Genomic DNA, 55,414 nt, shown 5'->3' with positions numbered 1-55,414 from the left:
CTGTCCATGGCAGCTCACAATCTGATTGATTTCCGGTTTTATCGGATATCGGTGCACTCTGAAGGATGTTTTCATGAGCATGACTGATCCCATCGCCGATCTGTTCACGCGCGTCCGCAATGCCCAGGCCATGGGCAAGCCGACCGTGCGTATGCCGTCGTCGAAACTGAAGTTGGCGATCGCCAACCTTCTCAAGAACGAGGGCTACATCCTCGACGCCAAGACTTCCGCCGAGGAAGGCAAGCCGGTGCTCGAGATCAAGCTCAAGTATTTCGAGGGCCAGCCGGCCATCGAGCGCATTTCCCGTGTCAGCCGCTCCGGCCTGCGCGTCTATCGCGGCAAGGACGAGCTGCCGAAGATCCTGGGTGGCCTGGGTATCTCGATCATTTCGACTTCCGCCGGTCTGCTGACCGACGCGCAGGCCCGCGCCAAGGGTCTGGGCGGCGAAGTCATCGGCCAAGTGGCATAAGGAGTCTGTCGATGTCACGTGTTGCCAAACAACCCATTTCCCTGCCCAAGGGTGTCGAGCTGACGGTCGGTAACGACGGTATCTCCGTGAAGGGCCCGAAGGGTACGCTGTCCGTGCATCACCTGCCGGGTGTCAGCATCGCCGTGGACAATGGCGTGGCGAACGTCAGTCTCGTCGACGGCGCCGACGACAAGTTCGGCGGTACCGCCCGCGCGCTGCTGTCCAACATGGTCACCGGTGTATTCGGCGGTTACGAGCGCAAGCTCGAGCTGGTCGGCGTCGGTTACCGCGCCTCGATGCAGGGCAAGTCGCTGAACTTGAGCCTGGGTTTCTCCCACCCGGTGGTGTTCGATGCGCCGGAAGGCATCAGCATCGAAACCCCGTCGCAGACCGAGATCCTGATCAAGGGCGCGGACAAGCAGGCGGTGGGCCAGGTTGCAGCCAAGATTCGCGGCTTCCGTCCGCCGGAGCCCTACAAGGGCAAGGGCGTGCGTTATGCCGGCGAGAAGATCACCTTGAAGGAAGCCAAGAAGGCTTGATGCGGGTCCCTCCGCGAAGACCGGCCATCCATGGCCGGACTCTTCAAAAGAGCCGCTCATACCAGCCAATCCGCTTTCTGGAGACATCATGATGAACAAGAACGAAAATCGCCTGCGCCGCGCCAAGTCCACCCGCAGCCACATCCGCAAGCTGGCCGTGGCGCGTCTGTCGGTGCATCGCACCGGTCAGCACATCTACGCGCAGGTGTTCGATGCCTCCGGCCTAAATGTGGTGGCAGCTGCCTCCACCGTGCAGAAGTCGGTCGCCGAGGGCCTCAAGGGCACCAAGAACCTGACCGCTGCGGCGGCTGTGGGCAAGGCAGTCGCCGAGCGCGCGATGGCGGCGGGTATCGAAGCCGTTGCATTCGATCGTTCCGGCTTCCGCTATCACGGTCGCATCAAGGCGCTGGCCGATGCTGCACGCGAAGCGGGCCTGAAATTCTAAGTAACACCGGGTCGGGACATCGTCCTGATTTCCGTCGCGTCACCTACAACTCCAAGCGGCTCAGCCGCAAGTAAAAGTCCCGGTCTTGCCGGGCACATGGAAAAGAACATGTCTTCTAACGATCGCGAAAATTCGGACGGCTTGCTCGAGAAGCTGATCGCCGTCAACCGCGTGGCCAAGACCGTCAAGGGTGGCCGCCAGATGAGCTTCACCGCGCTGACCGTGGTCGGTGACGGCGAGGGCAAGGTCGGCTTCGGCTATGGCAAGGCGCGTGAAGTGCCGGTGGCCATCTCCAAGGCCATGGAGCGTGCCCGCCGCCAGATGGTGAACATCGAGCTGAACAACGGCACCCTGTGGTACGCCATTAAGGCCAACCACGGTGCGGCGCGCGTCTACATGCAGCCGGCTTCCGAGGGTACCGGCGTGATTGCCGGCGGCGCCATGCGTGCCGTGCTGGAAGTGGTTGGCGTGAAGAACGTGCTGGCCAAGGCGGTCGGCTCGCGCAACCCGATCAACCTGGTGCGCGCGACCATCAAGGGCCTGCAGGCAGTTGCCTCGCCCAAGAAGATCGCCGCCAAGCGTGGCAAGACCCTGGATGAGGTGCTCGGCAATGGCTAAGTCTCAGCAATCCGCCGACAAGACCGTGCGCGTGCGCCTGGTCAAAGGCCTGCGTGGCGTGCAGGCGCGTCACCGTCTCAGTGTCAAGGCGCTGGGTCTGGGCAAGATCAACGACGTCCGTGAACTGAAGGACAGCCCGCAGGTGCGTGGCCTGATCAACACGGTCTATTACCTGGTCCGGGTCGAGGAGTAAGCATCATGCGTCTGAATGACATCAAGCCGGCCGCCGGTTCGCACAAGACGCGTCTACGCGTCGGTCGCGGTATCGGTTCGGGCATGGGCAAGACTGCCGGTCGCGGCCACAAAGGTCAGCATGCCCGCGCGGGTGGTACCCACAAGTACGGCTTCGAGGGCGGCCAGATGCCGCTGAATCGCCGGATGCCGAAGATCGGTTTCCGCTCGAAGAAGCAGGCCGAGAGCCAGGAAGTGTTCCTGTATCAGCTGGCCCAGCTCAAGGGTGACGTGATCGACGTCGTGGCGCTGCATCAGGCTGGCCTGATCAACAGCCGCGCGAAGAAGGTCAAGGTTGTCCTCAAGGGTGAAATCGGTCGCGCGGTGAAGTTGTCCGGTCTGCTGGCTACCGCCGGCGCCAAGGCAGCCATCGAGGCTGCCGGCGGCAGCGTGGAGTAATCAGGTGGCAGCAGCCAAGGGCAATGCACTCGGCAAGCTCGGCAAGCTGACGGAGCTTCGCCAACGCATCTTCTTCGTGATCGGTGCGCTGGTGGTGTTCCGGCTCGGTTCGTTCATTCCGGTTCCGGGCGTCAATCCGGAGGCGATGACCAACCTGGTCAACGGCAACGGCCTGATGGACATGTTCAACATGTTCTCGGGTGGTGCGCTGGCGCGCTTCTCGGTATTCGCGCTGGGCGTGATCCCGTACATCTCGGCATCGATCGTGTTCCAGATGATGGGCGCGGTGGTGCCGAGTCTGCAGAGCCTGCGCAAGGAAGGCGAGGCCGGCAAGCGCAAGATGACGATGTATACGCGCTATGCCACGGTGGCTTTGGCGGCGTTCCAGTCGTTCGGCATTGCGGTGGCGTTGCAGGGGCAGGTGGCTGCCGGTGGTGCACCGGTGGTCTATACGCCGGGCTTCGGCTTCGTCTTCTCCTCCGTGGTCGGGCTTACCGCCGGCACCATGTTCCTGATGTGGCTGGGCGAGCAGATGACCGAGCGCGGCATCGGCAACGGCATCTCGCTGCTGATCTTCGCCGGTATCGTCGCCGGTCTGCCGGGGGCGGTGGTGCACACTCTGGGCATGGCCAGCAACGGTGAATTGTCGCTGATCAAGTTGCTGATGGTGTTTGGCCTGGCGCTGCTGGTGACTGCCTTCGTGGTGTTCATGGAGCGCGCCCAGCGGCGCATCACGGTGAACTACGCGCGGCGTTCTGGTGGGCAGAAGGCCTACATGAACCAGAGTTCCAACCTGCCGCTGAAGATCAACATGTCGGGCGTGATTCCGCCGATCTTCGCTTCCAGTCTGCTGATGTTCCCGGCGACCGCGGTGAGCTGGTTCAGCACTGGCCAGCAGTCGCGCTGGCTGCAGGATCTGACCCAGGCGCTGAGCCCGGGCAATCCGTTGTATGAAACCGTGTTTTCGGTATTGGTGATCGGTTTCGCGTTCTTCTACACGGCGATCGTGTTCAACGCCGACGAGACCGCGGACAACCTCAAGCGGTCGGGTGCGCTGATTCCAGGCATTCGCCCGGGCAAGGCCACGGCCAGCTACATCGATGCGGTAATGACGCGTCTGACCGGTGTCGGTGCGCTGTACCTGGTGCTGGTCTGTCTGGTGCCGTCGTTCATGCAGAGCGCCTGGCACGTACCGTTCTATTTCGGTGGCACGTCGCTGCTGATCGTGGTGGTGGTGGTGATGGACTTCACGGCGCAGGTACAGGCGCACCTGGTCAGTCACCAGTACGAAAGTCTGCTCAAGAAGGCCAATCTCCGTCGCAACTAGTGGCTGCTGGGGCGAGAGTAGTTGGTCGAAGTCGGAAGCTGGCGACACCTTGGTGTCGCAGGGCTTTCCAGTCAGGGTAATTCAGGTTAGAATTGCGCGTTTACCGCGCAAGAAACGCATCGGAGAAAGTACATCATGGCGCGCATCGCGGGTGTCAATTTGCCGGTCCAGAAGCATGTCTGGGTCGGTCTGCAGAGCATTTACGGTATCGGCCGCAGCCGGGCCAGGAAGGTCTGCGTGGATGCTGGCGTGGTTCCCACCACCCAGATCAAGTCCCTCAGTGAAGGCGAGGTGGAGAAGATCCGCCACGAAATCGCCAAGTATACCGTCGAAGGCGATCTTCGCCGCGAGGTGGGCATGGCCATCAAGCGCCTGATGGATCTGGGTTGCTACCGTGGCCTGCGCCATCGTCGTGGCCTGCCGGTGCGCGGTCAGCGCACGCGCACCAACGCACGTACCCGCAAGGGTCCCCGTCGCGCGATCAAGAAGTAATTGAACCAGTGCGATCATCCCTGATCGCGAAGATCAAAAAGCGACCATCCATGGTTGCACTGATTACCAAGAGCCTCAAAAATTATGGCTAAGCCGGTTAAAACCAAGAAGAAGATCAAGCGCGTTGTCACGGATGCCGTGGCCCACGTGCAGGCCTCCTTCAACAACACCATCGTCACCATCACCGATCGCCAGGGCAATGCCCTGTCGTGGGCGACCGCCGGCGGCGCGGGTTTCCGCGGTTCGCGCAAGTCGACCCCGTTCGCTGCCCAGGTAGCCGCCGAGAAAGCCGGCCGCGCTGCAGGTGACTACGGCGTAAAGACGGTCGAAGTGCGCATCAAGGGCCCGGGCCCGGGTCGCGAGTCGGCCGTGCGTTCACTGAACGCGTTGGGCTACAAGGTGCTCAACATCATCGATGTCACGCCGATTCCGCACAACGGCTGCCGTCCCCCCAAGAAGCGTCGAGTCTAAGGAGCATACCCATGGCCCGTTATCGTGGAGCTACCTGCAAGCTCGCCCGTCGTGAGGGTGCAGATCTCAGCCTGAAGAGCCCGGCGCGTGCGCTGGATTCCAAGTGCAAGCTGGAAAACAAGCCCGGCCAGCATGGCGCGAACAAGCGCATGCGCATGTCCGACTACGCCGTGCAGCTGCGTGAGAAGCAGAAGGTCAAGCGTATCTATGGTGTGCTCGAGCGCCAGTTCAGCAACTACTACGCCAAGGCGTCGACCCTCAAGGGCAACACCGGCGAGAACCTGCTGCGCCTGCTTGAAAGCCGCCTGGACAACGTCGTCTATCGCATGGGCTTTGCGGTCACCCGCGCCCAGGCCCGCCAGCTGGTCGCCCACAAGGCGATCCTGGTGAACGGCAAGAAGGTGAACATTCCTTCGTACCAGGTTCGCCCGGGCGACGCTATCGCGCTGACCGAGCGCGCACGCACCCAGTTGCGCGTGCAGGAAGCGGCGACCGTGTTCGACACCATGGATCTGCGCCCGATCTGGGTCGAAGTCGACGCCAAGAAGTTTGAAGGCACGTTCAAGTCGGTGCCGGATCGCGGTGATCTGCCGTCCGACATCAATGAAGCCCTGATCGTCGAGCTTTACTCGAAGTAATTTTACCGGAGCTCTGCATGGCAGTTTCGTCAACTAGTGTGCTGCGGCCGCGTGGCCTCAGCGTCGAACAGCTCGGGGCCAACCGCGCCAAGGTGGTGGTCGAGCCGCTCGAGCGTGGCTTTGGCCACACCCTGGGCAACGCGCTGCGTCGCGTGCTGCTCTCCTCGATCCCCGGTAGCGCCATCGTCGAGGTCGAAATCGATGGCGTGCTGCACGAGTACACCACCCTGGAAGGCCTGCAGGAGGACGTGATCGAAGTCCTGCTGAACCTCAAGGACGTGGCGATCCGTCAGCACAGTGGCGATGAGGTCACCCTGACCCTGTCCAAGAAGGGCAAGGGCGTGGTCACGGCCGGCGACATCGTCGTCGACCACTCGGTGGAGATCATCAACCCCGAGCACGTGATCTGCCACCTGACCAAGGACATCGCGCTCAACATGCGCCTGAAGGTGCGTCGCGGCGTCGGCTACCAGCCGGCCAGCGCGCGCCAGCATCCGGACGACGAAGCGCGTCCGATCGGTCGCCTGCAGCTGGACGCGTCGTTCGCGCCGGTGCTGCGCGTGGCCTACGAAGTGGACGCCGCTCGCGTCGAGCAGCGCACCAACCTCGACAAGCTGGTGCTGGACATCGAGACCAACGGCACCATCGGCGCCGAGGACGCTGTGCGCAAGGCCGCCGAGATCATCAACGACCAGCTGTCCGTGTTCGGTGACTTCTCGCGTCGCGAGAGCGCCACCGACAAGGCGGAGAAGAGCGGTTTCGATCCGCTGCTGCTGCGCCCGATCGACGATCTGGAGCTCACCGTGCGTTCGGCGAACTGCCTGAAGGCCGAGAGCATCTACTACATCGGCGACCTGGTGCAGAAGACCGAGGTCGAGCTGCTGAAGACGCCGAATCTTGGCAAGAAGTCGCTGACCGAAATCAAGGACGTGCTGGGCGGGCGTGGTCTCGCACTCGGCATGAAACTTGAGAACTGGCCGCCGCCGGGCCTGTCGCACGGCATGCAGCTGGGTTGATGTTGTTGCGGCGGCGATCTTCCGATCGCCGCCGCAGTCACGAACCGGCGGACGCCATCTGGCCGTTCCGCCGGGCTCGCCGCCCCCGGGCTGCGAATTTGGAGCAGTCGCCTTGACTGCCCGATGGAAGGCCGGTTTGGCCTTCCAAGCGACCTCTGGTCGCCAAAGCATCAGACGGCCATTCATGGCCGCACGTCTCACCAGAGCCCGTTTTGAGAGGGCCTGGAACAGCGGGCAACCGCGGGAAGCCGGACACAGGTGCCGGTTTTTCATAACAACAGACCAGAGAGAGTTTCGTCATGCGCCACATGAAATCCGGACGCAAGTTCAACCGGACCAGCAGCCACCGCGAGGCGATGTTCAAGAACATGGCTTCGTCGCTGTTCAAGCACGAGCTGATCCGCACCACCCTGCCGAAGGCGAAGGAACTTCGCCGCGTGGCCGAGCCGCTGATCACCCTGGCCAAGACCGATGGCGTGGCCAATCGCCGCCTCGCCTTCTCGCGCCTGCGCGACAAGGAAGCGGTGGGCAAGCTGTTCGTCGAGCTGGGCCCGCGCTACAAGGAACGCCCCGGCGGCTACCTGCGCATCCTGAAGTGCGGCTTCCGCGACGGCGACAACGCGCCGATGGCGTACGTCGAGCTGGTCGGTCGCCCGCAGGTCGAGGCCGTCGACGCCGAATAAGGCGGGAGCCGCGACCGGTCCGCCCGGATGTGCAGACGTCCAGACACGAAAACCCGGCCGGGTAACCTGCCGGGTTTTCGCGTCTGTGGGCCTTGTCGCCCCGCACCTTGCGGCCTGATGGCCTGTGCCTGCTGACAGCGTCCCGGCGAAGCGGTAATGTCACGGGTTCCGCAACGCAACAATCCATCATGAATCCATTCCACTGGTCGTACCGTGTCAGTTACCTCGTCGGCTTTCTGCTCTGCGCAGGCCTGCTCGGCTTTGCCTTGTACGCCGAATACGGGCTGGGCATGACACCGTGCCCGCTGTGCGTCTTCCAGCGCATCGCGTTCCTGTTCATGGCGCTGTTCTTCCTGCTGGGTGGCCTGCACGCGCCGCGCGGCAACGTTCGCTGGGCCTATGCGGGGCTGGTGCTGGTCGGCGCGGTGGGTGGCATCGTCACCGCCGGTCGCCACCTCTGGCTGCAGACCCTGCCGGCCGACCAGGTGCCTTCCTGCGGTCCCGGCCTCGGTTACATGCTGGACGCGTTCCCGTTCTCCAGGATGCTGAAGCTGGTCTTCACCGGTTCGGGCGAATGCGCCAAGGTCGAGCCGATCCTCGGCCTGCCGATGCCGGCCTGGACCCTGCTGTGGTACGTCGCGCTGGCCGTGCTGGCGATCGCGGCGGCACGGCGCCGGTCTCCGGCAAAGTGAAGCCCCGGGTTGCCATCCAGGACCGCGCGATGAATCCCGCCATGTCGAACTTCCGTGCCCCCGCCGACTGGGCCCCCGATTCGTGGCAGCGGCGCGTGGCGCTGCAGCAGCCGCATTACGATGATGCGGTCGAACTGGCCGCCGCCGGCGCCCAGCTTGCGCAGTTGCCGCCGCTGGTGACCTCGTGGGAAGTGCTGGCGCTGAAGCAGGCACTGGCCGAGGCGCAGGAGGGCAGCCGTTTCCTGCTGCAGGGCGGCGACTGCGCGGAGAGCTTCGCCGACTGCACCAGCCCGGTGATCTCGAACCGGCTGAAGGTGCTGCTGCAGATGAGCCTGGTGCTGGTGCATGGACTGAAGAAGCCGGTGCTGCGGGTGGGTCGTTTCGCCGGGCAGTACGCCAAGCCGCGTTCGGCCGACACCGAGACGCATGATGGCGTGACGCTGCCGAGCTTTCGCGGCGACGTGGTCAACAGCCCGGCATTCACCGCCGAGGCGCGTCGTCCGGATCCGCAACGGCTGATCCAGGCGCATGCGCATTCCGCGCTGACCATGAACTTCGTGCGCGCGCTGATCGACGGCGGCTTCGCCGACCTGCACCATCCGGAATACTGGGACCTGGCCTGGGTCGAGCATTCACCACTCGCTGCCGAGTACCGCCAGATGGTCGCCGCCATCGGTGACTCGCTGCGTTTCATGGAAACCCTGGCCGGCCCGATCGCCGGTTTCTCCAAGGTGGATTTCTTCACCTCGCACGAGGCACTGCTGCTGCACTACGAGCAGGCGCTGACCCGCCAGGTGCCGCGCCATCCCGGCTGGTTCAACCTGTCCACCCACTTCCCGTGGATCGGCATGCGCACGGCGGCGCTGGACGGCGCGCACGTGGAGTATTTCCGCGGCATCCGCAATCCGGTGGCGGTGAAGGTCGGCCCCTCGGTGACGCCCGGGCAGTTGCTGCCGCTGATCGATGCGCTGAATCCGGACGACGAGCCGGGCCGGCTGACCCTGATCCACCGTATGGGCAATGCGAAGGTCGCGGCCGCGTTGCCGCCGCTGCTGGACGCGGTGAAGCGTGAGGGCCGGCGCGTGCTGTGGGTGGCCGATCCGATGCATGGCAACACCGAGAGCACCTCGAACGGCCACAAGACCCGCCGCTTCGACAACATCCGCGGCGAGCTGGAGCAGGCGTTCGACATCCACGCGGCGGCCGGCACCCGGCTCGGCGGCGTGCATCTGGAACTGACCGGCGAGGACGTCACCGAATGCATGGGCGGCGCCCGCGACCTGTCCGAAAGCGACCTCGATCGTGCCTACAAGTCGATGGTCGATCCGCGCCTGAACTACGAGCAGTCGCTGGAGCTGGCGATGCTGATCGTGCGCAAGTCGGCCAGCGGCCGGGCTTGATCACGCCGGATCCGGCAGCCGCGTAACGAAAAGGCGGCCGATGGCCGCCTTTTCGTTGCGGTCTCAGCGTGTGGCCGCCACGGGTTTGCCGCCGACCGTGTCGAGAAACTGCGGCGGCTGCCATGCCTTTGCGTGTTGTTCGAAGCCATAGGCGATCGAGATCAGCGTCGGTTCGCTCCACTTCGCGCCGAACAACACGATGCCGACCGGCAGGCCGTGGGCGAAGCCGGCCGGCACGGTGATCGAGGGATAGCCGGCCACCGCTGCCGGCTGCGAGGCGCCGCCCACGGTGGGGTCGCCGCTGACGATGTGGTCGCCGAGCACCGGATCGGTCATGAAGGCCGGCCCCCACGATGGTGCCAGCAGGGCGTCCAGGTGCTGCGACTTCAGCGCCGCGTCGATGCCCTGCGGCCCTGACAGGCGCTTCGCCAGCGCCAGCGCTTCCGTATACGCCTTGTCGCTGAGCGGCCCCTTCGTCTCGGCCTGCTCGAACAGCTCCTGGCCGAACCAGTCCATCTCCCTGCCGGCATGCGCCTGGTTGAACGCGATCAGGTCGGCCAGCGTCTTCACCTTGAGGCCGCGGCGGCCGGCCAGGTAGGCGTTGATGTCGTGCTTGAAGTCGTACAGCAGCACGGTGATCTCCGGCTTGCCCAGTTCGGCCAGGTGCGGCAGCGTGACCGGGTCGACGATAATCGCGCCCTGTGCCTTCATCAGCGCGATGGATTCGTCGAGCACGCGGTCGGCGTTCGGCTCGGCGCCGGCGAGCTGGCGCACCACGCCGATGCGCTTGCCTTTCAGTCCGTTTGGATCGAGGAAGCGGGTGTAGTCGGTGGCGTGCTTGTCCGCCTCGGCGGTGGCCGGGTCGCGCGGGTCGCTGCCGGCGATCACGCTGAGCAGGGCGGCGGCGTCGGCCACGCTGCGCGCCATCGGGCCGGCGGTGTCCTGGCTGTGGCTGATCGGCACGATGCCGCTGCGGCTGACCAGGCCCAGGGTGGGCTTGATGCCGACGATGCCGTTCATCGCGGCGGGGCAGATGATCGAGCCGTCGGTCTCGCTGCCGATCGCCACGGTGACCAGTCCGGCTGCCACGGCGGCGGCCGAGCCGGCGCTGGAGCCGCAGGGGTTGCGGTCGAGCACGTAGGGGTTCTTGGTCTGCCCGCCGCGTCCGCTCCAGCCGCTGCTGGCGTGGTTGGAGCGGAAGTTGGCCCATTCGCTCAGGTTGGTCTTGCCCAGTACCAGCACGCCGCCCTTGCGCAGCCGCTCGACCAGGCCGGCGTCGCGCGGCGCCGGCGCGTCGGCCAGCGCCAGCGAGCCGGCGGTAGTGAGCATGCGGTCGCCGGTATCGATGTTGTCCTTCAGCAGCACCGGGATGCTGTACAGCGGGCCGTGGCTCTTTGTGCGTTTCGCGTCGAGCGCGCCAGCCAGTTGGAGCGCATCGGGGTTGGTCTCGATCACCGCGCGCAGGGTCGGGCCGGACTGGTCGATCCGCCGAATGCGATCGAGCAACTGCCCGGCCAATCGGTGGCTGTCCAGCGTGCCGGCATCCATGCGCTGCTGCAGCTGCGTGATCGAGGCGTAGGCGACATCCGGCGCGGTGGCCTGGGCGGCCCATGCCGGGCTGGCAAGCAAGGTGGCGATGAAGGCGGCGAGCTGGACGGCTGATTGATTCACGATGATCCCCCGGTATGGCGAGCGCGGCACGCGGTCGTGCCGGCCAAGCTTAGCGCCAGCGTGGCCGGCGTGCGGTGGTTGCCAGAGTACAATCCCCGGATGATGACGAACGCCCGCTCCTGTCCCGTCCGCTCCTTCGGTGTCGCGATCCTGCTGGTGACCACGCTGTTGTTCGGCACTCCCACCCGTGCCGCCGATACGGCCGACACGCCGCCGATTCCCGATACCCTGCAGCAACGCATCGCCGCCTGTACCACCTGCCACGGTGTGCATGGCGAAGGCACCCCCGGCAGCGGTTATTTCCCGCGCCTGGCCGGCAAGCCGGCAGCCTACCTCGCGCGCCAGCTGCAGGATTTCCAGAACGGCCTGCGCAAGTACGCACCGATGGAATACACCGTGCGCCAGCTGCCGCCTGCGTACATGCGCGAGATTGCCGACTACTTCGCGGCGCAGCAGGTGCCGTACGCCCGCTCGCCGCTGCCGCCGGTGTCCGCCGCCACGCTTGCGCGCGGCGAGGAGCTGATCGGCAAGGGCGATCCGGCACGCAAGATTCCCGCCTGCAGCAGCTGCCACGGCAGCCAGCTCACCGGGGTGGAGCCGTCCACGCCGGGGCTGGTCGGCCTGCCGTACGACTACATCAGCGCGCAGCTGGGCTCGTGGCGCACGCATACCCGCGCCACGGTAGCGCCGGACTGCATGGCCGAGGTGGCGAGCCGGCTGGCCGAGTCGGACATCACCGCGGTGGCCGCTGCGCTGGCCAGTCGCCAGTTGCCGGCCGACACGCACGCGCAGTCGGCCGGTTCGGTGAAACCGCCGCTGGCCTGCGGCGTGCTGGGTGCGACGGGAGACCCGTCATGAAATGGTTGCGCTGGCTGCTGCCGTCGGTGGCACTGCTGGTGGTGCTGGCGCTGGGCTGGTTGCTGTTCGGCGGCCGCAGCCAGCCGACGCCGCCGGCCGCGAGCAAGGTCGCGGCGGCCAGCCTGCGCGATCCGGCGCTGATCGCGAAGGGCGAGTACCTGGCCACGGTCGGCGACTGCGCCGGCTGCCATACCGCCCAGGGCGGCGCGCGCTACGCCGGCGGGAGGGCGCTCGCCACGCCGTTCGGCAACATCCCGGTGCCGAACATCACGCCCGATCGCGCGACCGGCCTGGGCGACTGGAGCTTCGAGGATTTCTGGCAGGCGCTGCACAGCGGCAAGGGCCGTCATGGCGAACTGCTGTATCCGGCGTTCTCGTACACCTCGTATACCAAGGTGAGCCACGACGATGCGCTGGCGATCTTCGCCTGGCTGCAGTCGCTGGCGCCGGTGCACCAGCCGGCGGTGGCGCCCGCGCTGGCGTTCCCGTACAGCGTGCGCAACAGCCTGAAGGCCTGGCGCGCGCTGTACTTCCGCGAAGGCGAGTTCAAGCCCGACCCGGCGCAGTCGGCCGAGTGGAACCGCGGCGCCTACCTGGTGCAGGGACTGGGCCATTGCAACGAATGCCACGCCGCGCGCGACACGCTCGGCGGCACGCCGCAGGACGTGCATCTCAGCGGCGGCCAGATCCCGATGCAGAACTGGTACGCGCCCGACCTCAGCACCGGCAGGAACGGCGGCCTGGAAGGCTGGAGCACGCAGGACATCGTCGACCTGCTGAAGACCGGCCAGTCGGCGAAGGGCGCCGCGTTCGGCCCGATGGCGGCGGTGGTGTCCGGCAGCACCCAGCACATGACCGACGCCGACCTGCACGCGGTCGCCAGCTACCTGCAGTCGCTGCCGCCGCGGGCGCCCGTGGCGGAGCCATCCTCACCGTTCGACACCAGGGCACTGACCACACAGGGCGAGAAGGTTTACGCGAAGCATTGCGCCGCATGCCATGGCAAGCGTGGCGAGGGCGTCGCCGGGATCTATCCGCCGCTGGACGGCAACTCCTCGGTGACCGAGCCGACCGGCATCAACGCAACCCGCATGGTGTTGCTTGGCGGCTTCACGCCGGTCACCGCGGCCAACCAGCGACCGTACTCGATGCCGCCGTTCGCGCAGCAGCTGAGCGATGGCGAGGTGGCGGCGGTGGTCACCTACATCCGTCGCGCGTGGTCGAACAAGGCCTCGATCGTGCGCGCAGAAGCGGTCAGCACGTACCGGCATACGCCGATCGACTGACTCTGGCTTCGCGTGTGGAGCGCACGCTGTGCGCGATGCTTTTGCTTTGTTTGGGGCGAGCGTTTTCGGAGCCAAGAGCTTTCGTCTGCCTTTGGCAGCCGAGTTACTTTCTCTTTGCTTGCTCAAAGAGAAAGTAACCAAAGAGAAAGAGCACCCCGCTTGGCGCTTGCCGGGCTCCTGCCCGGCAAGTCCGTGAGTCGGGGCCGGGCTTTTCGAGCGGGCATCGTGCCCGCGCGAAAAGGCGTTGCCATCCCTGGCAACGCCCGCTGCGCGGCCTGTCGGCCCCGACTCACCGCCGCACAAGGGACCCCGGGTAGAGCAGCGGGCCATCCTGGCCCGCACTCGGTGATGAAGCTGAAGAGCGAAGCCACAACAAAGCGGCGCTTTGCTGTGGCTTCGCTCTTGCTCTTGCTCTTCTGAAGAGTGCGCGCTGGGAGCGCGCTGCTCTACCCGGGGCCCCTATGGCGCGGCGGGTGGGCGAAGGAAAGGCCCCGCAGGGGTGGCTCGCAGGGATGCGAGCCAGTTCGACGTCAGGGCAGGAGCCCTGTCGGCGAACCCCCGTAGCCTACCCGCGCACCCGGAGGGCAGGATGCCCGCAGGGCGCGCCATCGGGGTGGCCTCTCTTTTGGTTACTTTTCTCTGGCCACCCAGAGAAAAGTGACTCGCTCTCCGAAGGAGGGTGAAAGCTCTTCGCTTTGAAGGCGGCAAGAGCATTGCGCACGACCGAGGAAAGTCCCTTGCGGACAAGGTGCGACTCCTACACGCTCGCTCGGGCGGTGTGGTACAGCTCGCCCAGTGCCTGCCATGGCGCCAGGTCCCAATGCCCGCGCGCTTGCCCGGAGGGCGAGGGCAGCACGAACAGCCGCGTGCTGCCGAGGGTTTCTTCTTGCAGGCCATAGCCGACCGCATGGCCGAGTGCGCTGCGTGCCGCGTTCTTGCTGGTGAAGGCGAGCAGGCGTGGAGCGTGGCGTTCGATCCGGGCGAACAGGGCGGGCGCATCGAACGCCTCGGGCGGCAGCTCGTTGTCGTTGCCGCTGTGGCGCTTGGCCAGGTCGGTGAGGCCGATGCCGAACTGCGGCAACAGCGGAAACTCCGCCGGTGCGAGCAGGCGCGGCGTAAGGCCGGACGCATGCAGCGCGCGCCAGAACAGGTTGCCGGGGTGGGCGTAGTAGGCGCGCTCGGCGGCCGAGCGCCTGCCTGCGGCGGTGCCGCAGAACACCACGGCCAGCCCGGGCTGCAGCAGGTCGGGCAGGATCGGGCGATCAGCTCGCCGCGGCATGTGCGTCCAGCAGGAAATCGGTGAACTGGAAGCGACCGTCGCGCAGCACCGATTCGCCGCGGCGCAGTTTCAGCGGCTGGCGGAACAGCGGCCCGGCGTAGCTCAGCGTGTGGAATTCGCCGCGTTCGCCGCAGGGGTCGACGCCGGCCGGCAGCGTGTCGAGCAGGGCGGCATCGTAGTCGCGGCCGCAAAAGTCCGCGTCGAGCTGCTGGGTATCCACGCAGCACAGCACTGCACGGTGACCTTCGCCGACAAAGCGGCGCGACAGCGCGGCGGTGTCCTCGCCCCACAGCGGGAACACCGCGCGCCAGTTCTCGCGGCCGAGCTGACGCACCCGGTAGTCGCGCACGTCCTCCAGAAACAGGTCGCCGAACGCACAGTGGCGGATGCCCGGCCAGCGCATGCGCGCCTCGACCAGGGCCTGCGCGTGGGCCGCCTCGTAGGCTTCGTTGCTGCCGGGCCAGTCCAGCATCACCTCCAGCAGCGGCAGGCCCAGCGCAGCGGCCTGTGCCTGCAGCACCTCGCGTGGGGTGCCATGCATGGCCACGCGCTGGTAGTTGCGGTTGACCGTGGTGAGCAGGCCGGCCACCTGCCACTGCGGGTCGGCCTGCAGCCGCTGCAGGGCCAGCAGGCAGTCCTTGCCGCCGCTCCAGGCCAGCAGGGTGGGCGTCGTCATGCGTTCGGCTCCAGGGTGGTTCGTCGGGCGGCGACCCGTGTCGCGCCCCGGTGCCCATTTTGCGTCATCCGGCGCCGGAGTGAGGATTCCATGCCATGGTTCATCGACAGTCCGTGGCCGCACCGCTATAAAGATCATCTGTCCGGGGGAGTATGCGGTGAGCGAAGAGATCCTGATCAACGTGACCCCGCGCGAGACGCGGGTCGGGGTGGTCGAGAACGGCATGTTGCAGGAGGTGCACGTCGAGCGGGCGTCCCGGCGTGGCTATGTCGGCAATATCTACAAGGGCCGCGTGCAACGGGTGATGCCGGGCATGCAGGCGGTGTTCGTGGAGATCGGGCTGGAGCGTGCGGCGTTCCTGCATGCTTCGGACATCGTGCGACCGCTGCCGCCCGAAGGCGCCGAATCGAACGGCAACGGCAATGGCCACATCCCTTCGATCAGCGAGCTGGTGCACGAAGGCCAGGAGATCGTGGTGCAGGTGGTGAAGGACCCGATCAGCACCAAGGGCGCGCGGCTGTCGGCGCACCTGTCGATTCCCTCGCGCTACCTGGTGCTGCTGCCGTATGCGCGCACGCTGGGCATCTCCGCGCGCATCGAGGACGAGGCCGAACGCCAGCGCTTGCGCGACGTGCTGACCCCGCTGGTCGGCGACACTTCGCTGGGCTACATCGTGCGCACCAATGCCGAGGGCCAGAGCGCCGAGTCGCTGGCGTTCGACGTGACCTACCTGGGCAAGGTGTGGCGGGTGGTGCAGGAGAACATCGCCAGGGCGAAAATTGGCGAGCGCGTGTACGAGGAATTGTCGCTGCCGCTGCGCAGCCTGCGCGACATGCTCAACGAGGACATCGAGAAGGTGCGGGTGGATTCGCGCGACACCTTCGAGAAGGTGGTCAAGTTCGTGCACAAGTTCATGCCGAACCTGGACGACCGCATCGAGCACTACGACGGCGAGCGGCCGATCTTCGACCTGTACGGCGTCGAGGACGAGATGCAGCGCGCGCTGAAGAAGGAGGTGCCGCTGAAGTCGGGTGGTTACCTGATCGTCGACCAGACCGAGGCGATGACCACCATCGACGTCAACACCGGCGCCTACCTCGGCACGCGCAACCTGGAGGAAACCGTCTACCGCACCAACCTGGAGGCGGCGCAGGCGGCGGCGCGCCAGCTGCGCCTGCGCAACCTGGGCGGCATCATCATCATCGACTTCATCGACATGAGCGACGAGGAGCACAAGCGGCAGGTGTTGCGCATGCTCGGCAAGGGGCTGGCGCGCGACCACGCCAAGACCACGGTGTACCCGATGTCGGCGCTCGGCCTGGTCGAGATGACCCGCAAGCGCACCACCGAAAGCCTGGCCCGACAGTTGTGCGAGCCGTGCGCCACCTGCAATGGCCGCGGCGTGCTGAAGACCGCCGAGACGGTGACCTACGAGATCTTCCGCGAGATCACCCGCGCGGTGCGCCAGTTCAACGCGCAGAAGCTGCTGGTGATGGCCAGCCCGGCGGTGGTCAACCGGATCCTGGAGGAGGAATCCAGCGCGGTCGCGGAACTGGAAGAGTTCATCTCCAAGAGCATACGCTTCCAGGCCGAAGAGCATTATTCGCAGGAACAGTTTGATGTCGTCTTGCTGTAAATCCGGCGGCCGCAGATCCGAGTGGGGGCGTCGCGCGTGAACGCGTCGTGGCAGCGACGGCTGCATCGTTGCGCCCGCGCATCGGGCTGGGTTGCCGGGGTCGCGCTGATCCTGCTTGCCGTCGTCGCGGCGCTGGCCCAGCTGCTGCTGCCACTGCTGGCGCGGCATCCGGACTGGGTGGCCGCGCAGCTCAGCACGCGGCTGCAGCGGCCGGTCAGCTTCGCCTCGATGGAGGGGCACTGGACCGGCTCCGGTCCGGTGTTCGTGATGCACGGGGTGACCATCGGCGCAGCGGCTGGCGAGAGTGGCGCCGTACTGCAGCTGCCCGAGTCGGAACTGAAACTCGACTTCGGCGGCTGGCTGCTGCCGTCGCGGCACCTGCTCAACCTGCACGTGCGCGGCCTGCAACTGGACCTGCTGCGCGACGCCGCCGGCTGGCACGTCAATGGCATCGGCGTGGCCGGCGGCAGCGCTCGCCAGCCGCTGTCGCCGGGCCGGCTGTCGGCCGACCTGTGGCTGGAGGACCTGCGCGTGGTGGTCACCGACGCCACCCTGGGCAAGCGCTACACGCTGCTGTCGAAACAGCTGCGGCTGAGCCACCAGGGCAGCCAGATCCGCTTCGGCGGCGTGCTGCGGCGCGACGGGGTGAGCGCCGCGGTGCGCACCGCCGGCCGTTTCCGCGATGACGGCAGCGCGGGCCAGGTGTGGGTCAGCGTGGGTGGCGCCGAGCTGAAGCCGCTGCTGGATGGCGTCGACATGGGCGGCTATACGGTCGACCATGGCAGCGGCCAGCTGAGCGCGTGGCTCGACTGGCGCAAGGGCCAGCTGAGTCGCAGCCTGATCCGTTTCGACCTGGACACGCTGACGGTGACCGCGCCTGCCGGCGGCAAGGCCAGCGTGGCGTCGCTGCATGGGCTGGCCGGCGTGCGCCATGTCGATGACGGTTACGACCTGCGCTGGGCCGGCGACGACGGCAGCGCGCTGGCGCTGAACCTGCATCAGCCGGGCACGGACAACGTCAGCGCGGACGTGGCCGCGAGCAAGCTGCAACTGGCGCCGCTGCTGCCGTGGCTGGCGCTGAAGCCGTCACTGGCGCCGACCCTGGCGCAGTGGCTGGGCAGTGGCCATCCACGCGGTGAGCTGGACCGGCTCGCACTGCACTGGAATCGTGCCGAGGGCCTGCACTCGGTCGAGCTGGCGTTCAGCGGCCTGGGCATCGACCCGGTCGGCAAGCTGCCAGGCGTAAGCAGCCTGCACGGCGAGTTGCGTGGCGACGCCGAGGCGCTGTCGCTGGAACTGCCCGCCCAGGCCACCACGCTGGCCTTCCCGCACACCTTCCGCCAGCCGTTCGTGATGTCGTCGCTGGCCGGCACGCTGGCGTTCTGGCCGCAGGACGGCGACTGGCACATCGGCGTCGACGCGCTGGATTTCGCCGGCGCCGGCTATGCCGGCCAGGCCCGCGGCGAACTGGTGCTGCCGTCGCAGGGCGGCGCCCCGTTCATGGACATATACGCCAGGCTGGAACATGCCGACGTGGCTGCCGCCAAGCTGTTCTGGCCGGTGGATGCGATGTCGCCCGGCACCATCGCCTGGCTCGACCGCGCCCTGGTGGCCGGCCGTCTCGACCAGGCTGACGTGCTGCTGCGCGGCGACCTGCGCGACTGGCCGTTCCGGCACAACGAAGGGCGCTTCGAGGCGCGCGCGGTGATCAGCGATCTCACCCTCGACTACGGCACGGATTGGCCGCGCGCCGAAGGCGTCAGCGCGGTGGCCAGCTTCGTCGGCAACGGCATGCTGGTCGAGGCCAGCGGCGGGCACTCGCTCGGGGTGGCGGCGGACAAGGCGGTCGCCCTGATCCCGGATTTCCACGATGCGCTGCTCGACCTCAACGTGCAGGGCAACGGCAGCGGCGCCAGCCTGATGGAATTTGCGCGCAAGAGCCCGATCGCCAGCCACCAGGCCGACACTCTGGCCAAGCTGAAGCTGGGCGGCAGCGGCAGCTTCGGCTTCCATCTGACGCTGCCCTTGAGGGAGGGTGCCGGCGCGCCGCGGCTGGATGGCGTGGCCCGGCTGAAGGACGCCGACCTCAGCGCGCCGGCGTGGAAACTCCAGCTGGACAAGCTCAACGGCCCGCTGACGTTCGACCTGCACGGCATGCAGGCCGGCCCGCTGGACGCCGGTTTCCGCGGCCAGCCGTCGACCCTGCGACTGGCGATCGCCGGGGCCAACAGCGACCCGGCCACCGTGCTGTCGGCGCAGTTGCACGGCAACTACCGCCTGGCCGAGCTGGTGCAGGATTACCCGACGCTGGACTGGGTCGGCAAGCTGGGCGACGGGCGCAGCGCGTTCGACATCGGCTTCACCATCGCGCACGTACCGGGCCGCGACGCGCTGGCGCAGACCCTCAGCGTCGACTCGCCACTGAACGGCATCACGCTGGAGCTGCCCGAGCCACTGCACAAGCCGGCCGCCGCCAGCCTGCCGCTGCACCTGACCATGAGCCTGCCGATCGAAGGCAGCGAGCTGCGGCTCGGCCTGGGCGACGCGATGCGCGGCTACCTGCGCCTGGCCAATGGCGAACAGCAGCCGCTGGCCGGCACCCTCGCCTTCGGCAACCAGATGCCCGAGGAGTTGCCGGCGCGCAACCTGCGTATCCGCGGCCATGCCAGCCGGCTCGACGTCACCGGCTGGGTGCAGCACGTGGCGGCCGGCAGCGGCAGCGGCGGGCCAGGGCTGGAAAGCCTCGACGTCAGCACCGACCAGGCCGAATGGTTCGGCCGCGAGCTGGGCGCGCTGAAGCTGCACGCCATGCCGCAGCCGGGCCTGCTGAGCGTGGACGTGGACGGCCCGGCGATGCTCGGCAACTACGGCATCCCGACGCAGGAGCTGGACAAGCGCGGCATCACCGCACGGCTGCAGCGGCTGTACTGGCCGAAGGATCCTGCCGCCGATGCCGCCAGCCATCCGAAAAAGGCCGCCGGTGCCGCGGTGCCGGCGGTCGCGACGCCGGCCCTGCCGGCGCCCGACCCGGCCAACACCGGGATCAACCCGGCGGCGCTGCCGCCGTTCCACGTGTGGGTGGGCGACCTGCGCATGGGCGACGCCAAGCTTGGCGAAGCGCGCCTGGAAACCTGGCCGACCGCGGAAGGTCTGCACATCGAACAACTGCGCGCGCTGTCCAGCCGCGTACAGATCACCGGCAGCGGCGACTGGAACGGCAACGCCAGCAACAGCCGCACGCACATGAAGATCAGCTTCGCCGCCGAGGATCTCGGCGCGATGCTGGGCGCACTCGGTTTCGACGGGCTGGTCAACGGCGGCAAGACGCGCGACCAGCTCGACGCCAGCTGGCCCGGCGCACCCAGCGGGCTGGCGCTGGCCACCATGGACGGCACCCTCAGCATCCAGGTCAACGACGGCCGCATCCCCGAGGCGACCTCGCCCGGCGTGGGGCGGCTGCTCGGTCTGGTCTCGCTGGCCGAACTGCCGCGCCGGCTCACCCTGGACTTCGGCGACGTGTTCGGCAAGGGGCTGGCGTTCGACTCGATCAGCGGCGACTTCACGCTGGCCAACGGCAACGCCATCACCGACAACCTGTCGATCATCGGCCCGGCTGCCAACATCCGCGTCAACGGTCGCACCGGCCTGCGCGCGCGTGACTACGACCAGCAGATGGTGGTGGTGCCGCACGTCGGCAACAGCCTGCCGCTGGTCGGTGCGGTGGTCGGCGGCCCGGTCGGTGCGGCGGCCGGCTTCGCCGTGCAGGGCATCCTCGGCCGCGGCCTCAACCAGGCCGCCAGCGCGCGCTACCGCATCACCGGCAGCTGGGACGACCCGGTGATCACCCTGGTCGAGAAGCGCGGCAGCACGCCCGCGCCGGCAGCACCCTTGCTCAACCCCGCCGGCAGCCGGCCCGCCGCCACTGGTAGCGCGACGCCTGCGCCGGTGCTCGGCCTGCCGGCAGCCGCCGGCAGCGCCGCGTTGCCGGCCGCGTCAAGCTCGGTTCCGCCGCCTGCCGCCAAGCTTTAAAGCCGCCGGTGCCAGCCCCATGTGGGATAGTCCCGGTTCGACTGCAGGCAAGCTGATACCCATGGATTCATTGATCGCCCTCGCCGAAAGCAAGCTGCTGGCCCCCGGCGGCATCGCCACCGGCGACCTCGACCGCGTGTTCGCCCAGCTGATGGGCCCCGCGATCGACGCCGCCGACTTGTACTTCCAGCATTCGCGCAGCGAGTCGTGGACGCTGGAGGAGGGCATCGTCAAGGACGGCAGCCACTCGATCGAGCAGGGCGTGGGCGTGCGCGCGATGTCCGGCGAGAAAACCGGCTTCGCCTATTCCGACGAGATCGTGTTGCCGCAGCTGCTGGAGGCGTCGAAAGCCGCCCGCGCGATCGCCCGCGACGGGCAGGGCGCCGGCAAGCCGCTGGCGCTGAACGGCGTGCGTGCGCTGTATCCCGCGCTCGACCCGGTCGAGAGCCTGCCCAACCCCGACAAGATCGCGCTGCTGCGCGAAGTCGACGCGTACGCGCGCTCGCGCGACCCGCGCATCAGGCAGGTCATCGTCAGCCTGGCTGCCACCATCGACACCATCCTGATCGCCGCCTCCGACGGCACCCTGGCCGCCGATGTGCGCCCGCTGGTGCGCATCAACGTGCAGGTGATCGCCGAGGCGAACGGTCGTCGCGAGCAGGGTTATTCCGGCGGCGGCGGCCGCTACGGCTACCGCGAGCTGATCGAGAACGGTCGCGCGTTGCGCTTCGCCGACGAGGCGGTGCGCCAGGCGCTGGTGAACCTGGATTCGGTCGACGCGCCCGCCGGCCAGATGACCGTGGTGCTCGGCCCCGGCTGGCCCGGCGTGCTGCTGCACGAGGCGATCGGCCACGGCCTGGAAGGCGACTTCAACCGCAAGGGCAGCTCCGCGTTCTCCGGCCGCATCGGTCAGCGCGTGGCGGCGAAGGGCGTCACCATCGTCGACGACGGCACCCTTGCCGGCCGCCGCGGCTCGCTCAGCATCGATGACGAAGGCACGCCCACCGAGTGCACCACGCTGATCGAGGACGGCATCCTCAAGGGCTACATGCAGGACAAGCTCAACGCCCGCCTGATGGGCATGGCCCCCACCGGCAACGGCCGCCGCGAATCCTTCACCGCACTGCCGATGCCGCGCATGACCAACACCTACATGCTGGCCGGCTCGCACGACCCGCAGGAAATCATCCGCTCGGTGAAGAAGGGTCTGTACGCGCCGAACTTCGGCGGCGGCCAGGTCGACATCACCAATGGCAAGTTCACCTTCTCTGCCTCCGAGGCGTACCTGATCGAGGACGGGAAGATCACCCGCCCGGTGAAGGGCGCCACCCTGATCGGCAGCGGCCCCGAGGTACTCAACCGCGTCTCGATGATCGGCAACGACCTGGCGCTGGACGAAGGCGTGGGAGTGTGCGGCAAGGACGGCCAGAGCGTGCCGGTCGGCGTGGGCCAGCCGACGCTGAAGATCGACTCGATGACGGTCGGCGGCACCGCGTCCTGAGCGTCGCCGGGAACGGCAACACGTGTCGGGTATCACCAGGCTGCGACATTCCGCACCAGTGCCGGAAGGCCTGCTTTTGATCGGAATCAATATCCGGCGCATCCGCTAGGCCAAGACTGCACCCACACCCAGTCATCACGCTGGAATCGTGGGGAGCATGTACATGGATACTCGCCGGAATAGCCTTGTTTCGAGCTGGTTCGCCGCCTTGTCCCGACCGCCGCGGTGGATCGCGCTGGTCGCGCTCGCGTGGTTGGGCATACCTACCCTGGCATCGGCGGTGCCTTCGTACGCACGACAGACCCAGCAGCCCTGCGTGGCCTGCCATGTAGGCGGCTTCGGGCCGGAACTCACCCAGTTCGGGCGCCAGTTCAAGCTGATGGGCTACACCATGAAGGTCGGCGACCAGACCGACATCCCGCTTTCGGCGATGCTGGTGGAGTCCTTCACGCACACGCAGAAAGCCCAGACGGAAGCTCCGGCCAAGGGTTTCGGCACCAACAACAACACCGAGCTGCAGCAGGCCTCGGTGTTTCTGGCCGGGCGACTGAGCGAGCACATGGGCGTGTTCGCCCAGGCGACCTACTCCGAGAACGGCGGCCTGCTCGGCTGGGACAACATGGACTGGCGCTACGCGCGCATGTTCAGCCACGGCAGCCATAGCGGCATCTGGGGCATCTCGCTCAACAACAACCCCACCGTCAGCGATGTGTTCAACACTGCACCGGCGTGGAAGTACCCCTACATGTCGGCCGACCTGGCCCCCGGGGCACCGGCCCAGCCTATGCTGCTCGGCGGCCTGGCTGCGCAGGTGGTGGGTGCCAGCGCCTACATGCAACTGGACGGCGCCTGGTACTTCGAAGCCGGCGGTTACCGCTCGCTGTCACCGTCCTTCCTGCGCCACGTCAACGCCGGCTACGACGGCCGCCTGAGCGGGGTCACGCCGTATGCGCGCGTGGCCTACACCTGGAACCTGCCTACCGGCAGCTTCTCCGTCGGCGGCTTCATGCTGAACATGCGCCGCGGGCAGGTCGGCACCAACGACATCGGTGACGCGGTGGCGCTGCCCGGGCCGACTGACCGGTTCCGCGACTTCGGCGTGGATTCCAGCTACATATACGCCAACGGCGACCACGTCATCACCGTCGACGGGCTGTACGTCCACGAGAGCCAGAAGCTGGACGCCACCTGGGGCGGCGGCGGATCAGACAACCTGCACAACACCCTGCAGTCGCTCAACCTCAAGGGAAGCTACTGGTACCGCCACACCTACGGCGTGACCCTGGCGTCGTTCGTCTACAACGGCAGCAAGGACGTCACGCTCTACGGCAACGACGGCTCGCCGAACACCCAGGGCGAAAGCATCGAACTCGACTACAGCCCGTTCGGCCAGTCCAGCTCGTGGCACGAGCCCTGGGCCAACGTGCGCCTGGGCCTGGAATACACCTACTTCAACCGTTTCAGCGGACGCGTGCACGACGTCGACGGCGCAGGGCGCAACGCCAAGGACAACAACACGCTCTACTGCTACGTGTGGCTGGCGATCTGAGTATACGGTGATGAGAATGAGCGGCGGTGGTGTAGCGGTTATGGATGCTCATTGAAATCGAATGGACGTCCATATGATGACGGGTTCGCTGACCATGAGTGCGGTGTTTGGTTGCCTGATTATCAGAGCAGAGCGAAGAGCTTTCGTCCTCCTTCGGAGGGCGAGGTACTTCTCTTTTGGACAAGTAAAAGAGAAGTACCTCGGCTGCCGCAGGCAGACGAAAGCTCTTGCTCTCGGGCGACAACAGCAAGTGCGATTCCGGCCTTCGCCGGAATGACGACGGTGAAGAGTCCAGATGTTATGCACGTGCCTTCCGTAACAGACCGTGCCGCGAATCGCTCAGCCTTCGGCCGATTCGCCTGCCTGAGCCAGATCCTTCAACAGTTGAAAGATCTCCCGGTATGCCCGCGGCGGCTTGTTCGGCGTGTCCTTCTCGATGCGTGCCTGCCGCACCAGCGAGCGCAGATGCTGGCGGTCGACCTGCGGATGCTCGGCGATCAGTTCCGACAATGCTGCCTCGTCCTCGGCGATCAGCCGATCGCGCATCGCTTCGAGCCGGTGCATCGCGGCGGTTTCCTGGCGCTGCTTCTCGCGGTTCTCGCCGAGTTCGGCACGTACCGCGGCGAAGTCGTCGTCGCCGTAGCGGCGCATCACCTTGGCGAGGAAGGCGAGCTGGCGCTTCTTTGCGCCGTGGGCGGTCATGCGGCGGGTGATGTCGATCTCGTGGCGTACGTCATCCGGCAGCGCGAGCTTGGCCAGCCGGCTCGGTTGCAGGTCGACCAGTTGCTGCGCCAGCACCAGCACGGCGAGTGCCTCGCGGCGCTGCTGGGTACGGCTGGGGCCATAGTCCCCGTCGTCGAGTTCGGTCTGGTTGCGGCTGCGGCTCGGGCTCACGGGTTTCAATTCCAGTTGTGGTGCGCGGATCTTGTGCTGGGTGATCAGCCGCTGTGTGTATCGTCGTTGCTGATGGCTTCGGCCTGCTCCAGCGCGAAGCGGGCGATCGGTTCACCGTCCAGTTCGATGGTCTCGCTGAACATCGCTGCGGGACGCACCCACAGGCCGTGGTCGCCGTAGAGCGCCTGGTAGACCACCAGCGGCTCCATGGTTTCGCTGTGGCGGGCGGTGCCCAGCACGCGGTAGCGCTGGCCCTTGTAGTGGCGATAGATGCCGGCGGTGGGTTGCATGGGCGTTCTCCGCAGCTCTTTTCATTTCGTCGCCGTGGCCCCATGTCGGGTGCCAGCGGCTGCGAACCGCCTATTCTACCCGCCTAATTCCCAGGAAAGCCCGACGTGAGCGAAGTTGCCATCAGCCCGGACCCCAGCCCGCACGAACTCGACCGCCTCGCCGGGCTGGCCGAGGACGTGATCCGCCGCGCCCGCGCCGCCGGCGCCAGCCAGGCCGAGGTGGCGGCGAGCATCGACACGGGCTTGAGTGTGAACGTGCGCCTGGGCGAAGTGGAGACGGTGGAGCACACCCGCGACCGCGGTTTCGGCCTTACCGTGTACTTCGGCCAGCGCAAGGGCTCGGCCAGCACCGCCGACCTCCACCCCGATTCGATCCAGGCCACACTGGAGCAGGCCTGCGCGATCGCCCGCTACACCGAGGAAGACCCCGCCGCCGGGCTGGCCGACGCGGCGCGCATGGCCACGGCATTCCCCGACCTCGACCTGTGGCATCCGTGGGACATCGACACCGCGCAGGCGATCGCGCTGGGCATCGCCATCGAGGACGCCGGCCGTGCGCATGCCGGCATCAGCAACTCCGACGGCGCCAGCGTGCAGGCCGGGCAGGGGCTGTCGGTGTACGCGAATTCGCACGGCTTCGTCGGGCGCGAGCGGGGCACGCGGCATGCGCTGTCGCTGGCGCTGATCGCCGGCGACGCGGACGGCATGCAGCGCGACTACTGGTACGACAGTGTGCGTGCCCCCGGCGATTTCATCAGCGCGCAGGCGCTCGGCGACAAGGCGGCCGAACGCACGCTGGCACGGCTGGGCGCGCGCAGCCTGTCCACGCGGCAGTGCCCGGTGCTGTTCGCGCCGGAGCTGGCGCGCGGGCTGATCGGCCACCTGCTCGGCGCGGTCAGTGGCGGCGCGCTGTACCGCCAGGCCAGTTTTCTGCTCGACCATGTGGGCAAGCCGGTGATGCCGGGCTGGCTGAACATCGACGAGCGGCCGCACCTGCCGCGCGGGCAGGGCTCCGGCAATTTCGACGCCGAGGGCGTGGCTACCCGCGACAGCGCGCTGGTCGAGGGCGGCGTGCTGGCGCGCTACGTGCTGGGCAGCTATTCGGCGCGCAAGCTGGGTTTGCAGTCGACCGGCAACGCCGGCGGCATCCACAACCTGATCGTGGAGCCGGGCGCGGCCGACGGCGAGCGCAGCGATTTCGACGGCATGCTGCAACGCCTGGGCACCGGCCTGCTGGTGACCGAGGTGATGGGGCAGGGCGTGTCCACCGTTACCGGCGACTATTCGCGCGGTGCGTCGGGGTTCTGGGTGGAAAACGGCGTGATCGCCTACCCGGTCGAAGGCATCACCATCGCGGCGAACCTGCGCGAGATGTTCGCCGGCATCGCGGCGGTGGGCGCCGATGTCGACCCGCGCTCGCACATCCTCACCGGCTCGATCCTGCTGGAGCGGATGACGGTGGCAGGCGAGTAGCCCGCAGCCGGTTTCGGCCGTGCCACAAGTCCGCTCGGCAAAGCGTCTTCGGCCTTGCTAGCATCGGCATCACCGGCAGCCGACCGGCGAGCCGTCGACGCAAGTTCCGACTACCAGGAGAAGCGCATGAGCGTTCCACCCGAGTCTGTCATTCCGCCCCCGCCGAACGAGCCGATGGCCGGGGCGCCTTCCGCCGAGGAGCGCCAGTGGGCGATGTTCGCGCACCTTTCCGCCCTGGCCGGCGCCATTCTGACCGGGGCCTTCGGTGGCGGCTGGGGCTGTTTCATCGGACCGCTCGTGATCTGGCTGGTGAAGAGGGACACCATGCCGTTCGTCGCCGACCAGGGCAAGGAGGCGCTGAACTTCAACATCACCGTGGCGATCGCGTTCGTGGTGCTGGCCGTGCTGTCCGTCATGACCCTGGGCATCGGCTTGATCATCGCGATTCCGCTGTGGGTGATCATCGGTGTTGCATGGCTGGTGTTGACCATCATCGCCGCGATCAAGGCGAATGAGGGGGCGCTTTACCGGTACCCGTTCACCCTGCGGCTGATCAAGTAGAGACAGCGCTGTTCCAGCAAAAAGGCAGCCTTGCGGCTGCCTTTTTGCTGCGCCTGCGGAACGATTCAGTAGTGACGGTGGGCGGCGTACAGCGCCAGCTCTTCCAGCAGTGTCGCGCGCCCGCCCAGCGGCGCGATCGCGGCCAGCGCGGCGTCGGTCAGCTCGGCCAGCCGGGCGCGTGAGGCGTCGAGGCCGATGATCGAGGGGAAGGTGGGCTTGGCGGCGGCGGCATCCTTGCCGGCGGTCTTGCCGATCACCGCCGATTCGCCTTCCACGTCGAGGATGTCGTCGCGCACCTGGAACGCCAGCCCGACCGCGTAGGCGTAGCGGTCCAGCGCCTGCCGGGTGTCGGCGTCGGCGCCGGCGGCGAGCGCGCCCAGCTGTACCGAGGCGCGGATCAGCGCGCCGGTCTTGCAGGCGTGCATGTGCTCCAGTTCGTCCAGCGTCAGCGGATGGCCGACCGCCGCCAGGTCCAGCGCCTGGCCGCCAGCCATGCCTTCGGCGCCGCAGGCCTGGCCCAGCGCGCGCAGCGTGGCGATGCCGGTGGCTGCATCGGCGCGTCGTGCGGCGTCGTCGGCGAGGATCTCGAACGCCAGTGCCTGCAGTGCGTCGCCGGCGAGGATCGCCATCGCCTCGCCGAACACGATGTGGCAGGTCGGACGGCCGCGGCGCAGCGCGTCGTCGTCCATCGCAGGCAGGTCGTCATGCACCAGCGAGTAGGCGTGGATCAGTTCCACTGCGCAGGCGGCGGCGTCCAGTGATGGGCCGTCTTCGCCGAGCGCGTGCGCGGCGGCGTAGACCAGCAGTGGGCGCAGCCGCTTGCCGCCGCCGAGCACGGCGTAGCGCATCGCGCGATGCAGTTCGGCGGGGGAGTGGTCGGCCGGCGGCAGGCTGCGGCCCAGTGCCTGTTCGGCACGGACGATCAATGCTTGCAGGGCGGGACCAAGCTCAGAGTTCGGGTTCAAACGGTTGGGCGCTGTCGGGGGCTTCGGGGTCGAGCAGCAGCCGCACGCGCAGTTCGGCCTGCTCCAGCGACTGCTGGCAATGGCGGAACAGCCCGATGCCGCGTTCGAACGAGGCCAGCGATTCGTCCAGGCTCATCTCGCCGCCTTCCATCTTCGCGACCAGTTGTTCCAGCTCGTCGAGCGAGTGTTCGAAGTCGGCGGCGGGCGGGGTCTTGCCGGGTGCGGGAACGGTCTTGGCCATGGCCCGCAACGCTAGCGCAGCGGGCGTCCGGAATCAATCTGCGCGGGCCGCGGAAAGGCCCCGGCGTGACCTGGATCAACGCCCCGCGCGCCAGTGCGGCCAGGCGCCGGCCTGGCGGAAAATCGCCGCGCCGCGGGTGCTGGTCCAGCGATCGGCCACCGCGATCAGTTCGTCGCCGGCGTACAGCAGCGGGCAGGCGTGGCGCTGCCATGGAGGCAGGTGCGCCTGCTGGAACAGATCGCGCAGTTCGCGCGTATGCGCGTCGCCATCGGGCTTGATGCGTTCGCCGCCGCGACGTAGGCGCACCTGCAGCGGCTCGGTGAGGCGGACGTCTGCGACCGTCAGCGCGAGCTCGCCGCCGTCGGGCAGCGCCAGCGGTTCGCCATGCCAGGGCATCTGCCAGTCGGCGTCGACGACGCGCTCGGCTGGCAACGCCCACAGCCGGCCTTTCCAGATGTGCAGTTCGGTGCCGGCCCAGCGGATGCACGGCAGCTGGCCCGCGCGCGCGCCGCACTGGCGCTCGATCTGCCGCCGCTGCGCGCTGGTGGGGGCGGACAGGCCGCGTGCGTGCAGCCAGTGATCGAGCAACGGCTCGCGCCATGCCGGGGCCAGCGCCAGCCAGCCATGGGCGTCCAGGCTGCCGCTGGCGGGGTCGTGCAGCGCCTCGAACGCGGCCAGCCATTGCGTCCGTAGCGCGTCCGCAGCGGCGCGGCACAATGCGGCGCTGTGCAGGATCGAATCCACCGCCTGCGGCCAGTGCCGCGCCAGTCGCGGCAGGATCTCGTGGCGCAGCTGGTTGCGCGCCAGGCGGGTGTCGGCGTTGGACGGATCGTCGATGCAATCCAGCTGCTGTGCTGCGACGTAATCGTGCAGCTGTTGGCGCGACAGCGCCAGCAGCGGCCGCCACAACTGGCCGCGACCGAACGGGCGCAGCGCACGCATGCCACCCAGCCCTTCCGGCCCGGCGCCGCGCAGCAGCTTCAGCAGCACGGTTTCGGCCTGGTCGTCGCGGTGGTGGCCGAGCAGCAGGTATTCGCCATCGCGCAATTGCATGACCAGTGCGGCGTAGCGCGCGTCGCGGGCGGCGGCTTCGGCGCCCCTGCCGCTGCCGCCGTCGACCTGCACGCGCAGTACCTCGCACGGCACGTCCAGCGTGGCGCAGAAGCGTTCGCAGTGTCGGGCCCATAACGCACTGTCCGCATGCAGCCCGTGGTCGACGTGCAGTGCGCGCAGGCCGCGCGCGCGGGCTTCGGGCAACTGCGCCAGCGCATGCAGCAGGGCGCTGGAATCCGGGCCGCCGCTGAAGGCCACGCACAGTGCCGCCGACGGCATGGACGCCAGCGCGGCCTGCAGGTGCTGGTGCAGCGGGTTGCTCACTTCTTGCCGTCGCGGGGCCGTACGTAGAGATGCTTGCCGTTGCCGATCTGGCGTTCCTCGGTGTCGAACAGGCCAATACCCTTGATCAGGCCGCTGAGCTTGGCGTAGCCGTAGTTGCGCGAGTCGAAATCGGGCGACTGTTTGTTGATGATGCTGCCGATCGCGCCCAGCCCGGCCCAGCCGGTGTCGTCGGAGGCGGCCTCGATGGCGCCGCGCAGCAGGTTCATCAAGCGCGTGTCGCCGCGCAATTCCTTCGCCGAATGCTTCTTCGGGGCGGTGGTGGTGGCGGTCTCGCTGGCGCCGGCCAGCACCTCGGTGTAGATGAATTTGTCGCAGGCGGTGCGGAACGGTTCGGGCGTCTTCTTCTCGCCGAAGCCGTAGACGATGCGCCCGGATTCGCGGATGCGCGAGGCGAGCCGGGTGAAGTCGCTGTCGCTGGAGACGATGCAGAAGCCGTCGAAGCGCTCGGCATAGAGCAGGTCCATCGCGTCGATGATCATCGCCGAGTCGGTGGCGTTCTTGCCGACGGTGTAGCGGAACTGCTGGATCGGCTGGATCGAGTGGCGCAGCAGCACTTCCTTCCAGCCGTTCAAATCCGGCTTGGTCCAGTCACCGTAGATGCGCTTGACGTGCGCGGTGCCGTACTTCGCGATCTCCGCGAGCAGGCCCTCGACGATGGCGGGACGGGCGTTGTCGGCGTCGATCAGTACCGCAAGTTTGTCGTGGGCCATGGCGGGTCCCGGCAGCATGAGGGTGCTGCCGATGGTAGCGCCAAGCGGGTGACAGGCGTCGCGGCGGCGCTTACTCCTGGTAAGCGCCGTAGCTGCGCAGGCGCTTGTAGCGCTGTTCGAGCAGGTCGGTAACCGGCATCGCCTCGAGTTCGTCGAGCTGATTCAGCAGCACCGCTTTCAGGCGGATCGCCATCGAACGCGGGTTGCGGTGCGCCCCGCCGAGCGGTTCGCGCACCAGCTTGTCGACCAGGCCGAGTTCGAGCAGGCGCGGGGCGGTCATGCCCAGTGCCTCGGCGGCGTCCTTCACCTTGTCCGGGCTCTTCCACAGGATCGAGGCGCAGCCTTCCGGCGAGATCACCGAATAGGTCGAGTATTGCAGCATGTTGGTGCGGTCGCCCACGCCGATCGCCAGCGCGCCGCCGGAGCCGCCTTCGCCGATCACGGTGCACACGATCGGCACTTTCAGCTCGGCCATCTCCAGCAGGTTGCGCGCGATCGCCTCGCTCTGGCCGCGCTCCTCGGCGCCCACGCCGGGGTAGGCTCCGGGGGTGTCGATCAGGGTCAGCAGCGGCAGGCCGAAGCGCTCGGCCATCTTCATCAGGCGCAGCGCCTTGCGGTAGCCCTCGGGGCGCGGCATGCCGAAGTTGCGGCGCACCTTGTCCTTGGTGTTGCGGCCCTTCTGGTGGCCGATGATCATCACCTGGCGGCCATTGATGCGGCCCAGGCCGCCGACGATGGCGGCGTCCTCGGCGTACATGCGGTCGCCGGCCAGCTCGTGGAATTCCTCGCAGATCACGCCGATGTAGTCGAGCGTATACGGCCGCGCCGGGTGGCGCGACAGCTGGGTGGTCTGCCACGAGTTGAGGTTGCGGAAGATGTCCGCGGTCTTGACCTTCAGCTTCTCGCGCAGGCGGCCGACTTCCTCGTCGATGTTGAACGCCTGGCCGCTGCTGGCGTGGCGAAGCTCTTCGATCTTCGCGTCCAGTTCGGCAATGGGTTGTTCGAAATCGAGGAAGTTGGGGTTCATTCGTTGCTATTCATGGCACAGAAGCGGCTCAGTATACCGTCCCGCAGGAAAACGCGAGAACGCCGCCGTATGGCTGTGACAGGGTCGACACATGCCTGCCGCGGGCCGGACGATTGCGCTATCGTCCGCCCCATCGAACCCTTGGTCTTCGCCGGATCCCGCCATGCCCAGCAAACCCATCGACCACGCGAAACTCGACCGCATCGTGGCCGAGGCCCGACGCGCCGCCGAGCAGCGCGAGCTGGGCTACCGCGAGCGTGCGCTGAAGATGTACCCATGGGTGTGCGGCCGCTGCGCGCGCGAGTTCACCCGCGCGAACCTGCAGGAACTGACCGTGCACCATCGCAACCACGACCATGATTTCAACCCGCCCGACGGCAGCAACTGGGAGCTGCTGTGCGTGTATTGCCACGACAACGAGCACGCGCGGCACATCGACCACGTGCGCGGCGGGGTGCTGGCGGTGGAGGATGCGCCGCCGGCAACTGGCAATCCATTCGCCGACCTGAAGGCGATGCTGGAGCGGGGCAGGAAGTAGGGGACTTTGACTCCTCCCCCTGCAAGCAGGGGGAGGTTGGGCGGGGGTTGCCCCGAGCTGGCGAAGAAGATCAAGAGCGAACCCCACCCCAACCCTCCCCTGCGTAGCAGGGGAGGGAGCAAGGCAGCTCAATCCTGCTGCTTGACGATACGCAGGCGCGCGGCCTGCACGCCGGGCAGGGCGCGCACGGCGCGCAGCAGGTCGGGAATGGCTTCCACGCGCCAGTCCTCGCCCAGTTCCAGATCAGCCTGGGCGCCCCGGTTGCGGTAACCGTGCAGCGTCACGCTGGTGCGCCCGCCGCGGTAACCGGCCAGTGCGTGCTGCAGTTGTTCGACGAAACCCGGGCCGATGCCGTTCAACTTCAGCTGCAGCAATCGTGCGTGCCGGCGGCAGGCGTCGGCCAGTGAGCAGGCGCTGCGCGCACGCAGCTGGAAGCCGCCGCCGGAGAATTCGTCGATACGCAGGCCGCCGTCGACCACCAGCATCTCGTCGCGGGTCAACAGCGGCGCCATCTGCTGGTACAGCTCGCCGAAGAAGCTGACCTCGATGATGCCGCTGCCGTCCTCCAGCCGCACGAACGCATCGCTGTCGCCGCGCTTGCGCACGGTGGTGACCATGCCGGCGACGGTCCACGGCGTGTCCGGGCCGCGGCGGAAACGGTTGCCGTCGTCGTGGTCGTTCCGGCGCGGCTTCGGCGGCTGGTAGCGGTCGGCGATCTCGCCCAGTGGGCAGGTCGACAGTTGCGCCAGTTCGTCCTTCCATGGGTCGGTGGGGTGGCCGGAAAGGTAATGGCCGAGAGTGTCGCGTTCGCCCTGCAGCTTCTGCTCCAGCGGCCATTCCGCCACGGTCGGCAGATCGATCTTCAGCACTGGCGTGGTGTTGCCCATCGCTGCGCCGAACATGTCGTTCTGACCGGATTGCTTGTCGCGCAGGTGCTGCTCGGCGGCCTTGATCGCGTCGGGAAGTTGCAGCATCAGGCTGGCGCGGTTGGCCGCCAGCGCATCCAGCGCACCGGCCATGATCAGTGCTTCCAGCACGCGGCGGTTGAGTTTGGTGGGATCGACGCGACGACAGAAGTCGGCCAGGTCGGTGTATTTGCCGTGCACGCGCTCGGCCACGATGGCCTCGCACGCACCCTGGCCGACACCCTTGATCGCGCCGAGGCCGTACTGGATCGTGCGAGCGCCTTGGCGCGAGTGCACAGACGACGTGTCGGGTTCGACCGCGACGAACATGTATTCCGAGGCGTTGACGTCCGGCGGCTGCACGGCGATGCCGATCGCACGCGACTCGTCGAGGAAGGTCACCACCTTGTCGGTGTTGTCCATGTCCGAGGAGATCGTGGCCGCCATGAACTCGGCCGGATAGTGCGCCTTCAGCCAGGCGGTCTGGTAGGAGACCAGCGCATAGGCGGCGGCGTGCGACTTGTTGAAGCCGTAGCCGGCGAACTTCTCCATCAGGTCGAAGATCGAGTCGGCCTTCTCGCCGGTGAGGCCGTCCTTTGCTGCACCCTCGCGGAACTTGGCGCGTTCCTTCGCCATTTCCTCCAGCTTCTTCTTGCCCATCGCGCGACGCAGCAGGTCGGCGCCGCCGAGCGAGTAGCCGCCCACGATCTGCGCCATCTGCATTACCTGCTCCTGGTAGACCATGATGCCGTAGGTCTCTTTCAGGATCGGCTCGACGCGCGGGTCGGGGTACTCCACGTCCTCGCGGCCGTGCTTGCGCGCCACGAAGCTGGGGATCAGGTCCATCGGGCCGGGGCGGTACAGCGCCACCAACGCGATGATGTCCTCGAAGCGGTCGGGCTTGGCGTCCTTCAGCATGCGCTGCATGCCGGAGGATTCGAGCTGGAACACGGCAATGGTCTGCGCCTTCTTCAGCAGCTCGTACGGCGCCGGGTCGTCCAGCGGCAGCGTCGAGATGTCCAGCGGCGCTTCGCCGGTTTTCGCGCGGCGCGCGTTGATCGCCTTCACCGCCCAGTCGATGATGGTCAGTGTGCGCAGGCCGAGGAAGTCGAACTTGACCAGGCCGACCGCTTCGACGTCGTCCTTGTCGTACTGGGTCACCACGCCGCCGCCGCCGGCTTCGCAGTACAGCGGCGCGAAGTCGGTGAGCGGGGTCGGCGCGATCACCACGCCGCCGGCGTGCTTGCCGGCGTTGCGGGTGAGGTTTTCCAGCTTCAGCGCCAGGTCGATCAGCGCGCGCGCTTCCTCGTCCTGCTCGTAGGTTTCGCAGAACTCCCTGACGACGCGATCGGGTTCCTTCTTGGACTTCTCCGAGCGTCCCAGCGCGTCGGACAGGGTGAGGTCGAGCGGCCGCGGCGGCACCATCTTGGCCAGCCGGTCGACCTGTCCGTACGGCATGCTGAGCACGCGGCCGGAATCGCGCAGCACCGCCTTGGCCGCCATCGAGCCGTAGGTGATGATCTGGCTGACCTTGTCGCGGCCGTATTTCTGTGCGACGTAGTCGATCACCTCGTCGCGGCGGTCCATGCAGAAGTCGATGTCGAAGTCGGGCATCGACACGCGTTCGGGGTTGAGGAAGCGCTCGAACAGCAGGTTGAACTGCAGCGGGTCCAGATCGGTGATCTTCAGCGCCCAGGCGACCAGCGAGCCGGCGCCGGAACCGCGGCCGGGGCCGACCGGGATGCCGTTCTGTTTGCCCCAGTTGATGAAGTCCGCCACGATCAGGAAGTAGCCGGGGAAACCCATCTTGACGATGACGTCCAGCTCGCGCTCCAGCCGCGCCTCGTAGTCGGCCAGCGTGTGGTCGGCGGCCAGCGGCGCATTGGCCAGGCGTTCCTTGAGGCCCTGTCGCGACAACTCGCGGATATGGCTGTCGAGGTCGTGGCCTGCGGGTACCGGGAAGTCGGGCAGGTAGTAGGTGCCGAACTTCAGTTCCAGGCTGCAGCGTTTCGCCAGTTCGACGGTGTTTTCCAGCGCCTCGGGCAGGTCCGCGAACAGCGCGGCCATCTCGTCGGGCGTCTTCAGGTATTGCTGGTCGCTGTACTCGCGCGGGCGTTTCGGGTCGGCCAGCACGCGGCCCTGGTTGATGCACACGCGCGCCTCGTGCGCACCGAAGTCGTCCTGCTTGAGGAAGCGTACGTCGTTGCTGGCGACCACCGGCAGGTTCAGTTCGGCCGCCAGCGCCAGCGCGGCGGTATTCCAGTTTTCCTCGCCGTCACGGCCGCAGCGGGTCAGCTCCAGGTACAGCCGGTCGGGGAATAGCCGCGCCAGTGGGCGCAGTTTCGCCAGCGCGGCCGCAACACCCTGGTTCAGCGCGATGCGGCCGACTTCGCTCTCGCGGCCGAGCAGGGCGATCAGTCCGCTGCTGGCGCCAGCGCCGAGCCAGCCCGCCTCGACCAGTGCGCGGCCGCCGTGCTGGCCTTCCTGCCACGCGCGCGAGACCAGCCGCGACAGGTTGAGGTAGCCGTCGCGATCCTGGCACAGCAGGGTGAGTCGCCACGGGCGCGGATCGTCCGGCGCAGAGATCCACAGGTCGCAGCCGCCGATCGGCTTGATGCCGGCCGCGCTGCAGGCCTTGTAGAACTTCACCAGCGCGAACATGTTGCTGTCGTCGGTCAGCGCCACCGCCGGGATGCCGTCGCGCACGCAGGCGGCGACCAGCGCCTTGATGCGGATGGTCGAATCGACCAGCGAATATTCGCTGTGCAGGTGCAGGTGGGTATAGCGGACGGTCATGCGTTCTTGCGCGGTGAGTCCCCGCAGGCTACCCGGCGCCTTGCCCAGCGGCAAGATTGACTTGTGCGCGGTTTGCGCGAAGCGCGGCGGCGCCTCGCCGGAAGCCCGCTCAGCCGGGCGCGGCGGCCACCGCCGACGGTGCCGGCTCGGCCAGCAGTGTGTTGATCTCGGCGACCAGGCTGTCCAGCATGTCTTCACCATAGCCCACGTGCACATGGGCCACGGTGCCGTCGCGATGCAACATCACCATGACCGGGATGCCCTTGTTGGTGCCGTAGGGCTTGCCGAGGGCGCCATCGCGGTCCCAGGTCATCAGCAGGCCGGGCAGGCGTGGGCGCAGGGCGCGAACGGTCCGCACGTAGGTCTGCCGGTCTTCCTCATGGTTGATGGTGACTACCTGCAGGGACAGACCGCGTTCGGTGGCCAGCGTCTGCAGGCCCGCCAGTACCGGCAGCTCCTTCATGCAGTAGCCGCACCAGGTGGCCCAGAAGCTGATCACCACGACCTTGCCGTGCAGGGACGAGACGGTCACCACTTGCCCGCTCTGGGTTGTACCCAGGGCATCCGGCGGCGTTTCGCCGGGTTTCACTTCGGCCCTGGCGGCGAAGCAGAGCATGAGGCCCAACAGTGCGATGCCGATCCTGCGCATGTCATCCATCCCCCCGATTGATGGCGCCAGCGTAGCAACATGCCTGCGGGCGAGAAAGGGCGGCGGTCGGCACATGCCCGAGGACCTGGCGATGCAGTCAGCGGATGTAAAAGCGCTCCCCCTGGTCGTCGACGATCACGTAGTGGTCGAGGCTGTGTACCAGCAGTGGATGCAGGTTGTAGTCGACGTGCATGGGAAGGATCTCGTCGATGCCAGCCGGGGCGAAGATGACCGGCTCCGGTATCGGCGGGATGGTCTGCATGGGCAGCACGGGCGGGCGGTTCTGTGAAGGCATCATGGCACGACTCCTGCGAGTTTGAGTGCGCTTGTGACCCTGCCCGGCGAGTCTCATCTGGACGACAGGCCGGTGTTGCTGGCGCGTCCCTGCTGATCGCGATTCCTGTAGCGAATGATGCGCCCGCGCGAGGAAAAGTTGCATAGACGAATGGGCTAGGCGGATCAATCTCAACGGGCCCGCGACCAGGCTGTTCGAGCGTGGGAACCCCCGCGCCGATCGCTCAAAACAATCTTGCCTGCTCCAGCAGCAGGCGTACCGGCGCGAAGCTGCGGCGGTGTTGCGCGCACGGCCCGAGCTGCTGCAGCGCGGCCAAGTGCGCCGGGGTCGGGTAGCCCTTGTGCACGGCGAAGCCGTAGCCGGGATGTTCGTCGTCCAGTGCCACCATCAGGCGGTCGCGGCTGACCTTGGCCAGGATCGACGCGGCGCTGATCGCCGGTTCCAGCGCGTCGCCGCCGACGATCGCGCGACCCGGGCAGGGCAAGTCTTTCGGCAACTGGTTGCCGTCGATCAGCGCCGCATGGGCGACCGGCATGAGGCCGGCTACGGCACGGCTCATGCCGGCCATGGTGGCCTGGAAGATGTTCAGGCGGTCGATCTCGTCCGGCTCGATCAGCACCACGCAGTACGCCAGCGCGCGCTCGATGATCAGCGGATACAGTGCCTCGCGTTTCGCTTCGCTGAGTTTCTTCGAGTCGTTCAGCCCGACGATCGTGCGGGCCGGATCGAGGATCACCGCGGCCACCGCCAGTGGACCGGCCAGCGGGCCGCGGCCGGCCTCATCGACGCCGGCAATGAGAGGGCTCCCTGCGTTGGCCCGCGCCTCTTCCCGAACGGAAGGTTCGGGGCAGCTGGTGTTGGCCAGGTGCTTATCCATCGTTACGCTTCGCGTCGATCAGCTCGGCAATCGCCGCTGCCGCACGATCCCCCGCATGGCCTTCCAGACCACCGCGCAGGGCCTGGTGCAGTTGCTCGAACGCGGCGACGATCGCGCCGCGCCGCTCGCTGTCCTTGAACAGGGCGAGCGTGGCGGCGGCCAGGTTTGCGGCGGTGCAGTCGTCCTGCATCAGTTCGGGCACCAGCAGGCCGTCACCGAGGCCGCTGGCGCGGGCCAGGATGTTCGGCAGCGCGTAGACGTCGGTCTTCAGCATCTTCAGCGCGCGGGCGATGCGGTAGCTCAGCGGTGCGACGCGGTAGCCCACCACCATCGGCCGCTTGGCCAGCATCGCCTCCAGCGTGGCGGTGCCGGAGGCCAGCAGCACCACGTCGGCGGCCAGCATCGCCTCGTGCGCGTGGCCGTCCAGCAGCAGCGGCGCGGTTTCGTCACGCGGTCCGCCGGCGAGCAGGGCTTCGAGCCGGGCGCGCACCTGGGGGTTGGCGGCCGGGATCACCACGCGCAACCCTGGCACCGCGGCGGCCACCTGCTTCGCAGCGTCGATGAAGGCCCGGCCGAGCCGGCCGACTTCGGACAGCCGGCTGCCGGGCAGCACGGCCAGCACCGGCGCCTGCTGCGGCAGCTGCAGGATCTCTCGCGCGCCGACGCGATCGGAGACCAGCGCGAAGCGATCGGCCAGCGGGTGGCCGACGAAGCGGGCGTCGACGCCGTGCTTCGCGTAGATCGCCGGCTCCATCGGGAACAGGCACAGCACGCGACTGGCACTGCGGCCGATCTTCTCCGCGCGCTGCTCGCGCCAGGCCCAGACCGACGGGCTGACGTAGTGCACGGTGAGCAGGCCGGCCTGCTTCAGGCGCTGCTCCACGCCGAGGTTGAAGTCGGGCGCGTCGATGCCGACCACCACGGCCGGCCGTTCCCTGAGCAGTCGCGCGACCAGCGCCTTGCGCAGCCGCAGCAGGCGGGGCAGGTGGCGGATCACCTCGGCAAAGCCGAACAGCGACAGCTCGCGGATGTCGTACCAGGAGTCGAAGCCCTCACGCTGCATGCGCGCGCCGCCGATGCCGACGAAACGCGCCTGCGGGTAGCGCTGGCGCAGCGCGACGATCAGGTCGGCGCCGAGCTGGTCGCCGGAGTCTTCGCCGGCGAGGATGGCGATCAGGGGGGATTCGAGCGGCGGGTGGTCAGTCATGCCGGAAGCATAAGCCAGAGCGCGTGCCTGATTGCCCGATAAGCGAGACGCTTATCGGGCGAGCGCCCGCTCGCTGTGGTCGATGAATTCCAGCATGGCACGCACGTCGTCGCTTTCGCGCGCCAGCTCGACCAGTTTTTCGCGCGCCTCGGGTAGCGGCAGGCCGGCCATGTACAGCGTGCGGTAGGCGCGCTTGATCGCGGCGATGCGCGTGGCGTCGAAGCCGCGGCGCTTCAGGCCTTCGCTGTTGATGCCGCGCGGACGGCCCTGCTGTTCGTTCGCCATCATCACGAACGGCGGCACGTCGTGGCCGACCAGACAGCCCATGCCGATGAACGCATGCGCGCCGACCTTGCAGAACTGGTGCACGCCGGAATAACCGGACAGGATGGTCCAGTCGCCGATGGTGACGTGCCCGGCCAGCGCCGAGTAGTTGGAGAACACCACGTTGTTGCCGATCTGGCAGTCATGCGCGATGTGCACGTAGGCAAGTACCCAGTTGTCGTTGCCGATGCGGGTGACCCCGCCGCCGTCGCCGGTGCCACGGTTGAGGGTGGTGAATTCGCGGATCAGGTTGCGGTCGCCGATCACCAGCTCGGTGCGCTCGCCTTTCCACTTCTTGTCCTGCGGCGCGCCGCCGAGCGAGGCGAACTGGGTGATGTGGTTGTCGCGCCCGATCCGGGTGGGACCTTCGATCACCACGTGCGGGCCGATCACCGTGCCGTCGCCGATCTCCACCTCGGCACCGATCACGCTGTAGGCGCCGATGCTGACGTTGGCGCCAATGACGGCGGAAGGATCGATCAGCGCAGTGGGATGGATCATTTATGGGTCCTCGCGGCGCACATCAGTTCACAGCTGGCCACTTCCTTGCCATCGACCAGACTGCGTGCCACGAACAGGCCCATGCCGCGCACCAGGCGCTTCTGGCTGACTTCGAAGCGCAACTGGTCGCCGGGCACCACCGGTGCGCTGAAGCGTGCGTTGTCGACCTTGACCAGGTAGAACAGCGGGCTGCCCTTGTCGCCCTTTGCGTGGCGGCTCAGCTGGGTCAGCAGGCCGGCGGCCTGCGCCATCGCCTCGATGATCAGCACGCCGGGCATCACCGGATGGCCGGGGAAATGGCCCTGGAAGAACGGTTCGTTGATAGTCACGTTCTTCAGCGCGACCACGCTGACGTCGGGCACGATCTCGATCACGCGATCCACCAGCAGGAACGGATAGCGGTGCGGCAGCAGTTGCTGGATATGCTCCACGTCGATCGGCATGGTCATGAAGTCGCTTTCCTCACTCATTGTCGCTGTCCTTCTCCAGCGCCGACAATCGGCGCGCGTACTCGTCCAGGTGCTTGAAGCGCGCCGCGTTCCTCCGCCACTGGCGGTTGTCCTGCAGTGGCACGCCTGATGAATATTCGCCGGGTTCGCGGATCGAATGCGTGACCAGGCTCTTGGCGGTAATGGTAACCCGGTCGGCCAGTTCGAGATGGCCGAGCACGCCGGCGTTGCCGCCGATCATGCACCAGCGGCCGATTTTCGCGCTGCCGGCCACCGCGGCGCAGCCGGCCATCGCGGTGTGCGCGCCGACGTGCACGTTGTGCGCGATCTGGATCTGGTTGTCCAGCCGCACGTCTTCTTCCAGCACGGTGTCGTCCAGCGCGCCGCGGTCGATCGTGGTGTTCGCGCCAATCTCGCAGTCGTCGCCGATGCGCACGCCGCCGAGCTGCGGCAGCTTGATCCAGTGATCCTTGTCGAAGGCGAGGCCGAAACCGTCCGAGCCGATCACCGCCCCCGGATGCACCAGCACGCGCTGGCCCAGCGTGACCCGGGTGACCAGGGTGACCCGCGCCACCAGTCGCGACTGCGCGCCGACGGTGCAGTCCTCGCCGACGATGCAGTGCGGACCGAGCACGGCGCCGTCGCCGATCACCGCGCCCTCCGCGATCACGCAGCCGGGACCGATGCTGGCGCTGGCGCTGACCTGCGCCCCGGCGGCGACTACGGCGCTGGGGTGGATGCCCGCGGGCGCGGCCGGCAGCCGTTCGAACAGCGCGGCGATCTTCGCGTAGGCGACATAGGGATCCTGCGCGACCAGCGCCGCCGTCGGGCAGTCGGCGTGGTTTTCCTCGCGCAGCACCACCACGCCGGCGCGGGTGGCGGCCAGCTGGGCGGCGTACTTGCTGTTGGAGAGGAAGCTCAACTGGCTGGGACCGGCGCCGGCCAGCGTGCCGACGCCGTCGATACCCCGCGTGCCATCGCCGCTGAAGCGGAGGCCGAAGCGTTCCGCCAGCTCGGCTACCGTGTAGTTGATTGCGCTCATGCGTGGCTCCGGAACCTGCCGGCCATTGTAGGGGGTGGCGCCGCGGCGTGCAGTGCGCCAAGCCGGCAAAAGCAGGCCGGCAAAAGAAAGCGCGGCCAGGCCGCGCTTTCTTCGGTCCCCGACTTCCGGGTCAGATCAGAACTGGCTGCCGAAGGTGAACTGGATGCGCTCCTCGTAGTGGCGATCCGCGGCCTTGGAGCGCAGCGGCACGGCGAAGCTGATGATCAGCGGGCCGATCGGCGCCTGCCATTGCAGCGACAGGCCGGTGGAGGCGCGCAGCTCGCTGGCGTCGAAGCTCTTGTAATCCTTGTAGACGTTGCCGACGTCCATGAACCAGGACACGCGCGCGGTGTTGACGTCCTTCAGGAACGGCAGCGGCAGGAACACCTGCGCGGTGCCGAGCACCTTGAACGCGCCGCCGATCGGCTGCGCGTAGTAGGCGCCGCTGTTGCACATGCCGTTGGCGTCCGGAGCGCTGCCGTCGATGCAGACCCGCGGCCCCAGCGTGTTGTCCTGGTAGCCGCGCACGTCGCGCACGCCGCCGGCGTAGTAGTTCTGCCAGAACGGCAGATCCTGGCGCATGTCGGTGATGATGTGGCTCTGGTTGGGGTTGTCGGCCTTGCTGGCTGCTGCCAGCGCATCGTAGGCGTCGTCGCTGATGCCGTTCTTGCCGTAGGTCTTGCCGTAGCCGACCTGGCCGTCGAGGTACAGCACGAAGCCCTTGCCGATCGGCCAGTAGTGGTTCGCCTCGGTGGTCAGCTTCCAGTACTGCACGGTCGAGCCGGGCAGGGCGACGTCGGTCGAGGCCGAGAGCAGGCCGCCGCGGGTCGGCGCCCAGTAGCCGTTGCGGGTGTCGTGGTTCCAGCCCAGCGTGCCGGTCCAGGTGTGGATGGTCTTGTTGCCGATCTCGTTCTGGTAGTCGATCAGTACCTTCGGGCTGTAGCCGGTGAACAGGTTGACCTTGTTGCTGCTGATGCCCAGGCCCACGCGCAAGCCGTCGGTCTCGCTGATCGGGATGCCGAGGTAGCTGGAGAAGCTCTTTGCGCTGGTGGCGTAGTTCGCGAAATCGGTGTTGCCGTAGTCGGTCTTCGAGTACGAGGCGCTGTAGCCGATGCCGATGCCGCTGTCGGTCAGGTACGGGTTGTAGTAGTTGAGGCCGAGGCGGGTGTAGTAGGTGCTGCGCTCGCCGCTGATCGAGAAGCTGTCACCGGTGCCGAACAGGTTGTTCTGCGACACCGAGGCATTCAGGATGATGCCGGAGTACTGCGAATAACCGATGCCGAACTGCATGCTGCCGGCGGACTGCTCCTCGACCTTGACCGAAACATCAACCTTGTCCTGGGTGCCCGGCACCATCTTCTTGTCGATGTCGACCTTCTTGAAATAGCCCAGCCGCTGCAGGCGGACCTTGGAGCGGTCGATCGCCGCCTGCGAGTACCAGGAGCCCTCGAGCTGGCGCATTTCGCGGCGCAGCACGTCGTCTTCGGTGCGCGTGTTGCCCTGGAACACCACCCGGCGCACGTACACGCGCTGGCCGGGCTCGACGTACAGGGTCAGGTCGACCGTGCGCTTTTCCTTGTCCAGCTTCGGGATCGGGGTGACCTTGGCGTAGGCGTAGCCGATGTTGGCCAGCACCGCCTTGATCGCCTTGGTGCTGGCTTCGACCGCGGCGCGGTTGAAGGTCTCGCCGGCCTTGACGAAGACCAGCTGGCGCATGGTCGCCTCCGGCAGGATCAGCTCGCCGAGCAGTTTGACGTCGGCAACCTTGTAGATTTCGCCTTCCTTGATGCTGGTGTCGATGTACATCGCGCGCTTGTCCGGCGCGATCGCCACCTGGGTGGAGTCGACGCCGAAATCGGCGTAGCCGCGGTCCATGTAATAGGACTGCAGCTTCTCCAGGTCGCCGGAGAGCTTCTCGCGCGAGTACTGGTCGTCCTTCGAATACCACGACATCCAGTTGGTGGTGTCTGACTCGAAGCCGTCGCGGATCTGCTTGTCGGTGAACGCGTGGTTGCCAAGGATGTTCAGTTCCTTGATCTTGGCCGCCTTGCCCTCGCGGATCTCGATCTCGACGGCGACGCGGTTGCGGTCCAGCCGGGTCACGTGCGGATCGACCGAGACGTTGTACTTGCCGCGGTTGTAGTACTGCCGGATCAGTTCCTGCTGCACGTTGTCCAGCGCCAGCCGGTCGAAGGTCTCGCCCTCGGTGAGGCCGATCTCCTTCAGGCCCTTCTTCAGGTCGTCGGTCTTGATGTCCTTGTTGCCGCGCAGGGTCAGCTTGGCGATGGATGGCCGCTCGACCACCTTGATCACCAGGATGCTGCCTTCGCGATCCATTTCGACGTCGCTGAAGAACTTGGTGCGGTACAGCGCGCGGATGGCGCGCTGGGCGCCGTCGTTGGTCAGCTGGTCGCCCTTGTTGATCGGCAGGTAGTTGTACACGGTGCCGGCCGAGATCCGGCTGAGGCCGTCGATGCGGATGTCCGACACCACGAACGGGTCGAACGCGAACGCATTGGCGGAGAGGGAGGCAAGCAAAATCAGCGCGGCGATACGCTTCATCGTCGGTTCCGTTGGGTTATTTCGATGGAGCGGCCAGCGCGGCCGCCCCGATCAACGCATGAGGCAGGGACAGGCCCTGCCTCGAAAGAGAGTCCGCATTCCGCGGGAGGAATGCATCGTTTGACACGCCGCCGCGCCATGCCGCAGGCAGGCGTGTCGTCGGCATGCTGCAGTTGCCGGGCATCGGCATCACGACAGCAGCATGCGGTGGATATCGTTGTAGAACGCCAGCCCCATCAGGGTGAACAGCAAGGCCAGGCCGATGTACTGGCCGACAATCATCGCCTGTTCGCTGACCGGACTGCCCTTGATCAATTCGACAAGATAATACAGCAGGTGTCCGCCATCCAGGACCGGGATCGGCAGCAGGTTGAGGATCGCCAGGCTCAGCGACACCAGCGCCAGGAACTGCAGGAACCAGGGCAGGCCCATGCTGGCCGAGGCATTCGCCACTTCGGCGATGCCGATGACGCCGGAGAGGTTCCGGGTCGAGGCCTCGCCGGTCAGCATCTTGCCGAGCATGCTGAAGGTCTGCGTGGTATTGCGCCAGGTGGTGCCGAGCGAGGCGGTCATGGCCTTGATCGGGCCGTAGCTCACGGTGGCCGGTTCGATCGGCGGTGCGCCGACACCCATCACCCACTTCGGCGGCTGGCCTTCCAGTGACTCCCACTTGGCGGTGACGCCAAGTTGCTGCGGCTGGCCGGCGCGCTCGATGCCGATCGACAGTTTGGGCGACTTGGCCGCTTCGGCCTGCACCAGCTTGCCGAACGCGATGAAGTCGCCCACCGGCTGGCCGTTGACGCTGACGATGCGGTCGCCGCCCTGCATGCCGGCCAGCGCGGCCGGCTGGCCGGGCATCACGGTGGCGGCGATCGCCGGCGGCGGCGCCAGCTTCAGGCCGAGCTTGCCCAGGTACTGGCCCAGGTCCTGGCCCGGCGGCAGTTCGTCCAGCGGCAGCACCAGTTCGCGTGTGCGCCCGTCCTGGCCGCGCACGGTGAGCGGCAGCGGCGCGCGCCCGAGCAGGGCGTTGGCCACCGTGTCCATCGAATCGGTCCAAGTGGTGACGGCGCGGCCGTCGATGCTGAGGATGCGGTCACCCGGCTGGATGCCGGCGCTGGCGGCGAGGCTTTGCGGCGCCGCGGTCACCACTGGCGCCACGTCGGGGCGACCCAGCATGAACATCAGCCAGAACGCGACGATGGTGAAGATCAGGTTGAAGCCCGGCCCGGCGGCGACGATGGCGATGCGCTTCCATACCGGCTTGCCGGTGAATTCCTGGTCGCGCAGGGCAGGATCGACCTCACCCTCGCGTGCGTCCAGCATCTTGACGTAGCCGCCCAGCGGGATCGCGGCAACCTGGTACTCGGTGCCGTCGCGGCCGATGCGCTTCCAGATCGCGTTGCCGAAACCGACCGAGAAGCGCAGCACCTTCACCCCACAGCGGCGCGCGACCCAGTAGTGGCCGAACTCATGGAAGGTCACTAGCACGCCGAGCGTGACCAGCAGCCAGAACACCGAGCCGAAGAAGGCAGTCATCGAGTACCGTGTCGAAAAGTCATCGAAGCAAGAATATCAGCAAGCGTTGCGCAGGACGCGGCGGGCCGCCTCCCGGGCCATGCGGTCGCGTTCACACAGGGTTTCAACATCGACCACGGCCTGCGCCGGCAGTTCCGCAAGCACGGCCTCGACCACGTCGGCGATCGACAGGAACGGCAGCGCGCCGGCCAGGAAAGCCTCCACGGCCACCTCGTTGGCCGCGTTCAGCACGGCGGGGGCGTCGCCGCCGGCGCGCAGTGCCTGGAAGGCCAGCGCCAGGCAACGGAAGGTGGCCAGGTCCGGCGGCTCGAACTGCAACGGGGCGCAGCTGGCCAGGTCCAGCGACGGCACGCCGGATTCGACCCGCTCCGGCCACGCCAGCGCATGCGCGATCGCGGTACGCATGTCCGGGTTGCCGAGCTGGGCCAGCACCGAGCCGTCGACGTACTCCACCATCGAATGCACCAGGCTCTGCGGGTGCACCACCACGTCGATCGCGTCGGCCGGCGCGCCGAACAGGTGGTGCGCCTCGATCACTTCCAGGCCCTTGTTCATCAGGGTGGCCGAGTCGACCGAGATCTTGCGGCCCATCACCCAGTTCGGATGCTTGCAGGCCTGGTCCGGCGTGATGTCGGCCAGTTGCGCCCGCGTGCGGCCGCGGAACGGGCCGCCGGAGGCGGTCAGGATCAGCCGGCGCACGCCGCTGTGGCCCAGATCCGGCCGGCCGCCGGGCAGGCACTGGAAGATCGCGTTGTGCTCGGAGTCGACCGGGATCAGTGCGCCGCCACCGACGGCGACCGCCTGCAGCAGCAGCGGGCCGGCCATCACGATGGATTCCTTGTTCGCCAGCAGCAGGCGCTTGCCGGCGCGCGCAGCAGCCAGGGTGGATTCCAGCCCGGCGGCGCCGACGATGGCGGCGACCACGGTGTCGCACAGAGGGCTGGCCGCGGCAGCCGTCAGTGCGGCATGGCCACTGGCCACCTCGCAGTGCACGCCAGCGGCGGCGAGCCGGCGTGCCAGCTCCGATTCCAGCGCCGGGTCGGCGATCACCGCCAGCTGCGGCCGGTGACGGACGCACAGTTCGGCCAGTGCCTCGACCTGGCGATGCGCGGTCAGCACGCTGGCACGGAAGCGTTCCGGGTGGCGTGCGATGACATCGAGTGTGTTGCCGCCGATCGAACCGGTGGCGCCGAGGACGGCGATGTTATGCATCATGGGCAGGCTCTAGATGTCCAGCAGGAACAGGCCGGCGGCGAACACCGGCAGCGCGGCAAATACGCTGTCCAGCCGGTCCAGCAGGCCGCCGTGGCCGGGAAAGATGGTGCCCGAATCCTTCACCTGGGCATGCCGTTTCATCAGGCTCTCGATCAGGTCGCCGACGATCGACGCCGCCACCGTGACGAGCGCCAGCAGGGCCAACCCCAGCAGTCGGGCGCCGCGCACGTCGAGCAGCCAGCCGCCGGCCAGGGTCACCAGCACGCCGGCGACCAGTGCGCCGTAGGCGCCGGCCCAGGTTTTGCCCGGGCTGATCTGCGGTGCCAGCTTGCGCTTGCCGAAGGTACGGCCGCTGAAATACGCGCCGATGTCCGACGCCCACACGATCACCAGCGCCAGCAGGGTCCACCAGTGGCCGTGCGGCATGCGGGCATGGATGCTGACCAGGGCGACCCAGGTCGGGAAGATCACGAACGCGCCGGCGAGCAGCTTCAGCGCGAGATTCTCGCGGGTGGGCGCCGCGGCGAACGCGAAATGGCGCAGCCACAGGCAGGCCAGCAGCCACCAGGTCGCGCCGGCCACCAGCAGCAGCGGGGTCAGCGCCGTGGCGTGGCCCCGCCACAACAGGGCGAACATGCATGCCGCCACGACGAGCAGGGCGATGCGCCACGAGCGGCTGTGCAGCCCGCTCAGCGCGGCCCATTCCCACCACGCGGCCAGGAACGCCAGCGCGACGATGCCGGCAAAGGCTCCGGTCGGCGGCAGCAGGATGATCAGGATCGCCAGCGGCGCGAGCACCAGGGCGGTGAGGGTGCGCTGAAGCAGCATGGAAATCCTCTATGAAGCGTTGGCGACCTGCTCGCCGGTGCGGCCGTAGCGGCGTTCCCGGCGGGCATAGTCTTCGATGGCCCGGCGCAGGCAGGCCTGGTCGAAATCGGGCCACAAGGTGTCGGTAAAGTACAGCTCGGCGTAGGCGACCTGCCACAACAGGAAGTTGCTGAGACGGCATTCGCCGCCGGTGCGGATGAACAGGTCCAGCGGCGGCAGTTCGGCCAGGCTCATCCACGGGCCCAGCCGGGCCTCGTCGATCTCGTCCACGCGCAGTTCGCCGCGTGCCACCGCGGCGGCGGCCTGGCGGCTGGCCTGCGCGATGTCCCAGCGGCCGCCGTAGCTCACCGCGATGTTCACCTGCAGCCGGTCGTTGCCGGCGGTGCGGGCCATCGCGGCCTGCATGCGTTCGCGCAGGGCGTCGTCGAAGGTAGCCAGGTCGCCGATGAAGCGCAGCCGCACCCCGTGGCCGTGCAGCTCGTCCACTTCCTTGTCCAGCGCGCGCACGAACAGGCTCATCAGCGCGCCGACTTCGTCCTGCGGGCGCTGCCAGTTTTCGCTGGAGAAGGCGAACAGGGTCAGCGCCTGCACGCCTTCGCGCAGGCACGCTTCGATCACTTCGCGCACGGCCTTGCGGCCGGCATTGTGGCCGAAGCTGCGCGGACGGTGGCGAGCCTTGGCCCAGCGGCCGTTGCCATCCATCACGATGGCGATATGGCGCGGCACCTGGGCGGCATCGGCGCCGGGCATGATGGCTGCGATGACGCTCAGAGCGCCATCAGCTCCTCTTCCTTCGCCTTGACCACGGCATCGACGTCCTTCACCGCGCGGTCGGTGAGTTTCTGGATCTCGTCGTCGACGCGGCGGTCGTCGTCCTCGGTGATCAGCTTCTCCTTGAGCAGGTCCTTGACCTGCTGCAGTGCGTCGCGACGCACGTTGCGGATCGCGATCTTGGCGTTCTCGCCCTCATGGCCGACGTGCTTGGCCAGTTCGCGGCGGCGCTCCTCGGTGAGTGCCGGCATGTTGAGGCGGATCACGGTGCCGGCGGTGGTCGGCGTGATACCCAGGTCGGACGCCATCAGTGCCTTCTCGATCGGCGCCACCATGGTCTTTTCCCATGGCGTGATGATGATCGTGCGCGCATCGGACAGCGATACCGAGGCGACCTGGGTCAGCGGCATGTCCGCGCCGTAGTAGGACACCTTGATGCCATCCACCAGCGCCGTGCTGGCGCGACCGGTACGGATGCGGGTGAGGTCGTGCTTGAGTGATTCGATGCTCTTGCCCATGCGGGTCTGGGCATCGTTCTTGATGTCGTTGAGCATGTGGTGCTTCCCGGTGAATCTGGCAACGTTCGAGTATAGCAGTGGCAGCCCGCGAGGCTTGCTGCGCCGCAGTTCAGCCGCCGTCGACCAGGGTGCCGATCGACTCGCCGCGCATGATCCGCATCAGGTTGCCCGGCGTAGTCATGTCGTAGATGCGCAGCGGCATCTGCTGGTCGCGGCACAGCGCGATCGCGGCCGTGTCCATCACCGCCAGCTTGCGCTCGATCACGTCGTCGTAGCCGAGATGTTCGTAGCGGGTGGCGTTGGCGTGCTTGGCCGGGTCGGCGGTGTACACGCCGTCGACCTTGGTCGCCTTCAGCAGCAGGTCGGCGCCGATCTCCACCGCGCGCAGCGCGGCGGCCGAGTCGGTGGTGAAGAACGGGTTGCCGGTACCGGCGGCGAACAGCACGATGCGACCCTTCTCGATGTGGCGGATCGCGCGGCGACGTATGTAATCCTCGGCCACGTCGTGGATCTGGATCGCGCTGGTCACCCGCGCGTAGCCGCCACGTTTCTCGATCGCGTCCTGCATCGCCAGCGCGTTCATCACGGTGGCCAGCATGCCCATGTGATCGCCGGTGACCCGGTCCATGCCGGCGGCGGCGAGGCCGGCGCCGCGGAAGATGTTGCCGCCGCCGATCACGATGCCGATCTGCACGCCGGCCTTCTGCACCTCGATGATCTCGTCGGCGAGCCGGCCGATCACCTTCGGGTCGATGCCGTAATCGGCCTCGCCCATCAGCGCTTCACCGGAGAGCTTGAGCAGGATGCGGCGGTACTTGGGCTGGTCGCTCATGGGGTCTCCGGATTGTGTGGGGCAAACCGGCACATTGTAGCGGAGAGCGGGACATCGGGACGAGGCGTGAAGGGAGATGAACGGGAAACGGGGTGCGCTGCCGGACCCTGACGGGAAACGAAAAGGGCCGCGGTTTCCCGCGGCCCTTCATTTGAAGCATGGCTTTTTCTGAACAGTCCGGCCATGGATGGCCGGTTCTTCCGTCAGGGATGACGGCTACCTCAAACCGGCCTGCTTCATCACTTCGGCGGCGAAATCCTCTTCAACCTTCTCGATGCCTTCGCCGACGGCGAGGCGGGCCACCGAGGTGACATCGGCGCCTTCCTTCTTCAGTGCCTCGGCCACGGTCACGTTGGTGTCCAGCACGTAGGGCTGGCCGAGCAGGGTGACCTCGGAGACGATCTTGTGGACCTTGCCGGAGACGATCTTCTCCAGGATGTCGGCAGGCTTGTTCTTTTCCTTGTCCGACATGGCAGCCAGCGCGATTTCCTTCTCCTTGGCGAGGAAGTCGGCCGGCACGTCCTCGGCACGGACGTAAGCCGGGTTCATCGCGGCGACGTGCATCGCGATACCCCTGGCCAGCTCTTCGGAGCCGCCCTTGAGCGCCACCAGCACGCCGATGCGGCCGCCATGGATGTAGCTGCCGATCACGCCGTTGCTTTCGACGCGGGCCAGGCGGCGCACATCGATCTTCTCGCCGATGGTGGCGATCAGCGCCTTGGCGGCCTCTTCCACGTTGGCGGCGCCTGGGTAGGCGGCGGCCTTCAGCGCGTCGATGTCGGCGGCGCCGGAATTCAGCGCGACGTCGGCGACGGTATCGCTGAACTTCAGGAAGCTGGCGTCCTTGGCCACGAAGTCGGTTTCGCAGTTGATCTCGACCAGCACGGCCTTGCCCGGGGCCTGGGCGGCCACGATGCGGCCCTCGGCGGCGACGCGGCTGGCCTTCTTGTCAGCCTTGGCCAGGCCGGACTTGCGCAGCCATTCCATCGCGACTTCGATGTCGCCGTTGTTCTCGACCAGCGCCTTCTTGCATTCCATCATGCCGGCGCCGGACCGCTCGCGCAGCTCCTTGACCAGTTGTGCGGAAATATTGCTCATCGTCAATCCTCTAATGCGTTGGTGGCGCCGGGGCGGTTTGCGGCCCCGGCGCGTTGTCGCTGGTGATCCGACGGCGGGGCCGTCGTCGCGCGCTTACTTGGCGGGGGCGCCATCGCGCGAGCCACGACCGCCATCGCGGCCACCGTCACGGCGCGGGGCGCCCTTGCGCGGGGCGGCGTCGCGGCGCGGGGCCGGCTTGCGATCGATCTTGGCGACCGGGTTGCCTTCCTCGTCCAGCTCGACGAAGTCGTTCGCATCGCCCTGGGCGGCGGCCGGCGCGGCGGCCTTGCCTTCCAGGATCGAGTCGGCGGCGGCACGGGCGTACAGCTGGATCGCGCGGATCGCGTCGTCATTGCCCGGGATGGCGTAGTCGACCAGCTCCGGGTTGTAGTTGGTGTCGACCACGGCGATCACCGGGATGCCAAGCTTCTTGGCTTCCTGCACGGCGATGTCTTCGTGGCCGATGTCGATCACGAACAGCGCGTCGGGCAGACGGTTCATGTCCTTGATGCCGCCCAGCGAAGCCTGCAGCTTGTCGCGCTCGCGACGACGGGCCAGCACTTCGTGCTTGACCAGTTTCTCGAAGCTGCCATCGGTCTCGGCCGCTTCCAGCTCCTTCAGGCGCGACACGGACTGCTTCACGGTGCGGAAGTTGGTCAGCATGCCGCCGAGCCAGCGCGAGGTGACGAACGGCATGCCGGCGCGGGCGGCTTCTTCGGCCAGTGGCTCGCGGGCCGAACGCTTGGTGCCGACGAACAGCACGGTGCCGCGCTTCTGCGCCAGGCCCGACAGGAAGTTCATCGCGTCGGTGAACAGCGGCAGGGTCTTTTCGAGATTGATGATGTGGATCTTGCCGCGGGCGCCGAAGATGTACGGGGCCATCTTGGGGTTCCAGTAACGGGTCTGGTGACCGAAATGGACGCCGGCTTCCAGCATCTGACGCATGGTGACTTGTGCCATGGGGTGTCGCTCCGATTGTCGGTTCCCTCGAGAAGGAACCTGGGGGTTGGGACCTCCACGCATCCCCGGCTTCGACCGCGACTTGCCCGATTTTGATGGTGGGCAGGGCGCAGCACCCCGAAGGCGGTGCCGATGCGTGTGTGGCGTTGGTTTGGGTGTTGTACCGCGGAGGGTTACAATTCCCATTCGCTTTGCGCTGGCCGACCGTCCGAACGGACGCGTCTGCCCTGCAAAACTCCGAAATTGTAGCCGGTACGCCGGCAATGCGGCAAGTTGCTGGATTTCAAGAGCTTCTGCCGCCATATGAGTGGAACCCATGGCCATCACCCTGAAATCCCCCGCCGACCTCGAAGGCATGCGCGTTGCCGGCAAGCTGGCAGCCGAAGTGCTGGCCATGCTCAAGGACTACGTCAAGCCCGGCGTCAGCACCGAAGAGCTGGACCGGCGCGCCTACGAGCACATCGTCAACGTGCAGAAGGCGATCCCCGCCAATGTCGGCTACCACGGCTTTCCCAAGACCTTGTGCACCTCGGTCAACCACGTGATCTGCCATGGCATCCCGAACGAGGGCAAGCTGCTCAAGGACGGCGATATCGTCAACCTCGACGTTACCGTGATCAAGGACGGCTGGCACGGCGACACCAGCCGCATGTACATCGCTGGCACGCCGTCGGTACTGGCCAAACGGCTGGTCGACACCACCTTCGAGGCGATGATGCGCGGCATCCAGGCGGTGCGCCCGGGCGCCACGCTGGGCGACGTCGGCCACGCGATCCAGCAGCACGCCGAGGCAGCCGGCTTCTCGGTAGTGCGCGAGTATTGCGGCCATGGCATCGGCAAGGTCTACCACGACGAGCCACAGGTGCTGCACTACGGCAAGCCCGGCACCGGCATCGAACTGCAGAAGGGCATGACCTTCACCGTCGAGCCGATGATCAATGCCGGCAAGCCGCAGACCCGCCAGCTGCCGGACGGCTGGACCGTGGTGACCAAGGACCACTCGCTGTCGGCGCAGTGGGAGCACACCATCGTGGTTACCGACGACGGCTTCGAGATCCTCACGCCCTGGCCCGATGCGTGATGGAGGGAGTGGGGAGTAGGGAGTAGGAATCGGAAGCGCCGGATGTCGCCCCGGCGTGGCAGACTGGTTTCTCCCATTCCTTAGACTCCCTTCGCGATGAGCGTCGTGCTGCCGCCACTACCCCGCCTGCCGACAGCAGTGCCGCGTTCCGGCGTCTCGGCCGAGGCGCGGCAGGCCTTGCGGCAGTTGCTGGGCGACGTCGACCGGGCACTTGCCACCGCGTTTCGCGATGGCGCCGATGCCAGTGCGCTGGCGCGGCGCCGCGGTGAATCGGTGGCACGCATCGTGGCGCACGTATGGACCGCCTGTCTTGGCGACGTGACCGGGGCGGCGCTGTTCGCGGTCGGCGGCTTCGGCCGCGGCCTGCTGTTCCCGTATTCGGACGTGGACCTGCTGGCACTGGTGCAGGCGCCCGTGCCTGCGCGCCTGCGCGCGCTGGAGCAGTTCTTCGCCACGCTGTGGGACATCGGCCTGAAGGTCGGCCACGCGGTGCGCGATCCCGCGCAGTGCCGCACGCTGGCGGCGCAGGACGCCAGCGTGTTCACCACCCTGCTGGACGCGTACCGGCTGGCCGGTGATGTGGCGTTCGACGCGCAGCTCAAGGCCATCGTCGACGATCCGGTGCTGTGGCCGCCGCAGGCGTATCTGGAGGCGCGGCTGGCCGAGCGCGATGCGCGGCATGCCCGCTTCGACGACACCGCCTACAACCTGGAGCCGAACCTCAAGGACGGCCCCGGCGGCTTGCGCACACTCGATTCGCTGCGCTGGCTGGGCCGGCGGCTGGCGCATGCGCGCGACTTGTCCGACATGGTGACGGAGGGATTGCTCGATCCGGCCGAGCTGGCTGCACTGGAGCAGTCCGAGGCGACCCTGCGCCGTTATCGCTACGCGCTGCACCTGGAGGCGGGCCGGCCCGAGGAACGGCTGCTGTTCGACTACCAGCGCGCGCTGGCCGCGCGGCTGGGCTTCGAGGACGAGCATGCGAAGAACCTCGGCGTGGAGCAGTTCATGCAGGGCTATTACCGCGCAGCGAGCCAGGTCGAGCGACTTGGCATGCAGGTGGCCGAACGTTTCGTGGAAATGCTGGAGCCGCCGGGTGAGGCGGTAGCTGTGGGCGCCGACTTCATCCGCTACGGCAAGCGCCTGGCGGCACGCGATCCGCAGCTGTTCATGCGCCGGCCGGCGGCGCTGGTGGAGATCTTCATCGCGCGGATGGACCAGCCCGGCGTGGTCGGCTTCAGCGCCGACACCATGCGTCGCATCCACCAGGCCACCGCTGTGCATGGCGACGCACTGGCCGACGACCGCGAGGCGCTGACCGCGTTCCTGCGGCTGCTGCGTCGTGGTGCGCCGGCGGTGGAAGCGTTGTGGCGGATGAACCGGCACGGCCTGCTGGCGGCGATCCTGCCGGCGTTCGGCAAGGTGTTCGGGCGCATGCAGTACGACCTGTTCCACGTCTACACGGTCGACGAACACACCCTGCGCGTGCTGCGCAACCTGGCGCGCTTTGCCGATCCGGCGGCGCAGCGCGAATTTCCGCTGGGCTGCGAGATCTGGGCCGGCCTGCCGGTGCCGGAAGTGCTGCTGCTGGCGGGTTTGTTCCATGACATCGCCAAGGGCCGCGGCGGCGACCACTCGGTGCTGGGCGAGCAGGATGCGCGCGTCTTCTGCAGCCGGCTGGGCCTGCCGCCCGGCGATGTCGAGCAGGTTGCCTGGCTGGTGCGCTGGCACCTGCTGATGAGCACCACCGCGCAGCGCCAGGACATCACCGATCCCGACGTGGTGCACCGGTTTGCGCAGGTCGTCGGCAATCGCGAGCGGCTCGGCCAGCTGTACCTGCTGACCATCGCCGACATCATCGGCACCAGTCCGCGGCTGTGGAACGGCTGGAAGGACCGGCTGCTTGCCGACCTTTACACCGGTACCCGCTACGCCTTGCGCAGCGACGTGGAGCTGCCGCGCGACATCGGTGCGCGCGTGCGCGAATGTTCCGAGTACGCACTGGCCTTGCTGCTGAACGAGGGGCACGCCGAAGCCGACGTGGTGCGGGTCTGGGCCGACTTCCCCCAGCTCAGCTTCCTGCGCCATCGGCCCGAGCAGATCGCCTGGCAGACCGCGGCGATCCTGCGTGCACAGGGGGCGCTGCCGCTGGTGGCGGTACACCCGCTGTCGGTGCGCGGCAGTACCGAACTGTTCGTCTACACGCCCGATCGCGACGGCCTGTTCGCCACCATCACGGCCGTGCTGGACCGGTTGCGTTTCTCGGTGGTCGAAGCGCGCATTCTCAGCTCGCCGACCGGGATGGCGCTGGATACCCTGCTGCTGCTGGACGCGGACAGCCAGCAACCGGTGAGCGCGGCCCGCGCGGAGGAACTGCAGCAGCGCTTGCAGCGTGCGCTGGCGCAATCCATCGGCGTGCAGCCGAGCAAGCGCGGCATGTCGCGCCACCAGAAACATTTCCAGATGACGCCGCAGATCAGCTTCCACGCCGCCGGCGACCGTACCCAGCTGGCCCTGGTCGGCGCCGACCGTCCCGGCCTGCTGGCCGCGGTGGCGCAGGTGATGCTGGCCACCGGGGTGCGCGTGCACGATGCGCGCATCGCCACCTTCGGCGAGCGCGTTGAGGATTTTTTCCAGCTCACCGACCGCCACGACGCGCCGCTCGACGCGGCGCTGCAAGGGCGTCTGCTGCAGGCGCTGCTGGAACGCATCGGCCCGGCGCGGGATTGAACGGCGGCCCTCGCGTTATCATCACGGCCGCTGCGCGTCGCAGCGGCCACGCGGTTTCGCCATGACCTACCTGTTGATCAAGTCGTTGCACCTGCTGTTCGTGATCGCCTGGATGGCTGCGGTGTTCTACCTGCCGCGGATCCTGGTAAACCTGGCCGAGGCGGCGAATGAGCCGGCGGTGCTGGCGCGGCTGCAGCTGATGGGACGGCGGCTGTACAAGTTCGGCCACAACATGT

General features: G+C 67.4%; 53 protein-coding genes (1 of these 53 only partly in view). 26 read left to right on the top strand and 27 right to left on the bottom strand.

Translation table 11 applies throughout. The annotated features are described in order from the left end of the window. Window positions 1–73 precede the first annotated feature (73 nt). The 14 genes from rpsH to IMW82_RS06310 all read left to right on the top strand — a co-directional run bounded on the left by rpsH (window position 74) and on the right by IMW82_RS06310 (window position 9,420). The gene (rpsH, locus tag IMW82_RS06375; protein WP_108473262.1) at window positions 74–469 is read left to right on the top strand and encodes a 30S ribosomal protein S8; all 396 of its coding nucleotides are present in this window, start codon (window positions 74–76) and stop codon (window positions 467–469) included. A gap of 11 nt (window positions 470–480) precedes the next feature. Further along, window positions 481–1,008, top strand: a complete 528-nt coding sequence (rplF, locus tag IMW82_RS06370) for a 50S ribosomal protein L6 (protein ID WP_108473263.1) — start codon at window positions 481–483, stop codon at window positions 1,006–1,008. Between the two features lie 85 nt (window positions 1,009–1,093). Continuing rightward, window positions 1,094–1,453 (top strand): 50S ribosomal protein L18, encoded by a 360-nt coding sequence (rplR, locus tag IMW82_RS06365; RefSeq protein WP_199909892.1) that lies wholly within the window; start codon window positions 1,094–1,096, stop codon window positions 1,451–1,453. 108 nt (window positions 1,454–1,561) lie between these two features. Continuing rightward, window positions 1,562–2,071 carry a 30S ribosomal protein S5 gene (gene rpsE, locus IMW82_RS06360; protein ID WP_077442651.1) on the top strand — a complete coding sequence of 170 codons (510 nt, stop codon included), beginning with the start codon at window positions 1,562–1,564 and terminating at the stop codon, window positions 2,069–2,071. Continuing rightward, window positions 2,064–2,264, top strand: coding sequence for a 50S ribosomal protein L30 (gene rpmD, locus IMW82_RS06355; RefSeq protein ID WP_108473265.1), 201 nt, complete (start codon window positions 2,064–2,066; stop codon window positions 2,262–2,264). Before rpsE ends, rpmD begins: the two co-directional genes overlap by 8 nt. 5 nt (window positions 2,265–2,269) lie before the next feature. After that, window positions 2,270–2,701 (top strand): 50S ribosomal protein L15, encoded by a 432-nt coding sequence (gene rplO / locus IMW82_RS06350; protein ID WP_108473266.1) that lies wholly within the window; start codon window positions 2,270–2,272, stop codon window positions 2,699–2,701. A 4-nt stretch (window positions 2,702–2,705) separates the two neighbouring features. Next, a complete protein-coding gene (gene secY, locus IMW82_RS06345) occupies window positions 2,706–4,028 on the top strand; it encodes a preprotein translocase subunit SecY (RefSeq protein WP_108473267.1) in 1,323 nt (440 codons plus the stop codon). 135 nt (window positions 4,029–4,163) lie between these two features. After that, window positions 4,164–4,520: a 30S ribosomal protein S13 gene (gene rpsM / locus IMW82_RS06340; protein ID WP_007513382.1), complete on the top strand. Its 357-nt coding sequence runs from the start codon at window positions 4,164–4,166 to the stop codon at window positions 4,518–4,520. An 84-nt stretch (window positions 4,521–4,604) separates the two neighbouring features. Continuing rightward, complete coding sequence (gene rpsK, locus IMW82_RS06335) at window positions 4,605–4,991, top strand: 30S ribosomal protein S11 (protein ID WP_007513384.1); 387 nt, start codon at window positions 4,605–4,607, stop codon at window positions 4,989–4,991. Between the two features lie 11 nt (window positions 4,992–5,002). Next, window positions 5,003–5,629 carry a 30S ribosomal protein S4 gene (rpsD, locus tag IMW82_RS06330; protein WP_108473268.1) on the top strand — a complete coding sequence of 209 codons (627 nt, stop codon included), beginning with the start codon at window positions 5,003–5,005 and terminating at the stop codon, window positions 5,627–5,629. A 17-nt stretch (window positions 5,630–5,646) separates the two neighbouring features. Beyond that, a complete protein-coding gene (gene rpoA / locus IMW82_RS06325) occupies window positions 5,647–6,645 on the top strand; it encodes a DNA-directed RNA polymerase subunit alpha (protein ID WP_007513388.1) in 999 nt (332 codons plus the stop codon). Window positions 6,646–6,944: 299 nt separating this feature from the next. Next, complete coding sequence (gene rplQ / locus IMW82_RS06320; RefSeq protein WP_108473269.1) at window positions 6,945–7,328, top strand: 50S ribosomal protein L17; 384 nt, start codon at window positions 6,945–6,947, stop codon at window positions 7,326–7,328. Window positions 7,329–7,516: 188 nt separating this feature from the next. Then, window positions 7,517–8,020: a disulfide bond formation protein B gene (locus tag IMW82_RS06315; RefSeq protein WP_108473270.1), complete on the top strand. Its 504-nt coding sequence runs from the start codon at window positions 7,517–7,519 to the stop codon at window positions 8,018–8,020. Between the two features lie 29 nt (window positions 8,021–8,049). Beyond that, entirely contained in the window at window positions 8,050–9,420 is a 1,371-nt protein-coding gene (locus tag IMW82_RS06310) for a 3-deoxy-7-phosphoheptulonate synthase class II (RefSeq protein ID WP_108473271.1), read from the top strand. Between the two features lie 63 nt (window positions 9,421–9,483). Here the strand turns inward: IMW82_RS06310 and IMW82_RS06305 are convergent, their stop codons facing one another. After that, window positions 9,484–11,091 (bottom strand): amidase, encoded by a 1,608-nt coding sequence (locus IMW82_RS06305; RefSeq protein WP_108473274.1) that lies wholly within the window; start codon window positions 11,089–11,091, stop codon window positions 9,484–9,486. A gap of 99 nt (window positions 11,092–11,190) precedes the next feature. On the opposite strand from IMW82_RS06305, the gene IMW82_RS06300 reads away from it, so the two are divergent. Together IMW82_RS06300 and IMW82_RS06295 are read left to right on the top strand one after the other, a co-directional pair. Further along, a complete protein-coding gene (locus IMW82_RS06300; RefSeq protein WP_108473272.1) occupies window positions 11,191–11,949 on the top strand; it encodes a c-type cytochrome in 759 nt (252 codons plus the stop codon). Continuing rightward, a complete protein-coding gene (locus IMW82_RS06295) occupies window positions 11,946–13,235 on the top strand; it encodes a cytochrome c (protein WP_108473273.1) in 1,290 nt (429 codons plus the stop codon). Before IMW82_RS06300 ends, IMW82_RS06295 begins: the two co-directional genes overlap by 4 nt. Window positions 13,236–13,992: 757 nt before the next feature. Here IMW82_RS06295 and IMW82_RS06290 read toward each other — a convergent pair. Both IMW82_RS06290 and IMW82_RS06285 read right to left on the bottom strand, forming a co-directional pair. Then, window positions 13,993–14,514: a mismatch-specific DNA-glycosylase gene (locus IMW82_RS06290; protein WP_108472362.1), complete on the bottom strand. Its 522-nt coding sequence runs from the start codon at window positions 14,512–14,514 to the stop codon at window positions 13,993–13,995. Beyond that, window positions 14,498–15,190: an ATP-binding protein gene (locus IMW82_RS06285; protein WP_108472363.1), complete on the bottom strand. Its 693-nt coding sequence runs from the start codon at window positions 15,188–15,190 to the stop codon at window positions 14,498–14,500. Before IMW82_RS06285 ends, IMW82_RS06290 begins: the two co-directional genes overlap by 17 nt. A 157-nt stretch (window positions 15,191–15,347) precedes the next feature. Here IMW82_RS06285 and rng point away from each other — a divergent pair, with 157 nt between their 5' ends. The 4 genes from rng (at window position 15,348) to IMW82_RS06265 (ending at window position 23,905) form a co-directional block, all read left to right on the top strand. Beyond that, on the top strand, window positions 15,348–16,826 hold the full coding sequence (rng, locus tag IMW82_RS06280; protein WP_108472364.1) for a ribonuclease G: 1,479 nt from the start codon (window positions 15,348–15,350) through the stop codon (window positions 16,824–16,826). A 36-nt stretch (window positions 16,827–16,862) separates the two neighbouring features. Continuing rightward, complete coding sequence (locus IMW82_RS06275; RefSeq protein ID WP_108472365.1) at window positions 16,863–20,855, top strand: YhdP family protein; 3,993 nt, start codon at window positions 16,863–16,865, stop codon at window positions 20,853–20,855. Window positions 20,856–20,916: 61 nt separating this feature from the next. Further along, a complete protein-coding gene (tldD, locus tag IMW82_RS06270; RefSeq protein ID WP_108472366.1) occupies window positions 20,917–22,356 on the top strand; it encodes a metalloprotease TldD in 1,440 nt (479 codons plus the stop codon). Between the two features lie 163 nt (window positions 22,357–22,519). Then, window positions 22,520–23,905, top strand: coding sequence for a cytochrome C (locus IMW82_RS06265; protein WP_199909859.1), 1,386 nt, complete (start codon window positions 22,520–22,522; stop codon window positions 23,903–23,905). A gap of 339 nt (window positions 23,906–24,244) precedes the next feature. Here the strand turns inward: IMW82_RS06265 and yjgA are convergent, their stop codons facing one another. Continuing rightward, window positions 24,245–24,799, bottom strand: coding sequence for a ribosome biogenesis factor YjgA (yjgA, locus tag IMW82_RS06260; RefSeq protein WP_108472629.1), 555 nt, complete (start codon window positions 24,797–24,799; stop codon window positions 24,245–24,247). A gap of 44 nt (window positions 24,800–24,843) precedes the next feature. After that, window positions 24,844–25,089 (bottom strand): DUF1653 domain-containing protein, encoded by a 246-nt coding sequence (locus IMW82_RS06255; protein ID WP_108472368.1) that lies wholly within the window; start codon window positions 25,087–25,089, stop codon window positions 24,844–24,846. A 105-nt stretch (window positions 25,090–25,194) separates the two neighbouring features. Here IMW82_RS06255 and pmbA point away from each other — a divergent pair, with 105 nt between their 5' ends. Both pmbA and IMW82_RS06245 read left to right on the top strand, forming a co-directional pair. After that, a complete protein-coding gene (gene pmbA / locus IMW82_RS06250) occupies window positions 25,195–26,562 on the top strand; it encodes a metalloprotease PmbA (RefSeq protein WP_108472369.1) in 1,368 nt (455 codons plus the stop codon). Window positions 26,563–26,688: 126 nt separating this feature from the next. Further along, window positions 26,689–27,123: a DUF4870 domain-containing protein gene (locus tag IMW82_RS06245; RefSeq protein ID WP_108472370.1), complete on the top strand. Its 435-nt coding sequence runs from the start codon at window positions 26,689–26,691 to the stop codon at window positions 27,121–27,123. A 65-nt stretch (window positions 27,124–27,188) separates the two neighbouring features. Here the strand turns inward: IMW82_RS06245 and IMW82_RS06240 are convergent, their stop codons facing one another. From IMW82_RS06240 to IMW82_RS06220, 5 genes are all read right to left on the bottom strand, one after another. Beyond that, the gene (locus IMW82_RS06240) at window positions 27,189–28,088 is read right to left on the bottom strand and encodes a farnesyl diphosphate synthase (protein WP_108472371.1); all 900 of its coding nucleotides are present in this window, start codon (window positions 28,086–28,088) and stop codon (window positions 27,189–27,191) included. Continuing rightward, complete coding sequence (locus IMW82_RS06235) at window positions 28,072–28,329, bottom strand: exodeoxyribonuclease VII small subunit (RefSeq protein WP_108472372.1); 258 nt, start codon at window positions 28,327–28,329, stop codon at window positions 28,072–28,074. Before IMW82_RS06235 ends, IMW82_RS06240 begins: the two co-directional genes overlap by 17 nt. Before the next feature lie 75 nt (window positions 28,330–28,404). Further along, a complete protein-coding gene (gene tilS / locus IMW82_RS06230; RefSeq protein WP_108472373.1) occupies window positions 28,405–29,706 on the bottom strand; it encodes a tRNA lysidine(34) synthetase TilS in 1,302 nt (433 codons plus the stop codon). Beyond that, the gene (locus IMW82_RS06225; protein ID WP_108472374.1) at window positions 29,703–30,437 is read right to left on the bottom strand and encodes an NYN domain-containing protein; all 735 of its coding nucleotides are present in this window, start codon (window positions 30,435–30,437) and stop codon (window positions 29,703–29,705) included. The genes tilS and IMW82_RS06225 overlap by 4 nt, the downstream gene beginning before the upstream one ends. A 70-nt stretch (window positions 30,438–30,507) precedes the next feature. Continuing rightward, the gene (locus tag IMW82_RS06220; protein WP_108472375.1) at window positions 30,508–31,464 is read right to left on the bottom strand and encodes an acetyl-CoA carboxylase carboxyltransferase subunit alpha; all 957 of its coding nucleotides are present in this window, start codon (window positions 31,462–31,464) and stop codon (window positions 30,508–30,510) included. 163 nt (window positions 31,465–31,627) lie between these two features. Here IMW82_RS06220 and IMW82_RS06215 point away from each other — a divergent pair, with 163 nt between their 5' ends. After that, a complete protein-coding gene (locus tag IMW82_RS06215; protein WP_108472376.1) occupies window positions 31,628–32,002 on the top strand; it encodes a YajD family HNH nuclease in 375 nt (124 codons plus the stop codon). A gap of 128 nt (window positions 32,003–32,130) precedes the next feature. On the opposite strand, the gene dnaE is transcribed toward IMW82_RS06215, so the two are convergent. The 17 genes from dnaE to rpsB all read right to left on the bottom strand — a co-directional run bounded on the left by dnaE (window position 32,131) and on the right by rpsB (window position 51,367). Further along, window positions 32,131–35,703, bottom strand: a complete 3,573-nt coding sequence (dnaE, locus tag IMW82_RS06210; RefSeq protein ID WP_108472630.1) for a DNA polymerase III subunit alpha — start codon at window positions 35,701–35,703, stop codon at window positions 32,131–32,133. Window positions 35,704–35,812: 109 nt separating this feature from the next. Beyond that, window positions 35,813–36,352 (bottom strand): TlpA disulfide reductase family protein, encoded by a 540-nt coding sequence (locus IMW82_RS06205; RefSeq protein WP_108472631.1) that lies wholly within the window; start codon window positions 36,350–36,352, stop codon window positions 35,813–35,815. Between the two features lie 97 nt (window positions 36,353–36,449). Beyond that, entirely contained in the window at window positions 36,450–36,650 is a 201-nt protein-coding gene (locus IMW82_RS06200; protein ID WP_108472377.1) for a hypothetical protein, read from the bottom strand. A gap of 220 nt (window positions 36,651–36,870) precedes the next feature. Continuing rightward, window positions 36,871–37,524, bottom strand: a complete 654-nt coding sequence (gene rnhB / locus IMW82_RS06195; protein WP_108472378.1) for a ribonuclease HII — start codon at window positions 37,522–37,524, stop codon at window positions 36,871–36,873. Then, complete coding sequence (gene lpxB, locus IMW82_RS06190; RefSeq protein ID WP_108472379.1) at window positions 37,517–38,731, bottom strand: lipid-A-disaccharide synthase; 1,215 nt, start codon at window positions 38,729–38,731, stop codon at window positions 37,517–37,519. Before lpxB ends, rnhB begins: the two co-directional genes overlap by 8 nt. Before the next feature lie 51 nt (window positions 38,732–38,782). After that, entirely contained in the window at window positions 38,783–39,556 is a 774-nt protein-coding gene (lpxA, locus tag IMW82_RS06185; RefSeq protein ID WP_108472380.1) for an acyl-ACP--UDP-N-acetylglucosamine O-acyltransferase, read from the bottom strand. Further along, complete coding sequence (gene fabZ / locus IMW82_RS06180) at window positions 39,553–40,026, bottom strand: 3-hydroxyacyl-ACP dehydratase FabZ (protein WP_108472381.1); 474 nt, start codon at window positions 40,024–40,026, stop codon at window positions 39,553–39,555. The genes lpxA and fabZ overlap by 4 nt, the downstream gene beginning before the upstream one ends. Next, window positions 40,019–41,047, bottom strand: coding sequence for a UDP-3-O-(3-hydroxymyristoyl)glucosamine N-acyltransferase (gene lpxD, locus IMW82_RS06175; protein WP_108472382.1), 1,029 nt, complete (start codon window positions 41,045–41,047; stop codon window positions 40,019–40,021). Before lpxD ends, fabZ begins: the two co-directional genes overlap by 8 nt. Window positions 41,048–41,182: 135 nt before the next feature. Next, window positions 41,183–43,609 (bottom strand): outer membrane protein assembly factor BamA, encoded by a 2,427-nt coding sequence (bamA, locus tag IMW82_RS06170; RefSeq protein WP_108472383.1) that lies wholly within the window; start codon window positions 43,607–43,609, stop codon window positions 41,183–41,185. A 189-nt stretch (window positions 43,610–43,798) separates the two neighbouring features. After that, entirely contained in the window at window positions 43,799–45,145 is a 1,347-nt protein-coding gene (rseP, locus tag IMW82_RS06165; protein ID WP_108472384.1) for an RIP metalloprotease RseP, read from the bottom strand. Window positions 45,146–45,181: 36 nt separating this feature from the next. Continuing rightward, window positions 45,182–46,357: a 1-deoxy-D-xylulose-5-phosphate reductoisomerase gene (locus IMW82_RS06160; protein ID WP_108472632.1), complete on the bottom strand. Its 1,176-nt coding sequence runs from the start codon at window positions 46,355–46,357 to the stop codon at window positions 45,182–45,184. A 12-nt stretch (window positions 46,358–46,369) separates the two neighbouring features. Beyond that, window positions 46,370–47,188: a phosphatidate cytidylyltransferase gene (locus tag IMW82_RS06155; RefSeq protein WP_108472385.1), complete on the bottom strand. Its 819-nt coding sequence runs from the start codon at window positions 47,186–47,188 to the stop codon at window positions 46,370–46,372. Window positions 47,189–47,197: 9 nt separating this feature from the next. Next, complete coding sequence (uppS, locus tag IMW82_RS06150) at window positions 47,198–47,938, bottom strand: polyprenyl diphosphate synthase (RefSeq protein WP_108472386.1); 741 nt, start codon at window positions 47,936–47,938, stop codon at window positions 47,198–47,200. 17 nt (window positions 47,939–47,955) lie between these two features. After that, complete coding sequence (frr, locus tag IMW82_RS06145; RefSeq protein WP_108472387.1) at window positions 47,956–48,513, bottom strand: ribosome recycling factor; 558 nt, start codon at window positions 48,511–48,513, stop codon at window positions 47,956–47,958. Window positions 48,514–48,586: 73 nt separating this feature from the next. Next, on the bottom strand, window positions 48,587–49,309 hold the full coding sequence (pyrH, locus tag IMW82_RS06140) for a UMP kinase (RefSeq protein ID WP_108472388.1): 723 nt from the start codon (window positions 49,307–49,309) through the stop codon (window positions 48,587–48,589). A 216-nt stretch (window positions 49,310–49,525) separates the two neighbouring features. Continuing rightward, the gene (gene tsf, locus IMW82_RS06135; protein WP_108472389.1) at window positions 49,526–50,407 is read right to left on the bottom strand and encodes a translation elongation factor Ts; all 882 of its coding nucleotides are present in this window, start codon (window positions 50,405–50,407) and stop codon (window positions 49,526–49,528) included. A 93-nt stretch (window positions 50,408–50,500) separates the two neighbouring features. Next, window positions 50,501–51,367: a 30S ribosomal protein S2 gene (rpsB, locus tag IMW82_RS06130; protein ID WP_108472390.1), complete on the bottom strand. Its 867-nt coding sequence runs from the start codon at window positions 51,365–51,367 to the stop codon at window positions 50,501–50,503. Between the two features lie 316 nt (window positions 51,368–51,683). Here rpsB and map point away from each other — a divergent pair, with 316 nt between their 5' ends. The 3 genes from map to IMW82_RS06115 form a co-directional block, all read left to right on the top strand. Next, a complete protein-coding gene (gene map, locus IMW82_RS06125) occupies window positions 51,684–52,448 on the top strand; it encodes a type I methionyl aminopeptidase (RefSeq protein WP_108472391.1) in 765 nt (254 codons plus the stop codon). A 96-nt stretch (window positions 52,449–52,544) separates the two neighbouring features. Continuing rightward, the gene (gene glnD / locus IMW82_RS06120; RefSeq protein WP_108472392.1) at window positions 52,545–55,178 is read left to right on the top strand and encodes a [protein-PII] uridylyltransferase; all 2,634 of its coding nucleotides are present in this window, start codon (window positions 52,545–52,547) and stop codon (window positions 55,176–55,178) included. 61 nt (window positions 55,179–55,239) lie between these two features. Continuing rightward, window positions 55,240–55,414 carry the 5' end (the start) of a CopD family protein gene (locus IMW82_RS06115; RefSeq protein WP_108472393.1) on the top strand. 275 nt of this gene lie beyond the right edge of the window, so only the first 175 of its 450 coding nucleotides appear in the window; it begins with the start codon at window positions 55,240–55,242; the stop codon falls past the right edge of the window.

The organism is Rhodanobacter sp. B2A1Ga4 (assembly GCF_018101315.1).
Taxonomy (GTDB): Bacteria; Pseudomonadota; Gammaproteobacteria; order Xanthomonadales; family Rhodanobacteraceae; genus Rhodanobacter; species Rhodanobacter thiooxydans_A.
Note: the sequence above shows the minus strand (reverse complement) of the source record. Positions and strands in the feature narration are given on the sequence as shown.

Excerpts from the sequence above, each read along its gene's own strand:
- rpsH (WP_108473262.1), top strand. The coding sequence starts at position 74 with ATGAGCATGACTGATCCCATCGCCGATCTGTTCACGCGCGTCCGCAAT.
- rplF (WP_108473263.1), top strand. The coding sequence starts at position 481 with ATGTCACGTGTTGCCAAACAACCCATTTCCCTGCCCAAGGGTGTCGAG.
- rpsE (WP_077442651.1), top strand. The coding sequence starts at position 1,562 with ATGTCTTCTAACGATCGCGAAAATTCGGACGGCTTGCTCGAGAAGCTG.
- rpmD (WP_108473265.1), top strand. The coding sequence starts at position 2,064 with ATGGCTAAGTCTCAGCAATCCGCCGACAAGACCGTGCGCGTGCGCCTG.
- rplO (WP_108473266.1), top strand. The coding sequence starts at position 2,270 with ATGCGTCTGAATGACATCAAGCCGGCCGCCGGTTCGCACAAGACGCGT.
- rpsM (WP_007513382.1), top strand. The coding sequence starts at position 4,164 with ATGGCGCGCATCGCGGGTGTCAATTTGCCGGTCCAGAAGCATGTCTGG.
- rpsK (WP_007513384.1), top strand. The coding sequence starts at position 4,605 with ATGGCTAAGCCGGTTAAAACCAAGAAGAAGATCAAGCGCGTTGTCACG.
- rpsD (WP_108473268.1), top strand. The coding sequence starts at position 5,003 with ATGGCCCGTTATCGTGGAGCTACCTGCAAGCTCGCCCGTCGTGAGGGT.
- rpoA (WP_007513388.1), top strand. The coding sequence starts at position 5,647 with ATGGCAGTTTCGTCAACTAGTGTGCTGCGGCCGCGTGGCCTCAGCGTC.
- rplQ (WP_108473269.1), top strand. The coding sequence starts at position 6,945 with ATGCGCCACATGAAATCCGGACGCAAGTTCAACCGGACCAGCAGCCAC.
- IMW82_RS06315 (WP_108473270.1), top strand. The coding sequence starts at position 7,517 with ATGAATCCATTCCACTGGTCGTACCGTGTCAGTTACCTCGTCGGCTTT.
- IMW82_RS06310 (WP_108473271.1), top strand. The coding sequence starts at position 8,050 with ATGAATCCCGCCATGTCGAACTTCCGTGCCCCCGCCGACTGGGCCCCC.
- IMW82_RS06300 (WP_108473272.1), top strand. The coding sequence starts at position 11,191 with ATGATGACGAACGCCCGCTCCTGTCCCGTCCGCTCCTTCGGTGTCGCG.
- IMW82_RS06295 (WP_108473273.1), top strand. The coding sequence starts at position 11,946 with ATGAAATGGTTGCGCTGGCTGCTGCCGTCGGTGGCACTGCTGGTGGTG.
- IMW82_RS06290 (WP_108472362.1), bottom strand. The coding sequence starts at position 14,514 with ATGCCGCGGCGAGCTGATCGCCCGATCCTGCCCGACCTGCTGCAGCCC.
- IMW82_RS06285 (WP_108472363.1), bottom strand. The coding sequence starts at position 15,190 with ATGACGACGCCCACCCTGCTGGCCTGGAGCGGCGGCAAGGACTGCCTG.
- tldD (WP_108472366.1), top strand. The coding sequence starts at position 20,917 with ATGGATTCATTGATCGCCCTCGCCGAAAGCAAGCTGCTGGCCCCCGGC.
- IMW82_RS06265 (WP_199909859.1), top strand. The coding sequence starts at position 22,520 with ATGGATACTCGCCGGAATAGCCTTGTTTCGAGCTGGTTCGCCGCCTTG.
- IMW82_RS06255 (WP_108472368.1), bottom strand. The coding sequence starts at position 25,089 with ATGCAACCCACCGCCGGCATCTATCGCCACTACAAGGGCCAGCGCTAC.
- IMW82_RS06245 (WP_108472370.1), top strand. The coding sequence starts at position 26,689 with ATGAGCGTTCCACCCGAGTCTGTCATTCCGCCCCCGCCGAACGAGCCG.
- IMW82_RS06235 (WP_108472372.1), bottom strand. The coding sequence starts at position 28,329 with ATGGCCAAGACCGTTCCCGCACCCGGCAAGACCCCGCCCGCCGCCGAC.
- IMW82_RS06225 (WP_108472374.1), bottom strand. The coding sequence starts at position 30,437 with ATGGCCCACGACAAACTTGCGGTACTGATCGACGCCGACAACGCCCGT.
- IMW82_RS06220 (WP_108472375.1), bottom strand. The coding sequence starts at position 31,464 with ATGAACCCCAACTTCCTCGATTTCGAACAACCCATTGCCGAACTGGAC.
- IMW82_RS06215 (WP_108472376.1), top strand. The coding sequence starts at position 31,628 with ATGCCCAGCAAACCCATCGACCACGCGAAACTCGACCGCATCGTGGCC.
- dnaE (WP_108472630.1), bottom strand. The coding sequence starts at position 35,703 with ATGACCGTCCGCTATACCCACCTGCACCTGCACAGCGAATATTCGCTG.
- IMW82_RS06205 (WP_108472631.1), bottom strand. The coding sequence starts at position 36,352 with ATGCGCAGGATCGGCATCGCACTGTTGGGCCTCATGCTCTGCTTCGCC.
- IMW82_RS06200 (WP_108472377.1), bottom strand. The coding sequence starts at position 36,650 with ATGATGCCTTCACAGAACCGCCCGCCCGTGCTGCCCATGCAGACCATC.
- rnhB (WP_108472378.1), bottom strand. The coding sequence starts at position 37,524 with ATGGATAAGCACCTGGCCAACACCAGCTGCCCCGAACCTTCCGTTCGG.
- lpxB (WP_108472379.1), bottom strand. The coding sequence starts at position 38,731 with ATGACTGACCACCCGCCGCTCGAATCCCCCCTGATCGCCATCCTCGCC.
- lpxA (WP_108472380.1), bottom strand. The coding sequence starts at position 39,556 with ATGATCCATCCCACTGCGCTGATCGATCCTTCCGCCGTCATTGGCGCC.
- fabZ (WP_108472381.1), bottom strand. The coding sequence starts at position 40,026 with ATGAGTGAGGAAAGCGACTTCATGACCATGCCGATCGACGTGGAGCAT.
- lpxD (WP_108472382.1), bottom strand. The coding sequence starts at position 41,047 with ATGAGCGCAATCAACTACACGGTAGCCGAGCTGGCGGAACGCTTCGGC.
- bamA (WP_108472383.1), bottom strand. The coding sequence starts at position 43,609 with ATGAAGCGTATCGCCGCGCTGATTTTGCTTGCCTCCCTCTCCGCCAAT.
- rseP (WP_108472384.1), bottom strand. The coding sequence starts at position 45,145 with ATGACTGCCTTCTTCGGCTCGGTGTTCTGGCTGCTGGTCACGCTCGGC.
- IMW82_RS06160 (WP_108472632.1), bottom strand. The coding sequence starts at position 46,357 with ATGCATAACATCGCCGTCCTCGGCGCCACCGGTTCGATCGGCGGCAAC.
- IMW82_RS06155 (WP_108472385.1), bottom strand. The coding sequence starts at position 47,188 with ATGCTGCTTCAGCGCACCCTCACCGCCCTGGTGCTCGCGCCGCTGGCG.
- uppS (WP_108472386.1), bottom strand. The coding sequence starts at position 47,938 with ATGCCCGGCGCCGATGCCGCCCAGGTGCCGCGCCATATCGCCATCGTG.
- frr (WP_108472387.1), bottom strand. The coding sequence starts at position 48,513 with ATGCTCAACGACATCAAGAACGATGCCCAGACCCGCATGGGCAAGAGC.
- pyrH (WP_108472388.1), bottom strand. The coding sequence starts at position 49,309 with ATGAGCGACCAGCCCAAGTACCGCCGCATCCTGCTCAAGCTCTCCGGT.
- tsf (WP_108472389.1), bottom strand. The coding sequence starts at position 50,407 with ATGAGCAATATTTCCGCACAACTGGTCAAGGAGCTGCGCGAGCGGTCC.
- rpsB (WP_108472390.1), bottom strand. The coding sequence starts at position 51,367 with ATGGCACAAGTCACCATGCGTCAGATGCTGGAAGCCGGCGTCCATTTC.
- map (WP_108472391.1), top strand. The coding sequence starts at position 51,684 with ATGGCCATCACCCTGAAATCCCCCGCCGACCTCGAAGGCATGCGCGTT.
- glnD (WP_108472392.1), top strand. The coding sequence starts at position 52,545 with ATGAGCGTCGTGCTGCCGCCACTACCCCGCCTGCCGACAGCAGTGCCG.